General features: G+C 61.0%; 51 protein-coding genes, 1 tRNA gene and 1 riboswitch (2 of these 53 cut by a window edge). Of the genes, 24 read left to right on the top strand and 28 right to left on the bottom strand.

Features of this window, described 5'->3' with window-relative positions; all coding sequences use genetic code 11:
* The 4 genes in view from yqiA to nudF are tightly spaced (at most 27 nt apart) and all read right to left on the bottom strand, a layout consistent with a single transcriptional unit that may run on beyond the window.
* A protein-coding gene (gene yqiA / locus WA302_RS16995) for an esterase YqiA (RefSeq protein WP_025304306.1) crosses the window boundary here: on the bottom strand, window positions 1–438 show its 5' portion. The gene continues 147 nt to the left of window position 1, outside the view; only the first 438 of its 585 coding nucleotides appear in the window; its start codon is at window positions 436–438; its stop codon lies beyond the left edge, outside the window.
* The gene (gene cpdA / locus WA302_RS16990; RefSeq protein ID WP_197832251.1) at window positions 438–1,265 is read right to left on the bottom strand and encodes a 3',5'-cyclic-AMP phosphodiesterase; all 828 of its coding nucleotides are present in this window, start codon (window positions 1,263–1,265) and stop codon (window positions 438–440) included. The genes yqiA and cpdA overlap by 1 nt, the downstream gene beginning before the upstream one ends.
* A 27-nt stretch (window positions 1,266–1,292) precedes the next feature.
* Window positions 1,293–1,718, bottom strand: a complete 426-nt coding sequence (locus WA302_RS16985; protein ID WP_004937244.1) for a DUF1249 family protein — start codon at window positions 1,716–1,718, stop codon at window positions 1,293–1,295.
* A complete protein-coding gene (nudF, locus tag WA302_RS16980; protein WP_043142088.1) occupies window positions 1,718–2,350 on the bottom strand; it encodes an ADP-ribose diphosphatase in 633 nt (210 codons plus the stop codon). The genes WA302_RS16985 and nudF overlap by 1 nt, the downstream gene beginning before the upstream one ends.
* Window positions 2,351–2,697: 347 nt before the next feature.
* Between nudF and hasF the strand changes: the two genes are divergently transcribed.
* On the top strand, window positions 2,698–4,215 hold the full coding sequence (hasF, locus tag WA302_RS16975; protein WP_049296255.1) for a multidrug efflux transporter outer membrane subunit HasF: 1,518 nt from the start codon (window positions 2,698–2,700) through the stop codon (window positions 4,213–4,215).
* A gap of 151 nt (window positions 4,216–4,366) precedes the next feature.
* The gene (dhaR, locus tag WA302_RS16970) at window positions 4,367–6,316 is read left to right on the top strand and encodes a dihydroxyacetone kinase operon transcriptional regulator DhaR (RefSeq protein WP_043142085.1); all 1,950 of its coding nucleotides are present in this window, start codon (window positions 4,367–4,369) and stop codon (window positions 6,314–6,316) included.
* Here dhaR and dhaM read toward each other — a convergent pair.
* From dhaM to WA302_RS16950, 4 genes are read right to left on the bottom strand one after another with little or no spacing between them, the layout of a single operon-like run.
* Window positions 6,313–7,743 (bottom strand): dihydroxyacetone kinase phosphoryl donor subunit DhaM, encoded by a 1,431-nt coding sequence (gene dhaM, locus WA302_RS16965; RefSeq protein WP_049204415.1) that lies wholly within the window; start codon window positions 7,741–7,743, stop codon window positions 6,313–6,315. The genes dhaR and dhaM overlap by 4 nt on opposite strands.
* Before the next feature lie 11 nt (window positions 7,744–7,754).
* Complete coding sequence (dhaL, locus tag WA302_RS16960; RefSeq protein WP_043142078.1) at window positions 7,755–8,387, bottom strand: dihydroxyacetone kinase subunit DhaL; 633 nt, start codon at window positions 8,385–8,387, stop codon at window positions 7,755–7,757.
* A 9-nt stretch (window positions 8,388–8,396) separates the two neighbouring features.
* Window positions 8,397–9,467 carry a dihydroxyacetone kinase subunit DhaK gene (dhaK, locus tag WA302_RS16955; RefSeq protein WP_043142075.1) on the bottom strand — a complete coding sequence of 357 codons (1,071 nt, stop codon included), beginning with the start codon at window positions 9,465–9,467 and terminating at the stop codon, window positions 8,397–8,399.
* A 51-nt stretch (window positions 9,468–9,518) separates the two neighbouring features.
* The gene (locus WA302_RS16950; protein ID WP_261456614.1) at window positions 9,519–10,619 is read right to left on the bottom strand and encodes a glycerol dehydrogenase; all 1,101 of its coding nucleotides are present in this window, start codon (window positions 10,617–10,619) and stop codon (window positions 9,519–9,521) included.
* A gap of 353 nt (window positions 10,620–10,972) precedes the next feature.
* Between WA302_RS16950 and WA302_RS16945 the strand changes: the two genes are divergently transcribed.
* Both WA302_RS16945 and WA302_RS16940 read left to right on the top strand, forming a co-directional pair.
* A complete protein-coding gene (locus tag WA302_RS16945; protein WP_033644601.1) occupies window positions 10,973–11,641 on the top strand; it encodes a DUF1190 family protein in 669 nt (222 codons plus the stop codon).
* A 3-nt stretch (window positions 11,642–11,644) separates the two neighbouring features.
* Window positions 11,645–12,805, top strand: coding sequence for a glutathionylspermidine synthase family protein (locus WA302_RS16940; protein ID WP_025304316.1), 1,161 nt, complete (start codon window positions 11,645–11,647; stop codon window positions 12,803–12,805).
* Between the two features lie 48 nt (window positions 12,806–12,853).
* Here the strand turns inward: WA302_RS16940 and ygiD are convergent, their stop codons facing one another.
* The gene (gene ygiD / locus WA302_RS16935) at window positions 12,854–13,636 is read right to left on the bottom strand and encodes a 4,5-DOPA dioxygenase extradiol (RefSeq protein WP_025304317.1); all 783 of its coding nucleotides are present in this window, start codon (window positions 13,634–13,636) and stop codon (window positions 12,854–12,856) included.
* 325 nt (window positions 13,637–13,961) lie between these two features.
* Here ygiD and WA302_RS16930 point away from each other — a divergent pair, with 325 nt between their 5' ends.
* The gene (locus WA302_RS16930) at window positions 13,962–15,494 is read left to right on the top strand and encodes an alkaline phosphatase (protein WP_261456613.1); all 1,533 of its coding nucleotides are present in this window, start codon (window positions 13,962–13,964) and stop codon (window positions 15,492–15,494) included.
* A gap of 53 nt (window positions 15,495–15,547) precedes the next feature.
* Here WA302_RS16930 and ribB read toward each other — a convergent pair whose 3' ends face one another.
* Window positions 15,548–16,201, bottom strand: a complete 654-nt coding sequence (gene ribB, locus WA302_RS16925) for a 3,4-dihydroxy-2-butanone-4-phosphate synthase (RefSeq protein WP_004937218.1) — start codon at window positions 16,199–16,201, stop codon at window positions 15,548–15,550.
* 109 nt (window positions 16,202–16,310) lie between these two features.
* Window positions 16,311–16,471, bottom strand: a riboswitch (FMN riboswitch).
* Between the two features lie 147 nt (window positions 16,472–16,618).
* Here ribB and ubiK point away from each other — a divergent pair.
* Complete coding sequence (gene ubiK / locus WA302_RS16920) at window positions 16,619–16,894, top strand: ubiquinone biosynthesis accessory factor UbiK (RefSeq protein ID WP_025304319.1); 276 nt, start codon at window positions 16,619–16,621, stop codon at window positions 16,892–16,894.
* Window positions 16,895–16,955: 61 nt separating this feature from the next.
* Here the strand turns inward: ubiK and hldE are convergent, their stop codons facing one another.
* From hldE to WA302_RS16905, 3 genes are all read right to left on the bottom strand, one after another.
* Window positions 16,956–18,386, bottom strand: coding sequence for a bifunctional D-glycero-beta-D-manno-heptose-7-phosphate kinase/D-glycero-beta-D-manno-heptose 1-phosphate adenylyltransferase HldE (gene hldE / locus WA302_RS16915; RefSeq protein WP_019453075.1), 1,431 nt, complete (start codon window positions 18,384–18,386; stop codon window positions 16,956–16,958).
* Window positions 18,387–18,463: 77 nt separating this feature from the next.
* Window positions 18,464–21,301 carry a bifunctional [glutamate--ammonia ligase]-adenylyl-L-tyrosine phosphorylase/[glutamate--ammonia-ligase] adenylyltransferase gene (gene glnE / locus WA302_RS16910; RefSeq protein WP_336064612.1) on the bottom strand — a complete coding sequence of 946 codons (2,838 nt, stop codon included), beginning with the start codon at window positions 21,299–21,301 and terminating at the stop codon, window positions 18,464–18,466.
* 45 nt (window positions 21,302–21,346) lie between these two features.
* A complete protein-coding gene (locus tag WA302_RS16905) occupies window positions 21,347–22,654 on the bottom strand; it encodes a CYTH domain-containing protein (RefSeq protein WP_025304321.1) in 1,308 nt (435 codons plus the stop codon).
* A gap of 278 nt (window positions 22,655–22,932) precedes the next feature.
* On the opposite strand from WA302_RS16905, the gene WA302_RS16900 reads away from it, so the two are divergent.
* The gene (locus WA302_RS16900) at window positions 22,933–23,553 is read left to right on the top strand and encodes a TIGR04211 family SH3 domain-containing protein (RefSeq protein ID WP_016930153.1); all 621 of its coding nucleotides are present in this window, start codon (window positions 22,933–22,935) and stop codon (window positions 23,551–23,553) included.
* Window positions 23,554–23,675: 122 nt separating this feature from the next.
* Window positions 23,676–24,920: a multifunctional CCA addition/repair protein gene (locus tag WA302_RS16895; RefSeq protein WP_025304322.1), complete on the top strand. Its 1,245-nt coding sequence runs from the start codon at window positions 23,676–23,678 to the stop codon at window positions 24,918–24,920.
* A gap of 39 nt (window positions 24,921–24,959) precedes the next feature.
* Here WA302_RS16895 and bacA read toward each other — a convergent pair whose 3' ends face one another.
* Window positions 24,960–25,784, bottom strand: a complete 825-nt coding sequence (bacA, locus tag WA302_RS16890; RefSeq protein WP_004937204.1) for an undecaprenyl-diphosphate phosphatase — start codon at window positions 25,782–25,784, stop codon at window positions 24,960–24,962.
* Window positions 25,785–25,916: 132 nt separating this feature from the next.
* Entirely contained in the window at window positions 25,917–26,276 is a 360-nt protein-coding gene (gene folB / locus WA302_RS16885) for a bifunctional dihydroneopterin aldolase/7,8-dihydroneopterin epimerase (RefSeq protein ID WP_004937203.1), read from the bottom strand.
* A 107-nt stretch (window positions 26,277–26,383) separates the two neighbouring features.
* Between folB and plsY the strand changes: the two genes are divergently transcribed.
* On the top strand, window positions 26,384–27,028 hold the full coding sequence (gene plsY / locus WA302_RS16880; RefSeq protein ID WP_144334731.1) for a glycerol-3-phosphate 1-O-acyltransferase PlsY: 645 nt from the start codon (window positions 26,384–26,386) through the stop codon (window positions 27,026–27,028).
* A 30-nt stretch (window positions 27,029–27,058) separates the two neighbouring features.
* On the opposite strand, the gene tsaD is transcribed toward plsY, so the two are convergent.
* Complete coding sequence (tsaD, locus tag WA302_RS16875; RefSeq protein WP_025304324.1) at window positions 27,059–28,072, bottom strand: tRNA (adenosine(37)-N6)-threonylcarbamoyltransferase complex transferase subunit TsaD; 1,014 nt, start codon at window positions 28,070–28,072, stop codon at window positions 27,059–27,061.
* 325 nt (window positions 28,073–28,397) lie between these two features.
* Between tsaD and rpsU the strand changes: the two genes are divergently transcribed.
* From rpsU to rpoD, 3 genes are all read left to right on the top strand, one after another.
* The gene (rpsU, locus tag WA302_RS16870) at window positions 28,398–28,613 is read left to right on the top strand and encodes a 30S ribosomal protein S21 (RefSeq protein WP_001144069.1); all 216 of its coding nucleotides are present in this window, start codon (window positions 28,398–28,400) and stop codon (window positions 28,611–28,613) included.
* Window positions 28,614–28,749: 136 nt separating this feature from the next.
* Window positions 28,750–30,498 (top strand): DNA primase, encoded by a 1,749-nt coding sequence (dnaG, locus tag WA302_RS16865; RefSeq protein ID WP_025304325.1) that lies wholly within the window; start codon window positions 28,750–28,752, stop codon window positions 30,496–30,498.
* A 157-nt stretch (window positions 30,499–30,655) separates the two neighbouring features.
* Window positions 30,656–32,497, top strand: coding sequence for an RNA polymerase sigma factor RpoD (gene rpoD, locus WA302_RS16860; RefSeq protein WP_043142056.1), 1,842 nt, complete (start codon window positions 30,656–30,658; stop codon window positions 32,495–32,497).
* 55 nt (window positions 32,498–32,552) lie between these two features.
* On the opposite strand, the gene WA302_RS16855 is transcribed toward rpoD, so the two are convergent.
* Window positions 32,553–32,996: a nuclear transport factor 2 family protein gene (locus WA302_RS16855; protein ID WP_049204445.1), complete on the bottom strand. Its 444-nt coding sequence runs from the start codon at window positions 32,994–32,996 to the stop codon at window positions 32,553–32,555.
* 25 nt (window positions 32,997–33,021) lie between these two features.
* On the bottom strand, window positions 33,022–33,510 hold the full coding sequence (gene mug / locus WA302_RS16850; protein WP_025304328.1) for a G/U mismatch-specific DNA glycosylase: 489 nt from the start codon (window positions 33,508–33,510) through the stop codon (window positions 33,022–33,024).
* Between the two features lie 146 nt (window positions 33,511–33,656).
* On the opposite strand from mug, the gene WA302_RS16845 reads away from it, so the two are divergent.
* Window positions 33,657–33,732: transfer RNA gene (locus tag WA302_RS16845), tRNA-Ile, on the top strand.
* Between the two features lie 106 nt (window positions 33,733–33,838).
* Here the strand turns inward: WA302_RS16845 and WA302_RS16840 are convergent.
* Both WA302_RS16840 and WA302_RS16835 read right to left on the bottom strand, forming a co-directional pair.
* Window positions 33,839–34,060, bottom strand: coding sequence for a hypothetical protein (locus tag WA302_RS16840; protein WP_033651283.1), 222 nt, complete (start codon window positions 34,058–34,060; stop codon window positions 33,839–33,841).
* A gap of 265 nt (window positions 34,061–34,325) precedes the next feature.
* Complete coding sequence (locus WA302_RS16835) at window positions 34,326–34,961, bottom strand: hypothetical protein (RefSeq protein WP_043142051.1); 636 nt, start codon at window positions 34,959–34,961, stop codon at window positions 34,326–34,328.
* Between the two features lie 175 nt (window positions 34,962–35,136).
* Between WA302_RS16835 and aac(6') the strand changes: the two genes are divergently transcribed.
* The 3 genes from aac(6') to WA302_RS16820 all read left to right on the top strand — a co-directional run bounded on the left by aac(6') (window position 35,137) and on the right by WA302_RS16820 (window position 37,406).
* Entirely contained in the window at window positions 35,137–35,577 is a 441-nt protein-coding gene (gene aac(6'), locus WA302_RS16830; protein ID WP_060448046.1) for an aminoglycoside 6'-N-acetyltransferase, read from the top strand.
* A 289-nt stretch (window positions 35,578–35,866) separates the two neighbouring features.
* Entirely contained in the window at window positions 35,867–36,508 is a 642-nt protein-coding gene (locus WA302_RS16825; protein WP_025304333.1) for a YbhB/YbcL family Raf kinase inhibitor-like protein, read from the top strand.
* A gap of 148 nt (window positions 36,509–36,656) precedes the next feature.
* Window positions 36,657–37,406, top strand: a complete 750-nt coding sequence (locus WA302_RS16820; protein ID WP_261456611.1) for a helix-turn-helix transcriptional regulator — start codon at window positions 36,657–36,659, stop codon at window positions 37,404–37,406.
* Window positions 37,407–37,419: 13 nt separating this feature from the next.
* Here the strand turns inward: WA302_RS16820 and WA302_RS16815 are convergent, their stop codons facing one another.
* Window positions 37,420–38,136 (bottom strand): HPP family protein, encoded by a 717-nt coding sequence (locus tag WA302_RS16815; protein ID WP_025304335.1) that lies wholly within the window; start codon window positions 38,134–38,136, stop codon window positions 37,420–37,422.
* A 170-nt stretch (window positions 38,137–38,306) separates the two neighbouring features.
* Between WA302_RS16815 and yfcF the strand changes: the two genes are divergently transcribed.
* A complete protein-coding gene (yfcF, locus tag WA302_RS16810; RefSeq protein WP_004937171.1) occupies window positions 38,307–38,942 on the top strand; it encodes a glutathione transferase in 636 nt (211 codons plus the stop codon).
* Window positions 38,943–39,015: 73 nt separating this feature from the next.
* Here the strand turns inward: yfcF and WA302_RS16805 are convergent, their stop codons facing one another.
* Genes WA302_RS16805 through WA302_RS16795 form a run of 3 tightly spaced genes read right to left on the bottom strand, consistent with a single transcriptional unit; the run spans window position 39,016 to window position 43,048 of the window.
* Window positions 39,016–40,257 carry an aromatic amino acid transport family protein gene (locus WA302_RS16805; RefSeq protein WP_043142048.1) on the bottom strand — a complete coding sequence of 414 codons (1,242 nt, stop codon included), beginning with the start codon at window positions 40,255–40,257 and terminating at the stop codon, window positions 39,016–39,018.
* A 58-nt stretch (window positions 40,258–40,315) separates the two neighbouring features.
* The gene (locus WA302_RS16800; protein ID WP_043142047.1) at window positions 40,316–41,770 is read right to left on the bottom strand and encodes an NAD-dependent succinate-semialdehyde dehydrogenase; all 1,455 of its coding nucleotides are present in this window, start codon (window positions 41,768–41,770) and stop codon (window positions 40,316–40,318) included.
* Window positions 41,771–41,782: 12 nt separating this feature from the next.
* The gene (locus WA302_RS16795) at window positions 41,783–43,048 is read right to left on the bottom strand and encodes a 4-aminobutyrate--2-oxoglutarate transaminase (protein WP_043142044.1); all 1,266 of its coding nucleotides are present in this window, start codon (window positions 43,046–43,048) and stop codon (window positions 41,783–41,785) included.
* A 121-nt stretch (window positions 43,049–43,169) separates the two neighbouring features.
* Here WA302_RS16795 and pdxR point away from each other — a divergent pair, with 121 nt between their 5' ends.
* Complete coding sequence (pdxR, locus tag WA302_RS16790; RefSeq protein WP_099816638.1) at window positions 43,170–44,660, top strand: MocR-like pyridoxine biosynthesis transcription factor PdxR; 1,491 nt, start codon at window positions 43,170–43,172, stop codon at window positions 44,658–44,660.
* A gap of 15 nt (window positions 44,661–44,675) precedes the next feature.
* Here the strand turns inward: pdxR and WA302_RS16785 are convergent, their stop codons facing one another.
* Entirely contained in the window at window positions 44,676–46,295 is a 1,620-nt protein-coding gene (locus WA302_RS16785) for an ABC-F family ATP-binding cassette domain-containing protein (RefSeq protein WP_099816639.1), read from the bottom strand.
* 307 nt (window positions 46,296–46,602) lie between these two features.
* Between WA302_RS16785 and WA302_RS16780 the strand changes: the two genes are divergently transcribed.
* On the top strand, window positions 46,603–48,624 hold the full coding sequence (locus WA302_RS16780) for an oxidoreductase (RefSeq protein ID WP_197822531.1): 2,022 nt from the start codon (window positions 46,603–46,605) through the stop codon (window positions 48,622–48,624).
* Between the two features lie 194 nt (window positions 48,625–48,818).
* Here WA302_RS16780 and rlmG read toward each other — a convergent pair whose 3' ends face one another.
* Window positions 48,819–49,958 carry a 23S rRNA (guanine(1835)-N(2))-methyltransferase RlmG gene (rlmG, locus tag WA302_RS16775; RefSeq protein WP_043142033.1) on the bottom strand — a complete coding sequence of 380 codons (1,140 nt, stop codon included), beginning with the start codon at window positions 49,956–49,958 and terminating at the stop codon, window positions 48,819–48,821.
* Window positions 49,959–50,107: 149 nt separating this feature from the next.
* On the opposite strand from rlmG, the gene WA302_RS16770 reads away from it, so the two are divergent.
* From WA302_RS16770 to sstT, 5 genes are all read left to right on the top strand, one after another.
* Window positions 50,108–50,614 (top strand): M48 metallopeptidase family protein, encoded by a 507-nt coding sequence (locus WA302_RS16770; RefSeq protein ID WP_004937154.1) that lies wholly within the window; start codon window positions 50,108–50,110, stop codon window positions 50,612–50,614.
* A 50-nt stretch (window positions 50,615–50,664) separates the two neighbouring features.
* The gene (locus WA302_RS16765) at window positions 50,665–51,645 is read left to right on the top strand and encodes a Gfo/Idh/MocA family protein (protein WP_025304343.1); all 981 of its coding nucleotides are present in this window, start codon (window positions 50,665–50,667) and stop codon (window positions 51,643–51,645) included.
* A 1-nt stretch (window position 51,646) separates the two neighbouring features.
* On the top strand, window positions 51,647–52,378 hold the full coding sequence (locus tag WA302_RS16760; protein ID WP_043142030.1) for a glutamine amidotransferase: 732 nt from the start codon (window positions 51,647–51,649) through the stop codon (window positions 52,376–52,378).
* 252 nt (window positions 52,379–52,630) lie between these two features.
* Window positions 52,631–53,599 (top strand): TerC family protein, encoded by a 969-nt coding sequence (locus WA302_RS16755; protein ID WP_322966492.1) that lies wholly within the window; start codon window positions 52,631–52,633, stop codon window positions 53,597–53,599.
* A 262-nt stretch (window positions 53,600–53,861) separates the two neighbouring features.
* Window positions 53,862–55,097, top strand: coding sequence for a serine/threonine transporter SstT (gene sstT / locus WA302_RS16750; RefSeq protein WP_025304346.1), 1,236 nt, complete (start codon window positions 53,862–53,864; stop codon window positions 55,095–55,097).
* Between the two features lie 52 nt (window positions 55,098–55,149).
* On the opposite strand, the gene WA302_RS16745 is transcribed toward sstT, so the two are convergent.
* Window positions 55,150–56,637, bottom strand: coding sequence for a UxaA family hydrolase (locus WA302_RS16745; RefSeq protein ID WP_336064590.1), 1,488 nt, complete (start codon window positions 56,635–56,637; stop codon window positions 55,150–55,152).
* A 20-nt stretch (window positions 56,638–56,657) separates the two neighbouring features.
* Window positions 56,658–56,989, bottom strand: the 3' portion of a protein-coding gene (gene uxaC / locus WA302_RS16740) for a glucuronate isomerase (RefSeq protein WP_336064589.1). 1,081 nt of this gene lie beyond the right edge of the window; the window shows 332 of its 1,413 coding nt (coding positions 1,082–1,413); its start codon lies off the right edge, out of view — the gene reads right to left on this strand; its stop codon occupies window positions 56,658–56,660.

Raw genomic sequence — 56,989 nt, 5'->3', positions numbered from 1 at the left:
CGTTTGCTGCAGCAGCCAGATTAAATCCGGCGACTCCAAGGGATCGATCTGCATCACTTTCAGATCGTAAACGTGCCGAGACTCTAACACATATTGCTGGCCGGTGTAGGGGTTCTCGTTGGCGCCGAGATAGTCCACCAGCAGCTCAAACGGCTTGACCGCCGGGTTGACCACCACCGCCGGCAGGGAAAAACACTGCGACAGCCAGGTGGCATAATAGCCGCCCAGCGATGAGCCGACCAGCCCGAGCGTTTGCCCGGCGCGTTCCAGCACCATATTTTCCAGCATCTCGGCGGCCTCCGCCGGAAAGGCCGGCAGCTGCGGCACCAGCATCTCGATGTCGGGATGGTGCTCGGCCAGCCAGGCCTTGAAGGCCACCGCCTTGGCCGACTGCGGCGAACTATTGAAACCGTGCAGGTAGAGCAGCGTCGAAGGCATCAGTATCCATCCGAGTCCATATCGGGGCGGAAATCGTCGTTTTCCAGGCGGAACACCTGCGTCTCGACGCGGCCGTCCGGCAGCAGATCGAGGTAACGCCAGCCGGGCGAGACGTCGTCGATGGTAAAGTTAGTGCAGTGCGGCTTGAATTGCACGCAGGTGGACGGCGTCGCCAACAGGCGCCGGCCCTGCCATTCCAGATCCAGATCCTGATGAATGTGCCCGCACACTACGGTATTCACTTTCGGATAACGCAGCAGGATCGCGCCCAGCATATGCGGGTTGCGCAGGCTGTGCTGATCGAGCCAGGTGCAACCGGACGGCAGCGGATGATGGTGCAGCAGCAACAGCGTATAGCGCTCGGGGTGAGCCTGCAGGCAGCGCTCCATCCACTCGAGCTGATACTCGCTCAATTCGCCGTGCGGCACGCCGAACACCTGGCTGTCCAGCATCAGCACCTGCCAGTCGTCGCCCAGCAACACCTGTTTGGAAGGGGCAATGCCGGCGGCGGCCAACGCGTTGACCATCGCCGGTTGGAAATCGTGGTTACCCGGCAGCCACACGCAGGGGGCCGGCAATTGCGCGATGCCGGCGGCGAAGTGGCGGTACGCCTCTTGCGAATGATCCTGCGCCAAATCTCCCGTGGCGACGATCAAATCAACGTCGCGGCGCTGCGCCTGGATGGCGTCCAGCACCGCGTGATAGCTGCGATAGGTATTGATGCCGAGCAACGTCTCGTGTTCGCCGGCAAAAAGGTGGGTATCTGTTATTTGTAGAATCCTGACCGCGGCCCCACTCGCCACGGGCAGTTTAAACAGGCTTTCCAAATGGTGTCCTTTGTTATTTCAGTCTGTCTAACAAACCGGAACCGCCATCGCTCCATGCGCCAAACAGTAGCGCAGCCAATCAGCAAGAAACTGGTTAATTTGATGCTTTTCGTCGCGTTGATGCAACTTTTTATTAGGATAATCATAACGCGCTTTAAAGCGGTAGATCTGCTGACTGGAACACACTTCCGCAACCATGGCGTCATGGTACAACCGCACCGTCATCGCGGGCAGGCTCCAGTAGCTGACCGCCGGAAAGATCTGCTCGATCTCCACCAGCGACGTGTAACGCGTGGACTCAACGATGGTCAAACGATAGCCGGCGCCGTTCACCTGATAAGTCACCGTTTCGCCCGCTTCATCGTTGCGCGGCAGCAAGCGGCGCAATTGCGCGAAGTTGGTTTCGCACAATCTCATCATTTCGGGGAAATCAGGGGTATAGCGCTGTTTCATTAGTTGGCCCACTCTTTTCTCAACGATTCATGGTGCAACGCCAGCCATTGCAATGCAATCACTGATGCGGCGTTATCGATCGCGCCCTCCTCTACCCAGCGGTAAGCCTGCTCGCGGCTGACCACGTGGACGCGGATATCTTCATGCTCTTCCGCCAGACCGTGGATGCCCTCGGCGGTGCGGGCGTCCACTTCGCCGACCATGATCGACAAACGTTCGCTGGTACCGCCGGGGCTGGCCAGGTAGCTCAGCACCGGCTTACAGCGCCCGACCACCACGCCGGCCTCTTCCTGCGCTTCGCGGCGGCACACGTCTTCGACGCTTTCGCCGGTTTCGATCATACCCGCCACCATTTCCAGCAGCCAGGGCGAATTACGGGTATCGACCGCGGCGATGCGCAGTTGTTCAATCAGCACCACTTCATCGCGCACCGGATCATAGGGCAGCAGCACCGCCGCATGGCCGCGCTCGAAAATTTCACGCGTGATTTCAGGGCTCATTTCGCCATTGAACAACCGATGGCGAAACCGGTATAAATTGAGTGAAAAAAAACCACGGTACAGCGTCTCGCGTGCAATAATTTCTACATCTTTTTTATCGAAAGTAACGGGCGATGGCTGCGAACGGTTCATGCGCGAATTCTCCTGCTTGAGTATGCCGATAAAATAAACGGTTTTGATGACAGAAACAGCGGGACTCTCCGCCGCGGCTTTATGTTAGGCTGTTTCTCGCCGCCGGATGCGGCACGTTTGTGCGCTCGCAGGTAATAGCGGGAAACAATCCGGATTGTCAGCCATAATATCAGCTGCAGTCGACCGGGGCAGTACGCCAAGGTAAATGGGCGGTCTGAAAGGTAAAAGTTACGTGAGATGGCACATTCAGCCACCTGATGCGTACCGCAGACTCTGCTAGAATCGGCAACTATTTCGTCTATCGTCAGCGCTAACATAGCAATATTGCTGCACAACAAGGAATGCAAATGAAGAAACTGCTCCCCCTTCTTATCGGACTGAGCCTGGGCGGCTTCAGTGCAATGAGCCAGGCAGAGAACCTGCTGCAGGTCTACAAACAGGCCAGGGAAAGTAACCCGGATCTGCGCAAAAGTGCTGCTGACCGCGACGCCGCATTCGAAAAGATCAATGAAGCGCGCAGCCCGCTGTTGCCGCAGCTCGGTTTAACCGCAGGTTACGATTACACCAACGGTTATCGTGACAGCAATGGCGTTAACAGCAACGTGACCAGCGGTTCGCTGGCATTGACGCAAACCCTCTTCGACATGTCGAAATGGCGCCAGCTGACGCTGCAGGAAAAGACCGCCGGCATCTCCGACGTCACCTTCCAGACCGCAGAGCAGTCGCTGATTCTCAACACCGCCACCGCTTACTTCAACGTGCTGAAAGCGATCGACACGCTGTCCTATACCCAGGCGCAGAAAGACGCGGTCTACCGCACGCTGGATCAAACCACCCAACGCTTCAACGTGGGCCTGGTGGCGATCACCGATGTGCAGAACGCCCGTTCGAACTATGACACCGTGCTGGCGGCCGAAGTCTCCGCCCGCAACGATCTGGATAACGCGCTGGAAACGCTGCGCCAGGTGACCGGGGCCTTCTACCCGGAGCTGGCCTCGTTGAATACCGATCGCTTCAGTACCCAGCGCCCGGAAGCGGTGAACAACCTGCTGAAAGAAGCGGAAGCGCGCAACCTGAGCCTGCTGTCCGCCCGTCTGAGCCAGGATCTGGCGCGTGAGCAAATCCGCGCAGCCCAAACTGGCTATATGCCGACGATTGACGTCAGCGCGTCGACCGGCATCAGCAATACCAAATACAACGGCTCCAACACCGGCGGCGCGAATGCCGCACGCTACAGCGACTCCGATGCGGGCCAAAATAAGGTCGGCATCAGCTTCAACCTGCCGCTATACAGCGGCGGCGCGACCAACTCGCAGGTCAAACAAGCGCAGTACGGCTTCGTCGGCGCCAGTGAGCAGTTGGAAAGCTCCCACCGCAGCGTGGTGCAGACCGTGCGTTCGTCGTTCAACAACGTTAACGCCTCGATCAGCAGCATTAACGCCTACAAACAGGCGGTGATCTCCGCGCAGAGCTCCCTGGACGCGATGGAAGCCGGTTATCAGGTCGGTACCCGCACCATCGTCGATGTGCTGGACGCCACCACCACCCTGTATAACGCCAAACGTCAACTGTCCGACGCGCGTTATACCTATCTGATCAACCAGCTGAACATCAAGTCGGCGCTCGGCACGCTGAACCAGAACGATCTGCTGCTGCTGAATGGCGCGTTGGGCAAACCGGTGTCGACCGCGCCTGACGCCGTCGCACCGCAAAACCGCGCGCAGGACGCCTATGCGGACGGTTATCAGGACAATGCGCCGATGCAACAAACCGCGGCGCCGGCACCGGCGGCCACTCGCGTATCCGCGCCGGCCGTTACCTCCAGCCAACCGGCTCGCCACAGCGGCAACCCATTCCGCAACTGATGCGCGCACGTTGATAAACACGGGGTCCGGCCTGCGCCGCGCCCCGTTTTTTTTTGCCCCGATTTCCCCGCTTCTGCCCACCGCCTCACAGCCGCCGCTACACCAGGTGGTATCATCTTCACTCTCGTTTTCGCAGTCTGGATGAGGTTCGATGGACAACGATTCACGCTGGCAGCGGCTGATTAACGACGGTGAACTGCCGCCGCCGCTGCGCCCGACACAAGCCGTTTACGCCTCCTGGCTACGCTGCCGCAGCCTGATGCAGCCAGACGTTTGGCAGGCACCGCACCGCGCTCAGGGCGCCACCTTCGAATCGATTTGCCGCCGCAAGAACGATCTGCTGACGCTTGGCCAGGCGGCGCTGGAAGACGCCTGCGAATACATGGAGCCGCGACGTTGTCTGTTGCTGATCCTCGACGAGAGCGGCTGCACGCTGTGGCATTGCGGCGACGCCCAAACCTGGGAGCATTTGCAGCAACTGGGATTCGCCCCCGGCGCTTACTGGGCCGAGGGACAGATCGGCACCAATGCTCCGGCGCTGGCGGCGGCGGAAGGCCACCCGGTACGGGTGAGCGGTGAAGAGCATGTGCGCCAGGCGCTGCACGGCTGGTCGTTCTGCGCCACGCCGGTCTACGACAACAGCGGCCGCCAGCGCGGCTCGATCGCCCTGGGTTGCCTGCTGCCCGATTGCGCCGCCGGCGATCTGTCGCTGACGCTGGCCATCGCCCGCGAAATCGGTAACTCGCTGAACGCCGACGGCCTGCTGGCGGAATCCAACCGCCATCTGAATCAGCTTTACGGCCTGCTGGACGGCGTGGACGACGGCGTCATGGCCTGGGATCACCGCGGCTACCTGCAATACATCAACCAGCGCGCCGCCGGCCTGCTGAAGCTGGACGAACAGCAGAGCCAGGGCAAGCCGCTGACGCAGCTGTTGACGCTGCCCGCGCTGCTCAAGCGCGCCATCGCCGATCGCCAACCGCTGCAACACGTCGAAGTCACCTTCGAAAGTCAGCGACAATTTATCGCCGCATTGCTGACGCTCAAGCCGATTTTCGACGGCGATCGCTGCAGTTTCATCGCCCTGCTGCACCCGCTCGAACGGCTGCGCCAGTATGTCAGCAGCCAGCTGGGGCGCGTCAGCCACAGCTTCGAACAGATGCCCTCCACCTCGCTGGAAATGCGGCGACTGATCCGTTACGGGCAGCAGGCGGCCAAAGGCCAGCATCCGATCCTGTTGCGCGGAGAAGAAGGCGTTGGCAAAGAGCTGCTCAGCCAGGCTATCCACAACGCCGGCGAACGCGCCGCCGGGCCGTATATCGCCCTCAACTGCCAGCTGCTGACGCAGGCGCAGGGGCTGCGTGAGCTGCTGGGCAACGACGCCAGCGAAGAAGAGGCGGGCCAGCTCAGTAAATTCGAATTGGCCAACGGCGGCACGCTGTACCTCGAACAGATCGAATACCTGCCGGCGGAGATGCAGTCGGCGCTACTGCAGGTGTTGAAAACCGGCGTGGTGATCCGCCTCAATTCCAGCCGGGTGATCCCGGTCGATGTGCGTGTGATCGCCGGCAGCGCCGCCGATCTGCCGCTGCTGGTGCAGCAAAACCGCTTCCGCCGCCAGCTGTTTTACAGCCTGCAGGCGTTCGAAATCCTGATCCCGCCGCTGCGCCAGCGGCTGAGCGATATTCCGCTGCTGGTCAAACACCATCTGCGCACGCTGGAGCAGCATTTTCAGTGTCGCTTCCGGGTCGATGACGAGGTGATGGCCCAGTTGGCGCTTTATCTATGGCCGGGCAACGATTTGGAACTGAAAGGGGTGGTGGAGCGCGCGGCAATGATTTGCCACGGCCACCACATCCAGTTGGCGGATCTGCCGGCACACTTGCTCGGCCAGCCGTCGCTGCTGGAAAGCGACCCGCAGCCCGGCGCACCGCTGTTGACGCTGACGGACATGGAACGCCAGGCGATCCTGCGCGCGGCGACCGTCAGCCGTGGCCAGGTGACGGAGATGGCGCAGCTGCTGGGCATCGGCCGCACCACGCTGTGGCGGAAGATCAAACAGCACGGGATCGACATCCGCCAGTTCAAGCTGCGTGCCTAGTGGCTGAGCTGCAATACCCCGCGCGCGGCGTCCAGCATCGCCTTCTGCCCGCTGCGGGTTTTGCTCAGGCAATCCTGCATGCCGACCACCATCGGAATGCCCATCGCCTTCGCCAGAATGGCGCTGTGCGACAGGGCATTGCCGCCGCTCAGGCAGATGCCGAGCACCAGCCGCCTGTCGAGCATCACCACCTCCGAGGGCATCAGCTCGTCCATCACCAAGATTGACGGTTCTGCGAGCGCCATGGCCGGCAGCGGCAGCCCCTGCAGATGGCACAGCGTGCGGCGCAGCATGTCGCGCACGTCCAATTCGCGCGCCCGCATGTAGTCGTCATCCAGCTCACGGTACTCTTCGGCGATCGCCCCCAGCACCTGCCGCCAGGCCTGCTCGGCGCAGCACAGCTGCTGCGCGATGCGGGTGTAAGCCGCCTGCTGCAGATCCGGATCGTCCAGCAGCATGCTGTGGGCGCCGAAGATCGCCGCCTGCGGCTTGCCGATCAGCGTGCCGGTACGCTCCGCCAGCCGGTTCAGATCGCTCAGCGTGTGCTGTAGCGCCTCCCGCAGGCGTTGCTGTTCGCCCAACACCTCGTCCGCACCAATCCGTCGATCGACGGTTGGCGGCCAGAAGCTGTGGGCCTGGAACACGGGTCCGCTGGTGACGCTTTCCGCCACCGGGATACCGTGCAGCGAAGGCTGCTGCCGCTCGGAGACCGTCTCGCCGAAATGTTGTTCCGCCAGCGCTTTGAACGCCGCCAGCGCCTCGTCCGCCTGCGCACCGTCGGCGATCAGGCGAACGGTGTCGCCGTGACGCACCTGCAGCAGCGCCAGCTGATTGAGGCTGCGCGGATCGACGCACTGCCCCTGCTTTTCCAGCACCAGCTCGGCCTTGAACGGCGCCAGCGTCTCGACCAGCCGCGCCGCCGGGCGCGCATGCAGCCCGTGCGGGTTCTGCACCGTCCAGGTTACGCTTTTGCCCTGCGCCAGCGGTAAGGCCACGCTTTTCGCCGTCGGAGAAGCCTCACCCAGCTGTGCCTGTTTGGCCTGCAGCGCCCCCTGCGCCTCCGCCACCACCTGTTCCAGCGAAGCACCGGAGTTGGCGGCCACCACCGCCGCCAGGGTGCCTTCAACCAGCGGCGCCGCGCACAGCCGCACTTTGGCGGCCAGGTCCGGGTCCAGCAGATCGAGCGCGGTTTCGGCACTGAGCAGCGCGCTGCCCAGATCCATCAGCACCAGAACGCCGTCGCCGTCGGCGACCGCTTCGATCGCCTCCATCACTTTGACCGCGTCGGTACCGATCGGGTGCTGCTCGTCATCCACGCCCGCCGCCAGCGCCAGTTTGCAGCCGTCACCGCGCATCATCTGCCGCGCCAACTGCTCAACGCCGCGCGCCAGCAACGCGCTGTGCGAAACCACCACGATATTAATCATCTCGCCTCCTGCTAACTGCCGGCGACCTCGGCCAGCGTTTTCATCATCAACATCACCGAAGTGGCGCCGGGATCCTGGTGGCCGATGCTACGCTCGCCCAGGTAACTGGCCCGCCCTTTACGCGCCTGCATGGTAATGGTGCTCTCCACCGCCCGCTCGGCGCTGTCGGCGGCACGCTGCAGCGCCTCCGCCACGCTCAGGTTCTGCTGCGCGGACTGGCCGAGGCTTTCCACCACCGGCCACCAGACGTCGCACATGGTCTTGTCGCCCGGCTCCGCCTTACCGCGCATCACCACGCCTTCCACCCCTTCCTGCATCACCTGATGCAGCTCCACCAGATCCAGGCTTTGCTTGGCGTTCGCCGCCTGCGCCGCGCGGATGAAGAAGGTGCCGAACAGCGGACCGCTGGCGCCGCCCACGCTCGACAGCAGCGTCATACCGGTGTTTTTCAGGATAAAGCCGATATCCTTGTCCGCCACCGACGGCAGCTTTTCTACCACCTTATTGAAACCGCGATTCATGTTCAGACCGTGGTCGGCATCGCCGATCTCGGTGTCCAGTTGGGTGAGAAAATCGCGCTCCCGGTTGAATACTTCGCCGCAACGCATCAGCCAATCGACGACCTGTTGTTTGGTCAACGCCATAATTCCTCCTCAGCAACCCCAACGCAGCGCAGGCGTTTTCACCGGCGCATCCCACAAGGACAACAGCTCGTCGTCCACGTTCAACAACGTGATGGACACGCCCTGCATATCAAGCGAGGTGCAATAAGAACCCACCAGGTTGCGTTCGATAATGATGCCCGCCTCGGCGCAACGCTCCGCCAATCGATGGTAGACGCCATACAGCTCGGACAGCGGCGTGGCACCCAGGTTATTGACCAGCGCGATCACCCGATCGCCGCGCGTCAGCGGCTGCTTGGTCTGCATCTCGTCGCGCCACTCGCCCTGCTGACGATCCCAGACGCGGATCGTGCGCTGATAGTGGCCGTGGTCGATCAACGTATGGAACATGTCGTCCACCGCCGCGTTGAGCGTGGTGAACGGGCGGCGCGCAATGCCCGGCTCGCCGTGAATGCCGACGCCGAACTCCATCTCGTTCTCCGCCAGGGTGAACGACGGTTTGCCGGCGGCGGGGACGGTACAGGCACCCAGCGCAATGCCAATCGAATGCCCGTGGTTGTTGATGCGATGCCCCAGCGTCACCACGCTGTCCAGATCGTCGCCGCGCGCTGCGGCGGCGCCCAGCAGTTTCTCCATCAGCACGGTGTTGGCCACCCCACGCCGCCCAGCAGTGAACAGGCTGTCTTTGACCGCCACGTCGTCATCCACCAGCACCGTCGCCACCGCGACGCCGCTGTCGTGCAGCAGTTCGGTGGCAGTTTCGAAGTTGAGCACGTCGCCGGTGTAGTTCTTAATCAGCAGCAACACGCCGGCGCCGCCGTCGATCGCCTGACCGCACTCGTACATTTTATCCGGCGTCGGCGAGGTGAAAATCTCGCCCGGACAGGCGCCGTCGAGCATCCCTTCGCCGACGAAACCGCAGTGCATCGGCTCGTGGCCGCTACCGCCGCCGGACAGGATCGCCACCTTGCCCGCCACCGGCGCGTCGGCGCGGGTCACGAACACCGGATCCGCGTGCACCAGCAACTCGGGATGGGCCTCCGCCAGCCCCTGCAACTGCTCTTCCAACACCGACTCGACCTGATTAATCAGTTTTTTCACGATGATTTCCTCTGTAAGCCCAGGGGCGCGGCTCACCGCGCCCCAACGGTATCAATGACGCTGCAGCCAGGCGGTGCCCAGCCTGTCCGCCGTCAGGATCGCCGCCTGCACGCCCGTAGGGGTGACCTTGAACGGCATGTTGTGAATGGTTTCGCCGGCAGCGCAACTGGCCTCGGCCACCGCCATCATCTTCGCCGTCGCGTCGCCGGTGACGCCCATCTGCGCCAGCGTGATCGGCAGGCCGATGTCATGGCAAAACGCCAACACGGTTTCAATCTGCGCCATCGGGCTGTTCTGCAATACCAGCTGCGCCAAGGTGCCGAACGCCACTTTTTCGCCGTGATACAGGTGGTGGCACTCTTCCAGCACGGTGAAACCGTTGTGAATGGCGTGCGCCGCCGCCAGCCCGCTACTCTCGAAGCCGATGCCGCTCAAATACGTATTGGCCTCAATGATGCGTTCCACCGCCTCCGTTACCACGCCGGCCTCGACCGCCAGCTTGGCCTTCACCCCTTCGGCCAGCAGCGTGTCATAGCACAGCCGCGCCAGACTGAGCGCCGCCAGCGTCGATTTGCCGCCGGCCATGCTGGTGGCCTGAGCGTCGAAGCAGGCCTGCGCTTCGAAATAGGTGGAGAGCGCGTCGCCCATGCCGGCTACCAGCAGGCGCACCGGCGCTTTGGCGATGATGGCGCTGTCCATCACTACCATGTCCGGGTTGCGCGGGTAGATCAGGTATTCGGCGAATTCGCCCTGTTCGGTGTAGATAACCGACAGCGCGCTGGTCGGCGCATCGGTGGAGGCGATGGTGGGAATGAGCACCACCGGCAGCCGTTGGTAGTGGGCGACGGCCTTGGCGGTGTCGAGCGTCTTGCCGCCGCCGACGCCGATCACCCCGCAGCAACCGTGGGTCTGCAGCTCGCGGCCAAGCCGGTCTATCTCTTTACGGCAGCACTCTCCGTTGAAGCGGGCCGCATGATGTTTCACGCCGTGCTGCTGCAGGCTGCCCATCAGGGTGTCTCCCGCCAACTGCATCACGAAGTCGTCGGCGATCACGAAATAATGGTCGGCGAGGGATTTGGCGTATTCGCCGACGGCGGCCAGCGCATTGGCGCCCTGAATGTATTTGCCTGGTGACTGGATGATTCTCAACATAACCGGATCCTTGTAGGGAGTTGGCGATGGTAACGTTCAGATATCAGGTGATGACGCGCCGACTTCGCCGCCGGCTTGTTGTTGTGCTTCGACTATGAGCGCCTGCCGCCCGCCTGGCGAGCCACGCGATTTTTGTTCCATTATGGAACATCATCATAGCGATAACGTTTCATGATGAAACGCCAACGCGCGTTTTTTCGCCGCGAAAGCGAACTGGCGCACACCCCAACGTATAACTGCGTAAAGAGTGGATTCTGCGGGCGTTTCAGCTTTAATTTTGACCATGTTTCCCCTATCCTTAGCGCCACTACTGGGAAAGGGCGAAAACAGCCCGCATGATGGGATTGATAACGATGAAACGGACAAAAAACATCAACCAAGAGACGTTCCGCAAATCCTGGCGCAGCTACCGTGTCGCGCCCGTGGCCTTGGCGATCAGCGCCGTCTTTATGCTGGCCGGCTGCGAGAAGAGCGATGAAACGGTCTCCCTGTATCAGAATGCCGATGACTGTTCGCGCGCCAACCCTTCGATGAGCGAGCAGTGCACCACCGCCTACAACAACGCCCTGAAAGAAGCGGCGAAAACCGCGCCGAAATACGCCACCCGCGAAGACTGCGTCGCCGAGTTCGGCGAAGCGCAGTGCACCCAGGCGCCGGCTCCGGCGCAGGCCGGCATGGCGGCGGAATCGCAAAGCAGCGGCAGCTTCTGGATGCCGCTGATGGCGGGCTACATGATGGGCCGCCTGATGGGCGGTTCCGGCTTCGCGCAGCAGCCACTGTTCACTTCCAAGAACGCCGCCAGCCCGGCGAACGGCAAGTTTGTCGACGCCAGCGGCAAGAGCTACGGCCCGGCCACCGCCGGCGGCCGCACCATGACGGTGCCGAAAACCGCCATGGCGCCAAAGCCTGCGGTCACCAACACCGTGACCCGCGGTGGTTTCGGCGAGACCGTGGCCAAGCAGACCAGCATGCAGCGCAGCAGCGCCACTTCCAACTCCGGCTCTCGCAGCATGGGCGGTTGATGCATGAAACGTATTGCTATTACCGAGCGCCCGGACTGGCGTGAAAAAGCGACCGAGTTCGGTTTCCGTTTCCACACCATGTACGGCGAGCCGTACTGGTGTGAAGACGCCTATTACCAGTTCACGCTGGCGCAGATTGAAGAGATCGAAAACGCCACCGCCGAGCTGCACCAGATGTGCCTGCAGGTGGTGGAAAAGGTGGTCGGCAGCGATGAGCTGATGGCCAAGTTCTGCATTCCGAAACACACCTGGGAGTTCGTGCGCAGTTCCTGGCGCACCAACCAGCCGTCGCTGTATTCGCGTCTCGATCTGGCCTACGACGGCGTCAACCCGCCGAAGCTGCTGGAGAACAACGCCGATACGCCAACCTCGCTGTATGAGGCGGCCTTCTTCCAGTGGCTGTGGCTGGAAGACCAGATCAACGCCGGCAAGCTGGATCCGGAATCGGATCAGTACAACAGCCTGCAGGAGAAGCTGATCGAGCGTTTCGCCGAGCTGAAAGCGCATCACGGCTTCGGCCTGTTGCACCTGGCCTGCTGCCAGGACAGCGAAGAAGATCGCGGCACGGTGCAATATCTGCAGGACTGCGCGCAGGAAGCCGGTCTGCCGACCGAGTTCCTGTTCATGGAAGAGATTGGTCTTGGCGAGAAAGGCCAGTTTACCGATCTGCAGGATCAGGTGATCGGCAACCTGTTCAAGCTCTACCCGTGGGAATTCATGCTGCGCGAGATGTTCTCCACCAAGCTGGAAGACGCCGGCGTGCGTTGGCTGGAGCCGGCCTGGAAGAGCATCATCTCCAACAAGGCGCTGCTGCCGCTGCTGTGGGAAATGTTCCCTAACCACCCTAACCTGTTGCCGGCTTATTTCGCGCAAGACGATCATCCGCCGATGGATCATTACGTCACCAAACCGCTGTTCTCACGCGAAGGCGCCAATATTCAGATCGTCGAAAACGGTCAGGAAGTGGCGCGCGTCGATGGGCCGTACGGTGAAGAAGGCATGATCGTGCAGCAGTTCCATCCGCTGCCAAAGTTCGAAGACAGCTACACGCTGATCGGCAGCTGGCTGGTGAACGATCAACCCTGCGGCATCGGCCTGCGCGAAGATCGCGAGCTGATCACGCAGGATCTGTCGCGCTTCTATCCGCACACCATCCTCGGCTGATCGCCCCGCTGAAGACAAAAACGCCAGTCTCTGACTGGCGTTTTTTCTTTACCCCACCTGCACCGACAGCATGCTCAGCGCCCCCATTTCGATACCGTCGATCGGCACGCTGATGGCTTCTTTTCCATCCCAGCCGCCGAGCACGTACAGCAACGGCAGATAGTGTTCCGGCGTCGGGTTTGACAACGCCGCGCCCTCATGGCGCATGAAATCCACCAGCGGGTGGTTGTCGCCCCGATAGCGCAGGTTATCCCGGACAAAGTTATTGAACGATTCCGCCCACGGGTAGGCGCTGGTATCGCCCTGCCATTTCACCATGCGCAGGTTGTGTACCACGTTGCCGCTGGCGACGATCATCACACCCTCATCCCGCAGCGCCGCCAGTTTACGACCCAGCTCATAGTGATAGGCTGCCGGCTGCGTGCCGTCGACGCTGAGCTGCACCACCGGGATATCGGCATTGGGATACATCTTGATCAATACGCCCCAAGTACCGTGATCCAACCCCCACTCACCGAGATCGGCCGTCACCGGCACCGGCGCCAGAATGTGCTGCAGCTGCGTGGCCAGCGCGGGAGAGCCCGGCGCCGGATAACGGGTATCAAACAGCGCCTGCGGGAACCCGCCGAAGTCGTGAATGGTTTTGGGTTTTTCCATCGCAGTGACCGCAGTGCCACGGGTATACCAATGCGCAGAAACCGCCACGATCGCCTTCGGCCGCGGCAATGACTCACCCAACGCACGCCATGCCCGGGTGTAACGGTTGTCTTCCAGCACGTTCATAGGGCTACCGTGGCCAAGAAACAGTGCCGGCATACGAGAGGTGTTCATAGGGGGATCCTCAGTTCAAATTGTGCTATGCCGCTACATTACGCGCTTTGACGCAGCAACACAGCCGGATAACCGTGATGAAGATATTCAATAAATTTGAAATAAAAGCCGGAAAAATAGACTGGCAAACAAAAAGTTAAAAAATGCATATTTTTCAAATAATTAATAATCAACGTGAATACCATGGCATTACTGCCACACAGATCTAATTTGTGAACAATTTATGTACTCTTTGTTAACGCGATCTATACACTCCTCCTTCAGTCGACAGGGTGTTGGCAGCCCGTCGGCGCTACGGGAATCACGTCTCACCAAGGAGGAATTCATGTTCAGACTCACACTGGCAACCCGCCTGGCGCTTTCCATGACCTTGTTCGCCACGGGGGCAGTCGCCGCCGGCGCGGTGGACAACGCGCCGCTGACGCAGCGCGAAGACCCTTACTTCCTTCAGGCGCAAGCCCAGCTGCAACAGCGGCTGAAGCAGACGCCAAACACCAACCGCGCCAAAAACGTCATTCTGGTGGTCGGTGACGGTATGGGATTTTCCACCGTGACCGCCGCCCGCATTTTTGAAGGGCAGCAGCGCGGCGTGGATGGCGAGTCCAACGTGCTGGCCTGGGAAGCCTTCCCCTATTTGGCGGCGGCCAAAACCTATTCCGCCGACGCCCAAATCACCGACTCCGCGCCCAGCGCGGTGGCAATGACCACCGGCGTCAAAACCATCAACGATCTGATGGGCCTCAACCATACGGCCACCCTCAACAATTGCGAGGATCAGCAAACCAAGGCCGTCACCACGCTCTGGGAGATGGCCGCAACGCTCGGCATGGCCACCGGCGCCGTGACAACCGCGACCATTACCCACGCCACGCCGGGCGCCACCTATGCCCATATCGCCAACCGCGACTGGGAGTCTGACGCCAAAATGCCGGCGGACGCCCTGGCCGCAGGCTGCCGCGACATCGCGCGCCAGCTGGTGGAAATGAAATACGGCAACGGCCTGAACGTGGCGATGGGCGGTGGGCGCGCCAACTTCCTGCCCGACAGCGTGAGCGATCCGGAATATCCCGGCAAAACAGGCACCAGAAAGGATGGCCGCGACCTGACGCAGGCCTGGCTGCAGCGCTACGGCGAGCGTGGGCAATACGTATGGAATCAGGCACAGTTCGATAAAATCGAGCCGGGTAAGGTCGACCACCTGTTGGCCCTGTTCGAGCCATCACACATGAACTTCGAGCACGATCGACGGCAAGACGCGGCGGGAGAACCTTCACTGGCAGAGATGACCGGCAAGGCCATCGATATTCTGGCCAAGAACCCCGAAGGCTACCTGCTGCTGGTGGAGGGTGGACGCATCGATCACGGCAGCCACAACGGTAACGCCTACCGTACGCTGAGCGACGCGGTCGCCCTGAACGAGGCGGTGAAAACCATCGTCGGCAAGGTCAACCTGGACGAAACGCTGGTGATCGTGACCGGCGATCACAGCCACACGCTGACCATCGCCGGCTATGCCAAGCGCGGCAATCCTATCCTCGGCATTTCCGTCGGCGTCGACGGTAAACCTCGGCTGGGCAGCGACGGCAAGCCCTACACCACCCTCGGTTTCGCCAACGGCCCCGGCGGCACAATCCCGCTGGCCGAGCGCCCGGCATTGACCATGGAGCAAACCACCGCGCCCGACTTTATTCAGCCGGCACTGGTGCCGCTGAAAAGCGAGACGCACGGCGGGGAAGATCTCGGCATCTACGCCATCGGCCCCTGGGCGCATCTGTTCCAGGGTACGGTTGAGGAGAACTACACCTTCCACGTGATGAATTACGCCAGCCGCATCGGCGAACGCCTGTCAAAACGGTAGCCACAAAAAAAGCCGCGTAACGCGGCTTTTTTATCGTTGAAAGCGGCCGGCTATCAGCTGGCTTTTTTCTCGTGCGCCTGGCGGTAGGCCACCAGATCTTCGATGGTCAGCACTACCATGTCGTGCTGTTTGGCGAAGGTAATCACTTCCGGTGCATGCGCCATGCTGCCATCGTCGTTGGTCAGTTCACACAGCACGCCGGCAGGTTTGAAACCGGCCATGGAGACCAGATCGATGGTCGCTTCGGTGTGGCCGCGACGGCTCAGCACGCCGCCCGGCTGCGCACGCAGCGGGAACACGTGGCCCGGACGGTTCAGGTCGCTCGGCTTGGCGCTGTCTGCCACCGCCGCGCGGATGGTGGTCAGGCGATCGGAAGCGGAAACCCCGGTGGTCACGCCCTGCGCCGCTTCGATGGTCACGGTGAAGGCGGTCTGGAACTGGCTGGAGTTGTTGGTCACCATCATCGGCAGCTCAAGCTGCTGACGGCGTTCTTCGGTGATGCACAGGCACACGATACCGCTGCCGTGGCGAATGGTCAGCGCCATCTGCTCAACGGTCATGGTTTCCGCGGCGAAGATCATGTCACCTTCGTTTTCACGATTTTCATCATCGAGCACCATTACGCCGCGCCCGTTGCGCAGTGCGTCAATCGCGCGTTCAACGCGTTCTGTCGGCGTGCCGAAGTCTGAAAGTAGCGTCTGATTCATGGTAAAAAACCTCATTAAAAATTATGGATTACCAGAACCAGGGCGATCTTGAGGAGTAGCTAGCAATAGCTAAAAAAATAACGCAAGCGGGCGCATGCCCGGCAGATACCGTTACTCTCTCCCATCCGGACTATAACCGTCGGCCCCGGAATTACACCGGATCTGCTGACCTCTAACCGGCCTTTACAGGCTGGCTGAGCGCTCGCGGGCTTTCACCGTAGAAGGTGATTTACCGCCGGTGGGGACTTTCACCCCGCCCTGAGAATAAGCAAGATGACTATAACGCTAATGGATAGACAGGGCAATTGGCAAAAGCACAATTCGGCCACGCGCGGCGAATGCGCTTAATGGTGTTTATCCGGCGGGCAACTCGCATTACACTAAGCGGCAGCTATTAAACTCTGAAAGGGATACGCCATGATTGACCCGAAAAAAATCGAACAAATCGCACGCCAGGTTCATGAGTCCATGCCTAAAGGCGTTCGTGAATTCGGGGAAGACGTTGAGAAAAAAATCCGTCAGGTCCTGCAATCGCAGTTGACCCGCCTGGATTTGGTTAACCGCGAAGAGTTCGACGTGCAGACTCAGGTGCTGTTGCGCACCCGCGAGAAGCTGGCGCTGTTGGAACAGCGCATGGCCGAGCTGGAAAGCAAACTGAGCACGGCGCCGGCAGCCAAGCAGGAAGACGAATAATTCCCGCCAAGGGCGCGCACCTGTATGAACCGCGCGCCCTTGTTCTTTAGATTACCCGGCGTTAGCCGCGCCCGTCTTTAATCGCTTTGATGATGTTGGTGGTCGACAGGCCGTCTTCAAAGTTCAACACTTTGACATCGCCGCCGTTGGCCCACACTTCCGCACTGCCGGCAATCTCTTCCGGTTTGTAATCGCCGCCTTTCACCAGCAGATCCGGCAGAATGTCGGCGATCAAGCGCTGCGGCGTGTCCTCTTCGAACGGCACCACCCAATCCACCGCTTCCAGCGCGCCCAGTACAATCATGCGGTTCTCCAGCGCGTTGACCGGGCGTGTTTCCCCTTTCAGGCGCTTGGTCGACGCATCGCTGTTCACCGCCACGATCAGGCGATCGCCCAGCTTGCGGGCGTTGGCCAGATAAGAGACGTGGCCGGCATGCAAAATGTCGAAGATGCCGTTGGTCATCACCACTTTTTCGCCGCGCTGACGCGCCTGCGCGACGGCATGCTTCAACTGCGCTTCGGTCATCACGCCAAAACCGGTCTCGGCGCGGCCGCGCACCGCGTTTTCCAGCTCGATCGGCGACACGGTGGAGGTACCGAGCTTGCCCACCACCACGCCGGCGGCGGCGTTGGCCAGGAAACAGGACTCTTCCAGCGAGTTACCGGCGGCCAGCGAGGCGGCCAGCACGCCGATCACGGTGTCGCCGGCGCCGGTCACATCAAACACTTCCTGCGCCTGGGTCGGCAAGTGCAGCGGTTCAACGCCCGGCTGCAACAGCGTCATGCCGTGTTCTGAACGGGTAACCAGCAGCGCCGACAGCTCGAAATCCGCCACCAGCTTCATGCCGCGTTCCACCAATTCCGCTTCATCCTTGCAGTGGCCCACCACCGCTTCGAACTCGGACAGGTTCGGCGTCAGCAGCGTCGCGCCGCGATAGCGCTCGAAATCGGACCCTTTCGGATCGATCAGCACCGGCACCTTGGCGGCGCGCGCCAGTTGGATCATGCCCTGCACCTGGCTGAGCGCGCCCTTGGCGTAATCGGACAGCACCAGCGCGCCGATCTGCGGCAGCGCCTGCTGAATACGCTCCAGCATCGGCTGTGGATCAACGTTGGAGAAGCCTTCTTCGAAGTCGAGACGGATCAGTTGCTGGTTGCGGGACAGCACGCGCAGCTTGGTGATGGTCGGATGGGTCGGCACCGAGACGAAGTCGCAGCGCACGTTGACTTCATTCAGCTTGGCGCTCAGCGCCCGCGCCGCATCGTCGATGCCGGTCAGGCCCACCAGACGGGAAGTGGCGCCCAGCGAAGCGATGTTCATCGCCACGTTAGCCGCGCCGCCGGGACGCTCTTCGATGGTATCGACCTTGACCACCGGCACCGGGGCTTCCGGTGAAATGCGGCTGGTCGGCCCATACCAATAGCGATCCAACATGACGTCACCGACCACCAGCACACCGGCGCGGCGAAAATCAGGCAGCGTAACTTTCATCCGATAACTCCAAAAAAGAACAAAATTTTAGTGGCGCAGATATTACCACAGACCGCCGGAATACCCGCAAAAAGGTATTAATCCAGCCATTTGGCCCAGCTGGCGCGTACCTGTTCGCGCTCGGCGGCAAACAGCCCGCTGCCGACCTTGCCGGAATGCTCCTGCAGCGCCAGGTGGTGGATCTCGTCGCGCATGGTGACATAGGCCTGGGTCAGCGCGCGCGCTTCCTCTTCCGGCATGATGTCGTAATTGGCCATCAGCTCGAAGATGCGCACGTTGTCCGACCAACGCGTCAGGCGCGGTTCACCCGGCGCATAGCGTAAGACCAGATATTGGGCGATAAATTCGATGTCGGTTATGCCGCCCTCATCGGTTTTGATATCAAACAGATCGCGCTGCTTGCTGCCGAGATGGTTGCGCATCTTTTCGCGCATCTCGCGCACTTCGCGCTTCAGGGTCTGCGCATCGCGCGTTTTGCACAGGATCTCGCGCCGGATTGCGTCAAACTGCTGATGCAGCGCCGGATCGCCATGCACGATGCGCGCACGCACCAGGGCCTGATGCTCCCAGGTCCAGGCTTCGTTTTGCTGGTAGTCGGCGAACGCTTCGACGGTGCTGACCAGCATCCCCGCCGCACCGGAAGGCCGCAGACGCGCGTCAACCTCATACAGAATGCCGGAGGAGGTGCGGGTGCTGAACAGATGCATCACCCGCTGTGCCAGCCGCAGGTAGAACTGACGGCCGTCGATGCAGCGATCGCCGTCGGTCATCACTTCCGGCGGGCAATCCAACAGGAACACCAGATCGAGGTCGGAACTGTACCCCAGCTCCCAACCGCCCAGCTTGCCGTAACCGATCACCGCAAAGCCGCGCCCTTCGCGTTCCTGCAGATGGGTCGGCTGGCCGTAACGCGCCACCATGTCGCTCCAGGCCTGTTGCACCACCGCGTCGATGATCGCCTCCGCCAAATAAGTCAGATGGTCGCTCACTTTCATCACCGGCAGCGCGCCGGCGATATCCGCAGCGGCGATGCGCAGCTGCTGCGCCTGCTTGAACTGGCGCAGCGCCTCCAGCTTTTGCTCTTCGTCGTCTTCCGGCACCCGCAGCAGATACTGGCGCAGCTCGCTGCGGTAGGCGTCCAGCGCCACCGGCTGATACAGCGTGGCCGGATCCAGCAGTTCGTCCAGCAACAGCGGGTAACGCGACAGCTGGTTGGCAACCATCGGCGACGCGGCGCACAGGCGGATCAGATGGCTGAGCGCCGCGTGGTACTCCACCAACAATTCGAGGTAGGTGGTGCGGGTGACGATGCTGAGCAGCAGCTGCGCCAGCCGCACCAGCGCGGTCGGCGCGTCCTGGCGCGGGCACACCTCCGCCAGCAGGCGCGGCATCAGTTGATCGAGCACGTCGCGGCCGCGCGGGCCAATGGTGCGCTTGTCGACGTCGTGGCGGAAATCGGCGATGGTGCGCAGCATCTGTCGACGGCCTTCTTCATCGAGGTGTGGCGTCAGCGGCGCCAGCTCGTTCTCCTCCAGCGCGTCCTGCCACAGGCTGTGGTAGTGCTGGTAATCGGGATCTTCGCCGACATCCGGGCTATCGTCGCCGATCAGGTCGTCGAACACCGCGCGCACCGCCTGCATGTGCGCGTCCAGCGCCGCCATCAGCGCCGGCCAATCCGCCAATCCCATACCGTAGGCCAACCGCGCCTGATCGAGTGCCTCCTTCGGCAGCGTCTGGGTTTGCTGATCGCCGATCGCCTGCAGCAAGTTCTCCAACCGCCGCAGGAACAGGTAGGCGGCGCTCAGCGCCCGTACCTGCTCGGCCTCCAGCAGCCCCAGCTCACCCACCGCCTGCAGCGTCGGCAGCAGCGAACGCCCCTGCAGCGCCGGCTCGCGGCCGCCGCGGATCAGCTGGAATACCTGAGTAATGAATTCGATTTCGCGAATGCCGCCGGCGCCCAGCTTGATGTTGTCCTTCAGGCCGCGACGCCGTACTTCACGGGCGATCATGCCCTTCATGTTGCGCAGCGACTGGATGACGCTGAAATCGATATAGCGGCGGAACACGAACGGCCGCAAGGTTTTGCGCAGCTCCTGGCTGTAGGCGTCTTCCGCCCCGCCCATCAGGCGCGCTTTCACCATCGCATAGCGCTCCCAGTCGCGCCCCTGCTCCTGATAATAATCTTCCAGCGCCGCGAAGCTCATCACCAACGGGCCGCTGTCGCCGAACGGTCGCAGCCGCATGTCGACGCGATAGACGAAGCCGTCGATGGTCTGTTGATCCAGCGCCTTGATCAGCCGCTGGCCGAGGCGGGTGAAGAACTGGGCATTGTCCAACTCGCGCCTTCCGCCCTGGGTCTGGCCGTTTTCCGGGTAGGCGAAGATCAGATCGATGTCCGACGAGAAGTTCAGTTCGCCGCCGCCCAGCTTGCCCATGCCGAGGATCAGCAGCGGCTGCGGTTCGCCGGCGGCGTTGCACGGCGTGCCCCACTCGCGGCAGCAGGTTTGGTACAGCCAGTCGCGGGCGCTGACGATCAGCGTCTCCGCCAGCCCGCTCAGCTGCAGCAGCGTTTCTTCGGTCGAACACAGCCCCTGCGCCTGCGCCCAGGCGATACGCACCAGCGTCTCGCGGCGAAACAGGCGCAGCGTGCGCATCAGCTGCGCTTCGTCACGCACCTCTTCCAGCTCGTCCTGCAGCCAGGCGGCATAGTGTTGCCACTCGCCGGGCGCCGGCGGCTGCTCGCGCAGCGTCGCGAGCCAGGCCGGCTGGGCGAGCAGCGCGTCGCTGACGAAGTCGCTCGACGCCAGCACCCACTGCTCCTGCTCGCTAAAGGCGCTGTCCGCGCCGTGAACTTCCTGAAAACGCTGCACAACCTGCTGTGCCTGAGCCTGTAACGCGGCTGAAAGTGGCGACATAGTGTATGACCCGTTCTGCGGCCCACGGCTGGCGGGCCGACTGGATTAACGAAGCGCGCCGTTTAACCAGAATGGCGCATGCGATAAGGCCTGTTTGCGGCTGGCTTCATACCAGCCCTGGCGGCGCTCGCTCAGCGCCGCCTGCAACTCGCGCCAGGCGTCGATATAAGGCCCGGTCTGCTCGTCGGGGTAAGCGCCCGACAGCAGGATCAGCGCCGAAATCTGACGCGTCAGGCGCGGCAATTGTTCCTGATATTCATCTTCGTTCAGCGTACGGCTGAAGGCTTCTTTCAGCTCCGCGCCGCTGCGCCCCAGCATGATGTCGCTAAAGCGTTTGAAAGAACCGTCCAGCTTGGTCTGCCCTTTGGCATCGATAAACGGCCTCCAGGCGCCGCTCACCAGCCATGATGTGAGCGCCAACTTACATTGCAGGTAAGCTGTGCTGTAGCACAGGGTCTCTGGTTGCGCGGCTTTATCCGCCAACAATGGTTCGAGTTCGGTCAGACGGGCGCGCAGATCGGCGCTGGCCTTGCGCGGCACCAGGCCGCCGAAGATCACCAGCGCCTGGCGGATCGTGCCGACCGCTTCGATGACCGCCCCGCGCGCCTGCGCGTCGCCGCGCAGCCACAGCTCTTCATGGTACTGCCAGTGGTTCAGCGCCAGTTCGAAGGCGGCGATCATCCCCTGCTCCACGGTCGCCTTCGCCGCCGGCTTCAACACCTGCAGCGAGCGCACCTCGCGCGGCGGATTGCCCTGCGCCAGGTGGTAACCACGCGCCGCCTTGCTCAGGCTGCCCTGACGCAGCCCATCGTGCGCCGCCAGCTCACCGGCCAATGCCAGCAGATCGGCGGTGTTGCCTTTCAGCAACTCCAGTTCTATCTCGCTCAGGGCTTCGCTGAGATCACCGGCGCGCACCTCACCCTGATCCAGGCCAATCTCTATCTCACTTTGGCCGTAAGTAACCACCCACTTCTCACGCACAAAATCGGTACGGAACAGCGGTTGCAACGCCTGCTGCAGCGCCGCGATATCGCAATCCTGCGGCCAGATGTCGGCAGGAAACTGCGCCAGCGCCAGCTGCGGTTCGGCGATGGCGACATTGTATTCCGGGCGCTGGTGCAGGCCGGCCACCACTTTACCTGCGGTTTTGATGGTCATCTCATAGCGATCGTCGAAACCGCGAATGCGCAGCCCCATGTCGTGACGGCGCAGGAAATTGTCGGCCGTTTCGAAGTAAATGTTGGTCAGTTTTTGCGGCGCGGAATGCTGATGCGGCCAGGCGGCGAGCCAGTGTGGCAGTGCGGCCACCGCTTGCGGCGCGGCGATGAATTTCAGTTCAATTTCAACGGTCATAATTCTTTAACACCAATAAGTTACGCATTCACGTCGGTTTCAGCGCGGCGCGCTCGGCCCGCCGTATGCTGCCCACTGACGCACAGTTGCCGTTATCTTACCGCGATTCCCGGCGCCTTAACCCTGCTAACTGTAGAAAAAACCTGTTACGTTATAAAACGCTGCGCAACTCACAGAATCAGCCACAGTAAGATAGTTCTCATTCCGGTTTTGGCGTTGCGTCGTCAGACTGAACCCTCTACTATCGTTCCATAAATTCACCCAGAAACGATGAACTAATGCAGAAATTACGCCTGATTTTCCTTGCCGCGCTGAGCTTCAGCATCACTTGGGCCGCACATGCCGAAGATAAACGCTATATCTCCGATGAGTTAAGCACTTACGTCCATAGCGGCCCAGGTAATCAGTACCGTATTGTCGGCACTCTGAACGCCGGTGAAGAAGTGACCCTGCTGAGCGTCAACGACAGCACCAATTACGGCCAGATCCGCGATCCCAAAGGCCGCACCACCTGGATCCCGCTCGATCAGCTCAGCCAGACGCCAAGCCTGCGCACCCGCGTGCCGGAGCTGGAACAGCAGGTGAAAACCCTGACCGACAAACTGGCCAACATCGATAACACCTGGAACCAGCGCACCTCGGAAATGCAGGAGAAAGTCGCGGGCAGCGACAGCACCATCAGCAGCCTGCAGAAGGAAAACCAGGATCTGAAAAACCAGCTGGTGGTCGCGCAGAAGAAGGTCAACGCCGTTAACCTGCAGCTCGACGATAAACAGCGCACCATTATTCTGCAGTGGTTCATGTACGGCGGCGGCGTTGCCGGCGTCGGTTTGCTGTTGGGCCTGCTGTTGCCGCACCTGATCCCGCGCCGCAAGAACAACAATCGCTGGATGAACTGATCTCAGTATCGTTCAGTTTGAGTATGGGCGCCTGCGGGCGCCCTTTTCATTGGTGCCGACATCCCGCGGTCAATTCATGTAATCTGATAGACAGAGCCTTACACGATATTCAGGAGTCAACAGTGCAGATTTATCTGGTCGGCGGCGCCGTTCGCGACAGCCTGCTCAATATTCCGGTGGTCGATCATGATTGGGTGGTAGTGGGCGCCACGCCGGCAGAGCTGCTGGCATTGGGTTATCAACAGGTCGGCAAAGATTTCCCGGTGTTCCTCAACCCCGATTCTCATGAGGAATACGCGCTGGCGCGCACCGAGCGCAAATCCGGCCAAGGGTACACCGGTTTTACCTGCTATGCCGCGCCGGACGTCACGCTGGAGGAAGATCTGCTGCGGCGCGATCTGACCATCAACGCCATCGCCCGTTCCGCCGAAGGGGAGCTGATTGACCCTTACGGCGGCGTGGCCGATCTGCAGGCGCGCGTGCTGCGCCACGTTTCCGACGCGTTCGGCGAAGATCCGCTGCGAGTACTGCGCGTGGCGCGTTTCAATGCCCGCTTCGCCCACCTGGGTTTTCGCATCGCCGACGAAACGCTCGCCCTGATGCGCCAAATGGCGCACGGCGGTGAACTGGCTGCGCTGACCGCCGAACGCGTCTGGAAGGAAACCGAAAAGGCGCTGCAAAGCCAGAGCCCGCAGGTCTATTTTCAGGTGCTGCGCGATTGCGATGCGCTGGCGGTGCTGTTCCCGGAAATCGACGCGCTGTTCGGCGTGCCGGCCCCCGCCAAGTGGCACCCGGAGATCGACACCGGCGTGCACACGCTGATGGCGCTGGCGATTGCCGCCCGCCTCACGCCGGAGGTGGACGTGCGCTTCGCCACCCTGTGCCATGACCTCGGCAAAGGGTTGACGCCAAAAGAGTTCTGGCCGCATCACCACGGCCACGGCCCGGCGGGCGTACGGCTGGTCGAGGCGCTGTGCCAGCGGCTGCGGGTGCCTAACCCGGTGCGCGATCTGAGCAAGCTGGTGGCCGAGTACCATGATCTGATCCACACCGTGAACAAGCTGCGGCCGGAGACTCTATTGAAGCTGTTCGACGCCATCGACGTCTGGCGCAAGCCCCAGAGGCTGGAGCAGATGATCCTGACCAGCGAAGCGGACGCGCGCGGACGCACCGGCTTTGAGAAGAATCCCTATCCGCAGGGCGACTATCTGCGCCAGGCGTATCAGGTGGCGAACGCGGTATCGATTAAAGAGGTGGTAGCCAGCGGGCTGCAGGGCACCGCGATCCGCGACGAGCTCAAACGCCGCCGCCAGCAGGCGCTGGCCGAGTGGAAGCTATCCCAAACGATTATCAACGATCAGGCATAAAAAAACCCCGCAGAGCGGGGTTTTTTCTTGGTATCGGGCTTACAGGAACACCATGTAAACCACGGCCGCCACGATAAAGCGGTAGATGGCGAACGGCACGAACGAGATGCGTTTGATCAGCGACAGGAAGGTCTTGATCGCAATCAGCGCCACCACGAAGGCAGTAACGAAGCCGACGGCAAACATCGGCAGATCGCCCCAGGTCAGGAAGTGCAGGCTCTTGTACAGATCCAGGCCGCTGGCACCAATCATCATCGGCACCGCCAAAATGAAGGAGAACTCGGACGCCGCATAGCGGTTCACGCCCACCAGCATACCGCCGGCGATAGTGGAACCCGAACGGGAGAAGCCCGGCCACAACGCCAGACACTGGAAGCAGCCGATCATGAACGCCTGGCGGTAGGTGATGTCATCCAGCCCTTCCGCGCTCGGTTTCTTCGGCTTCAGCCATTCCGCCGCCAGCAGCAGCAGACCGCCGACCACCAACGCATACATCACGTTTTTCGGCGCGAACAGCGACTTGATGAAATCATGGAAGGCCAGGCCCAGCACCACCGCCGGGATCATCGCCAGCAGGATGTGCCCCAGCTTCAGCTGACCGCTGGTTTTGCCCTCGTGCTCCACCGGCTTGCCGCCGAAATGGATGCCGATCAGGCCGAACAACCGGCGCCAGAACATCACGACGACGGCCAGGATCGACCCCAGCTGGATGATGACTTCAAAGGTTTTGGCTTTGTCGCCGGTAAAGCCCAGCCACTCGCCAACGATAATCATATGCCCGGTGGAAGACACCGGCAGAAATTCGGTTAACCCCTCGACAACCCCAAGAACAAACGCAATAAACAGTGAATGCATGTCAGCCATGTGCTTCGCTCACCCTATAAAATAACGGCTATCACATAAAAAAGCGGCAGTGCTTAAAGACAATGCCGCTAAAACAATTCTCAGGATTAAGACCAGCTTAACGGTCTTTCGTTGCAAGCAGATGACATAAAATCATGCGGGACGGGTGCCGCGCTCAATGATCACGCCGACCCGATTGGCATGTGCTACAGCGCCCGGTTTGCTGACCTTAATACGGACCCACGGGGAATTGAAGCGCTGAAGCAAAATTTCAGATATTTCCTCCGCCACGCGTTCCACCAGGGCGAAGCGGTTCGACTCCACGTGTTGGATCACGGCATCGCTGACGTCGGCATAGCTCAGACAGTCAGTTACGTCGTCGCTGGCGGCGGCCGGCCGGTTATCCCAGCCCATTTCGATATCGAACACCAGCTTCTGACGAATGCCCTGTTCCCACTCATAAACGCCAATGGTGGTAATTACGGTAAGCTCTTCAATAAATACGATATCCATCACGTCATTCTCTGTTTTTGGCCTTGCCGGATACCACTTCCAGCGGAATGTGCGTATTATCCATAGATGTTGCGAGTAAAACGACCATTATTAAACGGAACCGCGTTATGAGTGCTACCGCGCTTGGCATGATTATCTTCGCGTATCTGTGCGGCTCGATTTCGAGCGCGATCCTGGTTTGCCGGATCGCCAGGCTGCCGGACCCGCGTGAGCATGGCTCAGGAAATCCCGGGGCGACCAACGTCCTGCGCATCGGCGGCCGGCTGGCGGCAGCGGCGGTGCTGGTGTTCGATATTCTGAAAGGGATGTTGCCGGTCTGGCTGGCCTACAAACTCGATGTACCGCCGCTGTACCTCGGCCTGACGGCGATCGCCGCCTGTCTGGGGCACATCTATCCGGTGTTCTTCCACTTCCGCGGCGGTAAAGGCGTGGCGACGGCGTTTGGCGCCATCGCGCCTATCGGCTGGGATCTGACCGGCCTGATGACCGGCACCTGGCTGTTGACGGTGCTGCTCAGCGGCTACTCTTCGCTCGGCGCCATCGTCAGCGCGCTGATCGCCCCGTTCTACGTCTGGTGGTTCAAACCGCAGTTCACCTTCCCGGTAGCGATGCTCTCCTGCCTGATCCTGATGCGGCATCACGACAATATCCAGCGCCTGTGGCGCGGCCAGGAAGGCAAGATTTGGGGCAAGTTCCGCAAGAAGAAAAACGACGCGGATGAGGATAACGGCGACCAGCCGGAAGACGAATAACAGAAGGGCCGGATTATCCGGCCCTTTGCTTTATACCGCAGGCAGTTCCGCCAGCGGCCAGCGCGGCCGCACCGAAACGCTCAGCTCCGGGTTGGCGCCGCTCTTCAGCCGCACCATGCCGGCATAGGCGATCATCGCGCCGTTGTCGGTGCAAAATTCCGGGCGGGCATAGAACACTTCCCCGCCGCGTTTCTGCATCATCTCCGCCAGCTTGGCACGCAATGTGCGGTTGGCGCTCACGCCGCCGGCCATCACCAGGCGTTTGAAGCCGGTTTGCTCGAGGGCACGTTTGCATTTGATCGCCAGCGTATCCACCACCGCATCCTCGAAGGCGCGGGCGATGTCGGCACGCGTCTGATCGTCGTTGCCGTTGGAGCGAATGGTGTTGGCGGCGAAGGTTTTCAGCCCGGAGAAGCTGAAGTCCAGCCCCGGACGATCGGTCATCGGCCGCGGGAAGGTGAAACGCCCCGCCGTGCCCTGCTGCGCCATCTTCGACAGCATCGGCCCGCCGGGATAATCCAGGCCGAGCAGCTTGGCGGTTTTGTCGAACGCTTCGCCGGCGGCATCGTCGATCGACTCGCCCAGCAGTGCATACTCACCGATGCCGGTGACGCTGATCAGCTGAGTGTGGCCACCGGAGACCAGCAGCGCGACGAACGGGAACGCCGGCGGGTTATCTTCCAGCATCGGCGCCAGCAAGTGGCCTTCCATGTGGTGTACCGGCACCGCCGGCACGTTCCAGGCGAACGCCAGCGCACGCCCGACGGTAGCGCCGACCAGCAGCGCGCCTACCAGGCCCGGCCCGGCGGTATAAGCCACGCCGTCGATATCGGCCGGAGTCAGGTTGGCCTCTTTCAGCGCCGCCTGAATCAGCGGCACGGTTTTGCGCACGTGATCGCGGGAGGCCAGTTCCGGCACCACGCCGCCGTAGTCGGCGTGCAGCTTCACCTGGCTGTATAATTGGTTGGCCAACAAACCGGTTTGATCGTCATACACTGCAATTCCGGTTTCATCGCAGGACGTTTCTATACCCAGTACTCGCATTACATTTCCCATCATTCACGTGCGGCCGCCAGTCTACCACATTCCGCCGCATTTACCGCCGATGCGGCGCATCTTGTCACCGGCTTGCGCCTATGTCGATGATTCATCCAGAAAATGCCCGGGCGATTAAATACGAGCATTTTTTTCTGATTAGTCTATAATCAGCGCCCGGTGCAAAATTGCGCACGTTGCGGCAGAGCGACGCGGGTTTCAATTTGCTGTGATGCTTTACAAAGCAGCATCCATTGGAGTAAAATTCCGCACCATTTTGAAAAGGCTGGCGCTTGGCCAGCAGCAAACCGAATTTTATTGAGGTGAGAGGCACATGCCGGTAATTAAAGTACGTGAAAACGAGCCATTTGACGTTGCTCTGCGTCGTTTCAAACGCTCTTGCGAAAAAGCGGGTGTTTTAGCTGAAGTTCGTCGTCGTGAGTTTTATGAAAAACCAACTACCGAACGTAAACGCGCTAAAGCTTCTGCTGTGAAACGTCACGCGAAGAAACTGGCTCGCGAAAACGCACGCCGCACTCGTCTGTATTAATTCTTCGGGGGCAACCCCACCGCGTGAATTTCTGATTTTCAAAATCGCGCAGACCGAGTAGTTGCATACGAAGGCCGTGCTTTCCGAAAGGAATGCGCGGCTTGTTCTCGTTTATAGGCTAATGAAGTAAGGGCTTATGGCTGGACGAATTCCGCGCGTATTTATCAATGACTTGCTGGCTCGCACCGACATCGTCGATTTGATCGACGCCCGCGTGAAGCTCAAGAAGCAAGGCAAGAACTACCACGCGTGCTGTCCGTTCCACCACGAAAAGACGCCTTCCTTTACCGTTAATGGCGAAAAGCAGTTTTATCACTGTTTTGGGTGTGGTGCGCACGGCAACGCCGTCGACTTTTTGATGAATTACGACCGACTCGAGTTTGTCGAAACCATCGAAGAGCTGGCGACCATGCACGGGCTGGAAGTGCCTTACGAAGCGGGCACCGGGCCGACCCAGATCGAACGCCATCAGCGCCAGAGCCTGTACCAACTGATGGAGCAGCTCAGCGCGTTCTATCAACAGTCACTGCAGCAGTCCTCCGGGGCACCGGCGCGCAGCTATTTGCAGCAGCGCGGATTAAGTGACGACGTTATTCGCCATTTCGCCATCGGCTTCGCGCCGGCGGGATGGGACAACGCCCTGAAGCGTTTCGGCCGCGATGCCGACTCGCGCCGCGCATTGAACGATGCCGGCATGCTGGTGACTAACGATCAGGGGCGTTCGTACGACCGTTTCCGCGAACGGGTGATGTTCCCCATCCGCGACAAGCGCGGGCGCGTGATCGCCTTCGGCGGCCGCGTGCTGGGCGACGGTATGCCGAAGTACCTGAACTCGCCGGAAACCGAAGTTTTCCATAAGGGCCGCCAGCTGTACGGCCTGTATGAAGCACAGCAGAACCACCCTACCCTCCAGCGGCTGCTGGTGGTGGAAGGGTATATGGACGTGGTGGCGTTGGCGCAATTCGGCATCGATTATGCCGTCGCCTCGCTCGGGACCTCGACGACGGCTGAACACATTCAGCTGCTGTTCCGCGCCACCGACAACGTCGTTTGCTGCTACGACGGCGACCGCGCCGGCCGCGAAGCGGCCTGGCGGGCGCTGGAAACCGCGCTGCCGTACCTGAACGATGGGCGCCAGCTGCGGTTCATGTTTTTGCCCGACGGTGAAGACCCGGACACCCTGGTGCGCAAAGAAGGCAAAGAAGCCTTCGAACAGCGAATGGAGCAGGCGCAGCCGCTGTCCACTTTCCTGTTCGAAAGCCTGCTGCCGCAGGTGGATTTGAGCAGCCCGGACGGGCGCGCCAAGCTGAGCACGCTGGCGCTGCCGCTGATTACTCAGGTGCCGGGCGAAACGTTGCGCTTGTACCTGCGTCAGGAGCTCGGCAACAAGCTGGGGCTGCTGGACGACAGCCAGCTCGACAAGCTGATGCCCAAGCAGGCGGAAAATGCGAATCCTTATCAGGCGCCCCAGCTAAAACGCACAACCATGCGTATACTGATAGGGTTACTGGTGCAAAATCCGCAGTTGGCTACACTTATCCCTTCGCTGGAAGGGTTGGAGCAGACCAAACAGGCGGGATTGCCGCTGTTCGTCGAACTGGTGCAGACCTGTTTGGCGCAGCCGGGCCTGACGACCGGGCAATTGCTGGAGCTGTATCGCGACAACAAATTCAGCCAGCAGCTTGAAACCTTGGCGACATGGAACCATATGATCGTTGAGGACATGGTCGAACAGACCTTTTTGGATACGTTGGCCAGCCTGTACGACTCGGTGCTCGAGCAACGGCTGGAAACGCTGATCGCCCAGGCCAGAACGCGCGGCCTGAGCCCGGAGGAACGTGAGGAAGTCCGTTCTCTCAACCAGGTTTTAGCGAAGAAAAACTGAATACCAAACGGCTTAAGTGCCGATAATTGCGAGGGCAGAGCCCTGCACAGTGCCGCCATAGTGGGCCGCGGCGATAACGAAAACGCCCCAAATGCTATTGTTGGCGGTTTCGCCGACCGACACCAACCTAAATACTCTGAAGTGTGGATACCGTCTTATGGAGCAAAACCCGCAGTCACAGCTGAAGCTACTTGTCACCCGTGGTAAGGAGCAAGGCTATCTGACCTATGCTGAGGTCAATGACCATCTGCCGGAAGATATCGTCGACTCCGATCAGATCGAAGACATCATCCAGATGATTAACGACATGGGCATCCAGGTGATGGAAGAAGCACCGGACGCCGATGACCTGCTGCTCGCCGAAAACTCGAACAGCACGGACGAAGATGCGGAAGAAGCCGCCGCACAGGTTCTGTCCAGCGTGGAATCCGAAATCGGCCGCACCACCGACCCGGTGCGCATGTACATGCGCGAAATGGGTACCGTCGAACTGCTGACGCGCGAAGGCGAAATCGACATCGCCAAGCGCATCGAAGACGGCATCAACCAGGTGCAGTGCTCGGTTGCCGAATACCCGGAAGCCATCACCTACCTGCTTGAGCAGTACGATCGCGTCGAAGCGGGCGAAGCGCGCCTGTCCGATCTGATCACCGGCTTCGTCGATCCTAACGCGGAAGAGGACATCGCCCCTACCGCGACCCACATCGGTTCTGAACTGTCGAGCGAAGAGCAAGACGACGACGAAGAAGATGAGGACGCCGAAGACGACGACACCGAAGACGACAACAGCATCGATCCTGAGCTGGCGCGTCAGAAGTTCGCCGAGCTGCGCGATCAGTATGAAGCGACGCGTCTGGTGATCAAAAAGAACGGCCGCAGCCACGCCAGCGCAGCGGACGAGATCCTGAAGCTGTCTGAAGTGTTCAAGCAGTTCCGCCTGGTGCCGAAACAGTTCGACTTCCTGGTCAACAGCATGCGCACTATGATGGACCGCGTTCGCACCCAGGAACGCATCATCATGAAGCTGTGCGTTGAACAGTGCAAAATGCCGAAGAAAAACTTCGTCACCCTGTTCGCCGGCAACGAAACCAGCGATTCCTGGTTCGAAGCCGCAGTGGCGATGGCCAAGCCATGGTCGGAAAAGCTGAAAGACGTTGCCGAAGACGTGCAGCGCAGCCTGCAGAAACTGCGTCAGATCGAAGAAGAAACCGGCCTGACCATCGAGCAGGTCAAAGACATCAACCGTCGCATGTCGATCGGTGAAGCGAAAGCCCGCCGCGCGAAGAAAGAGATGGTTGAGGCCAACCTGCGTCTGGTTATTTCCATCGCCAAGAAATACACCAACCGCGGCCTGCAGTTCCTGGATCTGATCCAGGAAGGCAACATCGGCCTGATGAAAGCGGTAGACAAGTTCGAATATCGCCGCGGCTACAAGTTCTCGACGTACGCCACCTGGTGGATCCGTCAGGCTATCACCCGCTCCATCGCCGATCAGGCGCGCACCATCCGTATTCCGGTGCATATGATTGAGACCATCAACAAGCTCAACCGTATTTCGCGCCAGATGCTGCAAGAGATGGGCCGCGAGCCGACGCCGGAAGAGCTGGCCGAGCGCATGCTGATGCCGGAAGACAAGATCCGCAAGGTGCTGAAGATCGCCAAAGAGCCAATCTCGATGGAAACGCCGATCGGCGACGACGAAGATTCGCATCTGGGCGACTTCATCGAGGATACCACCCTCGAGCTGCCGCTGGACTCCGCGACCTCAGAGAGCCTGCGTTCCGCTACCCACGATGTGCTGGCCGGCCTGACCGCGCGCGAAGCGAAAGTGCTGCGCATGCGTTTCGGTATCGACATGAACACCGACCACACGCTGGAAGAGGTAGGCAAGCAGTTTGACGTTACCCGTGAGCGTATTCGTCAGATCGAAGCCAAGGCGCTGCGCAAGCTGCGTCACCCGAGCCGCTCCGAAGTGCTGCGCAGCTTCCTGGACGATTAAGTCCGGCTGCCGCACCAAAAGCAAAAACCCCGGCTTGCCGGGGTTTTTTTATGCCTCAGAACATGCTGTTGCCGCTGGCGGTCTTCTCCGGCACCGGCTGCGTCACGTCCCAGTGTTCGACGATCTTCCCGGCGCTGTCGAGACGGAAGATATCGACGATCGCCGCGGTCTTGCCGGCCTCGCGCCCGCTGACTTCCACATGCAAAATCACGAAGTCGCCGTCGACAAACGCCTGTTTCACCTCACTGTGCGAATTGGGGTAACGCGTTTTCAGCAGCTCGACAAATTGACGAAAACCCGCCACGCCGTCTTTAGCGTTGGGGTTATGCTGCTTGTACTGCTCGCCCAAAAACGGCCGCGCCGCCGCAAAATCCTTGTTGTTCAGCCCCTGCCGATAAAACTCCAGCACGTTCTGCTTGTTGCGCGCCTCCTGTGGCGAATGCCCCGCCTGTGCAGTGCCGGTCACCAATAACAGCGCCATCACACAACCTTTCATCATCGATGTCATCGCATACTCCCTTATGTCATTGCAGCGCCAGGAACAGCTCGCGATAGCTGGCGGTCAGTTGCTCCAGCGTGGCGCGGTTCAATCCGCTGGGGTTGGGCAATACCCACACCTCGGTTTGCCCCAGCACCATCGTCTGCTTGCCCCAGGGCGCGTTTTTCACCCCGAAGGCGGTGGTGAACGCCTGCTTGCCCAAAATCGCCAACGCGCGCGGCTGGTAGCGCAGGATCTTCTCTTGCAGCGCCTCGCCGCCGCTGCGCAACTCGTCGCGCGACAGCTCGCTGGCCGCCACCGTCGGGCGCGCCACCAGCGCGGTAATGCCACAGCCGTTATCCTTCAACTGCTGCCACTGCTCCGGCGCCAGTTGGCGCTCGGTAAAGCCGGCCTGATGGATCACCTTCCAGAAGCGGTTGCTGCCGTTGGCGAAAGGGTAGCCCTGGTGGGCGGAAGAAAGGCCGGGGTTGATGCCGCAAAACACCACCCGCAGATTGGGCGCCAGAAGTTCCATGAGTGTCGTGAGTCCATTGCAGGGATTTACTGCGGTTATCGCAAAATCCGCCAGCAATTACAACAGGCTAGAACTGTGCAGAAAAGCAACATACGGGCGGGTAACAGTAGACCGCCGCTTAAGGATTCCCTATAATCTCGCGGCTTGGCCCCTTAGCTCAGTGGTTAGAGCAGGCGACTCATAATCGCTTGGTCGTTGGTTCAAACCCAACAGGGGCCACCAAATTTTAGCTTTAAAATCATATAAAAAAGCCACTTCCCTCGAAGTGGCTTTTTTATTTCTTGCTCACAGTGGCGGCAAAATGGCGGCGGTATGCCGGCACTCTCAGCTATCTTTCCCCTCTTAACCAGCCTATAGCCAGACTTACCAGGAAGCCGGCAAAGAAGATCGCGACAGCCGCAGCGATAGATTTCCACCACTCATCAAACCAGAACAAGGCAACAAATGCCGCTATAGAGAACAGGCCAATGACTATGGACTCAGCCAAGTCAGCAGTTTGCCGGCCAACAAATTTAACGAACTTCACAAGAAAGGATTTTAGCCAGTTCATTGATTTTCTTACTTAACGATAGGAAGTCATCATCACTTGATCATTAGTTAAAATCCAACCGCTGGCTTTTGATTGATTTATCCGCTATCGCTCGCCTCTCACAAGGCTACACAAAGCAATAGTGACAAACACCAGCAACAGGAATATTGCCGCGCTTAGAATTCGTTGCCACCATTCGTCGAACCAGAACAGTGAGCCAAACGCAGCGATAGAAAATATCCCGCCCAAAATCGCTTCCACAAGGTGCGACAATCCTTTACCGAGCTTACTGCCCCAAGACTTTAGATAGCTCATGATTCACACCTTCACAGAACATTTTCGATTTGCTGGTATAGGCAACAAAGGGTTCAAGATACTCCTCCGCCAGAAAGTAGATCATGTCCAAATTTCGTGGCGTGAGCTTATGGTACGTTGAGGGATATTGTTCCCGCAAACGACGCGAAGAAACGGCGGCCTTTTCAATAATTCCTTGTAAAAGAATGATGTTTAGCCCAGCAATGGTGACACCTTTGAATACCCATTTGAAAAGTGTGCTGCCGATAACCTTTTTCAAAATATGGTGTGTGATTTGCTGAACCAGAATGAACTGCGTCCCCATACGTCCTGTAAGATAACCCTCTGCATGGTTAAATTTTTGGCTTAGCGCGGTTTGTGTTTGCAGATCCATCCGCTGATAGCAGTCACGGATAATCACCACTATCAGCTCACGTAGCGGGGTTTCGATACCATAACCGGCACGAACGACCTTAATAAATCGTTCCGTTTCAATTTCATTGCGGTGCTTAAGCTCTCGGCCGCCGAGCCCTGCTCCCTGCCATGTCCTACGAGCACTATAGGCAATGCCCCTTGGTAAAGACTCTATTCCCTCAAGAATTCCTTGAGCTACGGCTTTCGCATCCATAACAATCCCTTATCAGCGCCCTGGCCGTACCCTATACTAACTTCGCTTAAAATATCAACATCCCTTTCATCCTAATGAAGGGCGCCCCTCGGCATAATGGCTTTTTTGTTTCCCGCCGCCGTGCCACACTTCCCTCTCGGCATTCCTGATTTATTCCGACTCATAAGGCCCCTGCATGATCGTCAACTGCGACCACGACAACCTCGACGCCTGGCTGGCGCTGCGCTCGGCGCTGTGGCCCACCTGCCCGTTGGAAGAGCACCGCGCGGAAATGCGCGAGATATTGGCTTCGCCGCACCACACCGCGTTTATGGCGCGGGGGCTGGACGGCGCTTTCGTTGGCTTTGCCGAGATCGCGCTGCGCTACGATTATGTCAACGGCTGCGAATCGTCGCCGGTGGCGTTTTTGGAAGGGATTTATACCGCCGAACGCGCCCGCCGCCAGGGCTGGGCCGCGCGCCTGATCGCGCAGGTGCAGGAGTGGGCGAAGCAACAGGGGTGCAGCGAGCTGGCGTCGGATACCGACATCGCTAATCTGGATTCCCAACGCCTGCATGCGGCGCTGGGCTTTGCCGAAACGGAGCGGGTGGTGTTTTACCGCAAAACGCTGGGCTGATCAGGCACCTTGCGTTGCCGCTGATGCGTCAACGGCTCGGCGCGCAGCAGTCTCTTCCCCACCAATATTAACCAACCCCCTTCCTCATCCAGCGTTTTCGCCGTGGCACTCTCATCGGCACAGCAATCGTATCGGTCGCCCATCAATATAAGGCCATCAAATACAATCACAATGAGCGTAATTGGTTCTATTTTGATTGGATTTGTCGCCTTACTTTATTTTGAAAAACTTATAATGGGGACATCACATACCCGCAGATACCGCTCAATAGAACAGGAGATTGGCATTTATGAAACTGACCAGCCAAAGCTTTAAAGAAGGAGAGTTCATTCCCGGTGAGTTCGCCTTCGCTATCCCCGATGCCGCCAACCATGTCGCTTTATCGAGAAATCGCAACCCCCATCTGGCCTGGAGTGAAGTGCCTGCAGGCACGCAGTCTTTCGTGATCGTCTGCCATGATCCCGACGTACCAAGCCGTGGTGATGATGTGAATCAAGAGGGTCGGGTTGTGCCCGCATCGTTGCCGCGCGTTGATTTCTTTCACTGGCTGCTGCTGGATATTCCGGCCAGTACCGTGGAAATTGCGGCGGGCTCTCAATCGGACGGCGTAACGCCGCGTGGCAAAGCCGGGCCAAACGCCCCTTCGGCCTATCGCCACGGCATCAATGACTATACCGGTTGGTTTGCCGCCGACGAGCAGATGAAGGGGGAATACTACGGTTACGATGGCCCATGCCCACCGTGGAACGATACGTTAGTTCATCATTATATTTTCACGGTTTATGCGCTTGCTACCCCCGGTTTGGATGTACAAGGGCCTTGGACAGGGGCTAATGTGAATGCTGCCCTGGCGGAAGCGCCGGTGTTAGCCCAGGCGAGCCTGACAGGCCTTTACAGCCTGAACCCTAACGTAGCATCAACGGCGAAATAATCGCATAAAGGAGTCGAATATGAGCCGGACCGGTTCCTTCGGATCAGTGCGAACCAGACGCGAGCAGGGCGCGAAACTTTTGCACTGGCACTCTCCGTCGGGGGCTCCGGTGTTGAGGCGCCGCTTGTGCGGGGTGTGCCAGCCGACATTGAAACGCCAGCTGCACACGCCGCAGTTCGTCTTCCATGAAGCGACGGTCTTGCTGATCGTGGCGGGCCAACTCGGTATCACATCGGCTTCACAACATTTGTCTCTGGAGACCCCCGGCGAACTGCTCCTGGTCCCCCCCAACACCCGCGCAGATTTAGTCAAAACGCCGGGCGATATCGATCGGCCTTTTCGCTCGATACTCCTGACGCTGTCGGCAGAACTGCTGGATGTCTTTCACCGAACCCGGCAGGCTTCACCCCCTATTCCCCCGAAAGATGACGCGTGGAAAACGCTGCCTCTGGACGAAGACCTGTCGGCGACGTTTTATCACGTGATTGAAAGCGTGGAAAAACAGGAAATCAGTGATATTCGCCTGCAATACCGCCTTCTGGACTTTTTGACCGCGCTGGCCGAACGGGGACATGTTTTTACGCATTTGCCATTGGATAGCCCATCACAGCGCCTGCGCACCTTGATTTTTGAGGCTCCGGAACAAAACTGGACGGCAGAAACAGCGGGAAAAACGTTAGCGATGAGCCCGGCAACGTTGCGGCGGCGCCTTGCCGCCGAACAGACGCGCTTCGAAGACTTGCTGATAGACGTCCGTATGCATCACGCCATGATGTTGCTTCAAACCACCCGATGGGATATTACCCGCATTGCAGAGGCCTGCGGTTACAAATCCAGAGCGCGTTTTAGCGAACGCTTTCAAAAGCGTTTTGGTTACGCGCCTTCCGCCATCCGATAAAACGCTGGGCTGATCAGGCGATCTTGCTTTGCCGCTGATGCGCCAACTGCTCGGCGCGCAGCAGGATCTCCTGCAGATCGTCCTCGTCGATATCGAACAGATCCCCCTCCATCAGCGCCTCGTGCAGATCGGCGCGGGTGATGGAAACGGCATCGATCGGCAAATTGGCCGGTTTGGCCTCCGCCGGCGCCAGCGCATGCGGGTAGCGTCGTCCGGCCAGGTTATTGAACAGAATGGCCAGCGCCGCCAGCAGCACCGAGTTAAGCAGCACCGGGTACAGTACGAAGTCATAGCCCATCTGGTGAATGCCGGGGCCGCCGAGGATGGCGGTCAGCGCCACCGCGCCGCCGGGTGGATGCAGGCAACGCAGCTTGAACATCAGGCCGATGGCCACCGCCGCCGCCGCGCCGCAAGCCAGGCCCGGATCGGGGATCAGCAGACCAGCGCTGACACCCACCGTTGCCGCCAGCGCATTGCCGCCGACGATCGACCAGGGCTGCGCCAGCGGGCTGTTGGGCACGCCGAACAGCAGAACCGCCGAAGCGCCCATCGGCGCGATAAACCACAGGTTCACCTCGCCCAAAATAAAGTGGCTGATCCAACCGGCGAGCATCAGCCCCAAACCGGCGCCGACGCTGGAAATCAGCATCTCTCGCTTGCCCACCGCCAGCGGGTGCGGCCACAGGCGCGCAACTCCCACTTTTACCCGTTCAATCCACTGCGTCTTCATGTTACCCGATACGGCTCAATTCACTTGTTGGCAACAAATATATCACATCATCCTGAAGGAACTCACGGCGCCGTAAACCGCGCCGCCCAAGAACTTTTAGCTAACAGATTGATTTTTAGCCTCCCCTCGACAATGATGAATGTTCCCCCCTTAACCCCGAGGAACCGCCGATGTCTCAACCGATCACCGAGCTTTATACCGACAGTGAATTTTTCAGCCCGTACGCCATGTCCGCCTTTGTCGTGCTGACGGAAAAAGGCATTCCGTTCACCGTGAAGCCGGTGGATCTGGCGAAGGAAGAGAACAAAGAGGCGGCCTACGCGGCGCTGTCGCTCACCCGCCGGGTGCCGACGCTGGCGATCGGCGAATTCCAGCTCTCGGAGTCTTCGGCGATCGCCGAATACCTGGAAGACATCCACCCGGCCCACGCCGTATACCCGCGCGACGTGAAGCTGCGCGCCAAGGCGCGCGAGATCCAGGCCTGGCTGCGCAGCGATCTGCTGCCGATCCGCGCCGAGCGCTCGACCGAGGTGGTGTTCAACAACGGCAAGTTCCCGCCGCTGTCCGAAGCCGCGCAGGAGGCCGCACGCAAGCTGATCGCCGCCGTGGAAAAACTGCTGAGCCACGGACAGGACAATCTGTTCAGGGAGTGGTGCATCGCCGACACCGATCTGGCGCTGATGCTCAACCGGCTGGTGATGCACGGCGATCCGGTGCCGGAGCGCGTGCGCCACTATGCGCACAAGCAGTGGCAGCGCCCGTCGGTGCAGGCGTGGCTGGCATTGTCGGAAAAACGGCGCGCCTGAGAAAAAAATCGGCGGCCACGACGCCGCCGTTCTCAATGCCGAGAAACAACATCACTGCTTGAGGGAAGGCAAATCACCATCCAGAGGGCAGATAGCCTAACAATGAAGCGATGGCGTACACCGCGCTGGCCAGATACAGCAACACAATGCTGACCTGCAGCAACGGGTGCGTGATCCAGTTGCACTGCCAGCGCGGGGTCTGGTCGCCCTGTTTGCGCGCGCCGCGCAGGATCAGCATCGGCATGATCGACAGGATCACCCCGCTGAACACCCCGGCGAAGTAGAGCGCGTTGACGAACGACACCAGCCCGCTGTAGGCCAGCACGAACGGCGGCACCACCACCAACAGCAGCACGCCGAAGCGGCGCAGCGGCAGCTCGTCGTTGCCCAACCGGAACTTGTCGAAAATATTGGTCAGGAAGCTGCCGCCCAATCCCCAGTACGAGGTCAGCATCGCACACAGCGCGAAGATGTTGGCGGAGAAGAACGCCCACTGCCCCAGCGCCTGGCCCCAGGAAATGGTGGCCACGTCGGAGATGTCATCCAGCCCGCTGAGCGCGATCACCGACATCGGCACCGCCGCCAGCAAAATGAAGGTCACCACCATGCCGACGATGATCGCCTTCGGCAACTGCTCCGGCTTGTCGGCGAAGCCGCGCGCCATTTCCGGCACGATGTACTGCGCCGAGAAGCAGAACACCACCACGTTGAACACCGGCACCATATAGCGCCAGTCGCCGTCCAGCAGGTTGCGCATCTGGGTGGTGTCTTTCAGCAGCGTCGCCGCCACCAGCGCGGTCAACATCACCACCATGCCGATGCTGATGAACTTCTCGCCGCGGCCGATCGCTTTCAACCCCAGGTACAGCACGCCGGCGGCGGGCACGAAGAACAGCAGGCTGCCCAGCGCCGGCGAGATGCCGAACAGCGATTGCAACAGCTTGCCGCTGCCGGTCATATAGGCGGTGAGCGCCCCAACGCTGTTGACGCACACCGAAGCGAACATCAGCCAGGCGCCCAGGCCGCCGACGTAGCGCTTCGCCAGCCCGCTCAGCTGCAGATGCGCGCGGGTGCGCAGCGTGGATTCGGCAACGTACAGCATGGTGATGGTGGTCAGGCTTCCCACCAGCACCAGCCAGAACAGCAGCGGCAGAAAGCCGGCCTTGCTGGAGGCGTAGGCGATGGAGAGCACCCCGGCGCCGATGTTGGTGCCGACGATCATCGCCACCCCTTCGAGGAAACTTAACGATTTGGCGGGTGCAGGTGCTCGCACCCCGGCGGCAAGCGCCGGAGAAACAGAGATATTATCAGACATGCATCATCCTTTATCGCCCGGCGACGCTGGCCGCCGGGATGGGTTAACGTCCTGACGCTCAACAGCTCACATCGATACACAGGTATTTCAGCTCCAGATATTCTTCTATCCCGTAGCGCGATCCTTCACGCCCGAGCCCTGACTGTTTCACGCCGCCGAACGGCGCCACTTCGTTGGAAATCAGCCCGGTGTTGATGCCGACCATGCCGTACTCCAGCGCTTCCGGCACGCGCCACTGGCGCGCGGCGTTCTGCGTGAACAGGTAGGCGGCCAGGCCGAATTCGGTGTCGTTGGCCATGGCGATGGCTTCCGCCTCGTCATGGAAGCGGAACAGCGGCGCCACCGGCCCGAAGGTTTCTTCTTTGGCGAAGCGCATCTTCTGCGTCACGCCGGTCACCACCGTCGGCTGGAAGAAAGTGCCGCCGAGCGCGTGCGGCTGGCCGCCGGTGGCGATCTGTGCCCCTTTGATCAGCGCGTCGTCGATATGGCTCTGCACCTTCGCCACCGCATCGCTGTCGATCAGCGGCCCTTGGGTGGTGCCTTCGTGGCTGCCGTCTCCCACTTTCAACTGCTCGACCGCCGCCACCAGCTTCTCCGCCAGCCGCTCGTAGATGCCGTCCTGCACGTAGATACGGTTGGCGCAGACGCAGGTCTGGCCGCTGTTGCGGAACTTGGAGGCCATGATGCCCGCCACCGCCGCATCCAGATTGGCGTCGTCGAACACGATGACCGGCGCATTGCCGCCCAGCTCCAGCGACAGTTTCTTGATGCTCGGTGCGCACTGCGCCATCAGGATGCGGCCGACCTCGGTCGAGCCGGTAAAGCTCAGCTTGCGCACCACCGGGCTGTCGCACAGCACCTTGCCCACCTGCGCCGCTTCGCCGGTCACCACCTGCAAAACGCCGGCGGGAATGCCGGCGTCCTGCGCCAGCTTGGCCAGCGCCAGCGCGGTCAGCGGCGTTTGCTCGGCCGGTTTGACGATGATGGCGCAACCGGCCGCCAGCGCTGGCGCCACCTTGCGGGTGATCATCGCCGCCGGGAAATTCCACGGGGTAATGGCCGCGCACACGCCGATCGGCTGCTTCACCACCACCAGACGTTGCGAAGCCTGCGGCGCCTGCAATACCGCGCCGTCCACCCGTTTGGCCTCTTCGGCAAACCAGGTGATGAACGACGCGGCGTACGCCACTTCGCCGCGCGCTTCCGCCAGCGATTTGCCCTGCTCGGCGGTCATCAGCTGCGCCAGATCTTCCTGCGCGGCCAACACCTTGTCGGCCCAGGCCAACAGCAGCGCAGAACGCTGCTTGGCGGTCAGCTGTTTCCAGTCATTTTGCGCCCGCTGCGCCGCCGCGATCGCCTGCTGGGTTTCCTCTTCGCTGACCAGCGGAATGCTGGCCAGTTCGGCGCCGGTGGCCGGGTTGATCACCGCTTCGCGTTTGCCACTCAGGGCATCGCACCATTCGCCGTTGATCAGACACTGGCTGCGCAACAGCTCGGGATTATTCAATTTCATGCCGATAGCTCCTTAGTGGGCCAGCGCGCGGGACAGAATGCCCATCGCCTTGGTGAACTGATCGTCCGGGATGGTCAGCGGGTAGAGGAAGCGGATCACGTTGCCGTTCACGCCGCAGCTCAGCAGCAGCAGCCCTTCCGCCATCGCCTTCTGCTGCACCTGACGGGTGATCTCCGCCGAAGGCTTGCCGGTAGATGGATCGTTGAACTCCACCGCCACCATCGATCCCTGCGCGCGCACATCGGCGATCGCCGGGCTGGTTTTGCGCGCCTGCTGGAGCACTTCCACCAGGTGCTGCCCCAAGCGCTGGGCGCGCTGGCACAGCTGCTCTTCGTCGATCACGTCCAGCACCGCGTGCGCGGCGGCCACCGCCAGCGGGTTACCGGCGTAGGTGCCGCCCAGCCCGCCCGGCGCCGGCGCGTCCATCACCTCGGCGCGGCCCGCCACCGCCGACAGCGGCATGCCGCCCGCCAGGCTTTTCGCCATGGTGATCAAATCGGGCTTAACGCTGTAGTGCTCCATGGCGAACAGCTTGCCGGTACGGGCGAAGCCGGTCTGCACCTCGTCGGCGATCAGCAGAATGCCGTGCTGGTCACACAGCGCACGCAGCGCCTGCATGAACTCGGCCGGCGCCACGTTGAAGCCGCCCTCGCCCTGCACCGGCTCCAGCACGATCGCCGCCACCTGCTTGGGATCGATATCCGCTTTAAACAGGCGATCCAGGCTGTTCATCGCGTCTTCGGTGGTCACGCCGTACAGCGCGTTCGGGTACTGGCCGTGGAACACCGAGCCGGGGAATGGGCCAAAGCCCAGTTTGTAAGGCGCCACTTTGCCGGTCAGCGCCATGGTCATATAGGTGCGGCCGTGGAAGCCGCCGCCGAAGGTGATCAAGCCCGGACGGCCGGTGTAAGCGCGGGCGATCTTCACCGCGTTTTCCACCGCTTCCGCGCCGGTGGTGAAGAAAGCGGTTTTACACGGACCGGCGATCGGCGCGCGCTGGTTGATGCGCTCCGCCAACGAGACATAGCTTTCGTAAGGAACGATCTGATAGGCGGTGTGGGTGAAGGCCTGCAGCTGCTTTTCAATTGCGGCGATCACTTTCGGGTGGCGATGCCCGGTGTTCAGCACGGCGATCCCCGAAGCAAAGTCGATCACTTCTTTGCCTTCCACATCCCACAGCGTGGCGTTCTCTGCGCGCTCGGCGTAAAAACCACACATCACGCCCACTCCGCGCGGGGTGGCGTCCTGACGGCGTTGGTTCAATTCTGCGTTTTTCATGCTGTTCTCTCCGGTCGGTGCCAGTTACACGTTTCGTTCACATTCGTGAAACAATGCCGTTTATTTACACAGGATGTGGCCCTATAATCGAGTGCCAGTTACGAATAATTGAGGGATCCAATTGCGCTCATTGAGTGGTGATCTGTTGCTGCAGCGCCTCGGCGAACAGCCCGATGACAAGCTGCACAAGCGGCTTTACAACGCGATCCGCACCAGCATTCTCGACGGCAGCCTGCCGCCCTCCAGCCGCCTGCCCGCCTCACGCGATCTGGCGCAGGAGCTCAGCCTGTCCCGCAACACCGTATTAACCGTTTATGAACAACTGCTGGCGGAAGGCTACGTGTCGGCGCGCGCCGGTAGCGGCACCTTCGTCGCCGACACGGTGCCGGACAGCTGCCTCTCCACCGGCGGCGCCCCGGCGGACGGCAGCGGGCAACCGCGGCGCGTCGAACTGTCGGAGCGCGGCGCCACGCTGCTGCACCACGCCAGCGCCAGCCCCAAACAGTGGGGGGCGTTCATTCCCGGCGTGCCTGACGTCAACGCCTTTCCCCATCAGCTGTTCAGCAAGATCCAGGCGCGCCTCAGCCGCCGCCCGGCGCCGCAGCGGCTGACCTACAGCAATCAGGGCGGCAGCCCGGAGCTGCAGCATGCGTTGGTGGAGTATTTACGGGTGGCGCGCTCGGTGCGCTGTTCGCCGGAACAGATCCTGATCACTGAGGGCATCCATCAGGCGATCGATCTGGTGACGCGCATGTTGTGCAATCCGGGGGATGACGCCTGGATCGAAGAACCGGGCTATTGGGGGATCCGCAATATCCTGCGCATCAATGCGTTGAACATCTGCCCGCTGGCGGTGGACGAGGCCGGGCTGGTGCCGCCGGAGCAGCCAACGACGCCACCCCGCCTGATTTTCGTCACCCCGTCGCACCAGTATCCGCTCGGCTCGGTGATGAGCCTGGCGCGCCGCCAACGGCTGCTGGCGCTGGCGCGCAACGCCGGCGGCTGGATCGTCGAGGACGACTACGACAGCGAATTCCGCTTTTCCGGCCAACCGATCCCGGCGCTGCAAGGGCTGGAGGCCGACGCGCCGGTGATCTACATCGGCACCTTCAGCAAAACGCTCTACCCGGCGCTGCGCCTCGGCTATGTGGTATTGCCGCCGCCGCTGGTGCAGCCGCTGAAAATCGCCCACGCCGAGCTGTATCGCGGCGGGCACCTGCTGATCCAGAGCGCGCTGGCGGAATTCATCCAAGAGGGGCACTACACCGCGCACATCCGCCGCATGCGGCTGCTGTACGCCCGACGGCGCGCCTTCCTGACCGGCCTAATCGAACAGCACCTCGGCAAACAGGCGCTCAGCGAATTCAACAGCAACGCCGGATTGCACCTGATCCTCAACCTGCCGGACGAGGCCGACGACGTGGCGATCGCCGCCGCCGCCGGCGCGCAGGGGGTGCTGGTGCGGCCGCTGTCGCGCTACTACATGCTGCCCAACCGCCGGCGCGGCCTGCTGATGGGGTTTGCCTGCGTACCGGAAGAGCAGATGGCCGCGGCCTTCACCCAGCTGCTGGCCTGCATCAACACGCCCGAGGTGAAAAAGGCGGCCCCCTAGGGCCGCCTTCGCGCGTTACCAGGCCTGAAGCTGCCAGCCGTCCATCTGTCGCTGCAGACGGTGTGTCGGCCGCAGCGCCTGCAGGAAGTCTTCGTCGTGCGACACCACCAGCATCGCGCCGAGGAAATCCGCCAGGGCGGTTTCGATCGCCAGCGACGACGCCAGATCCAGGTGGTTGGTCGGCTCGTCCAGCAACAGCAGCTGCGCCGGTTGTCGCCGCCACAGCGCACAGGCCAACGCCGCCTTGAGCCGTTCGCCGCCGCTCAGCGAGCCCAGCGGCAGCGCGATGCGATCCGCGCCAAGCTGCAACTGCGCCAACCGGGTGCGCAACGCGCCTTCCGCCAACGGTGAATCCTGCAGCCCCAGATGCTCCATCACCGACAGATTCGGGTCGAGCTGCGACAGGGTTTGATCGAGGTAGGCCGTCGACAGCGGGCAATGACAATGGCCGGAAAGTGCCGTCAGCTGACCGAGAACGGTCTTCAGTAAGGTGGACTTGCCACAGCCGTTGGGGCCGGTCAACGCCACGCGCATCGGGCCGTCGATACGCAGATCCAGCGGCGGCGCGCTGACGAACGGCAGCTGCAGCTGCTCGAGCACCAGCACCTGCTTGTTCGCGCTCACTTCGCTGCCGGGCAGCGCCAGCAACACCGGCTGCTCCTCTTCCACCCGCTGATAGGCTTCGCGCACCGCCGCATCGAGGCCGTCGCGCTGATCCTGATGCTGTTTGCGCAGCGTGCCAAGGCTCTCCTTCGCCGCCGACTTGTAGGCCACCCGCTCAAAAGAGGCGATATTCAGCGTATCGACGACGCGCAGCGTTTGCGCCGAGCGCCGCTGGCTCATGTCGTGCTCTTTCTGCTGGCGAGCGCGGGTGCGGCGACGCTCCTCGCGCGCATGCTCCAGATCGGCGCGCGCCGCCTGCTGTTCCGTGTCGCGCTGGCGCCGGTAGTCATCGTAGTTGCCGCCGTAGCTGCGCAGCGCACCGGGTGTCAGTTCGACAATGCGCTCCATGCGCGCCAGCAGCTGCCGGTCATGGCTGGCGATCAGCAGCCCGCCGCGCCACTGATCCAGCTGCTGATACAGCCAGGCACGCCCGACGCTGTCGAGGTGGTTGGTCGGTTCGTCCAGCAGCAGAAAATCCGCTTCGCCCAGCAACGCCCCGCACAGCGCCGCGCGCATCCGCTCGCCGCCGCTCAGAGAGCTTGCGGATCGCAACGGATCGAAGGCCGGCAGCCCGGCGGCGACAAAGGCGTTTTGCAGACGATCGTTGAGATCCCAGCGCCCTTCCAGACGATCGATATCGTCCGCCAGCGGCTGCCCCTGCTCGAGACGCGCCAGCGCGGCAAACACCTCGCCATAGCCCAACAGCTGGGCCAGCGTGGTGTCCGCGGCGATCTCCGGCTGCTGCGCAACGTAAGCCAATGCGGCATGGGATTCGACGTGACCGTTACCCGGCCGATCCAACCCGGCGATCAGGCGCAGCAGCTGGGTTTTGCCGACGCCGTTGCGCCCCACCAGGCCACAGCGCTGCCGATCGAAAGCGAGATCCAGCGGGCCGAACAGCGTTTCGCCGTCAGCAAATTGGCAGGTCAGTTGATGTAAAACGAAATAAGGGGACTGCGCAAAATGAGCCATAAGCACTCCTGAATGAGATCAAAACATCCCCACAGGGCGCAAGAGCGCACAGCGTGGGACCAGATATCAACAGGTGTGGGTGTTCATTTTCGGTAGTGGCTCCGCAGAGAGAAGGAATTTACAACGCGCAAAGGTTAACCGATCTTTTGTTCGTTATGCAAACAGAGTCTGAGATTCATGACGTCTATCACATTCGGCGCAACGCAGATTCCCAAGCGGCATGACAACGGCTAGATTTATCTCATCCGACCACTTGTGTTCACATAATTATAACAACGGGCCCCGATTTCACCCGATGGAGAGTGCAATGAGCAATTACCCTCACCTGCTGGCGCCGCTGGATCTCGGCTTCACCACCCTGAAAAACCGGGTGCTGATGGGATCGATGCATACCGGCCTGGAAGAGCTGCCCGACGGCCCGCAGCGCCTGGCCGCGTTCTATGCCGAGCGCGCCGCCGCCGGCGTGGCGCTGATCGTCACCGGCGGCATTGCCCCGAACGAACAGGGCGTGGTGTTTCGCGGCGGTTCGATCCTCAACAGCGAAGCGCAATTGCCTCACCACCGCCCGGTAACCGAGGCCGTCCACCGGGCGGGCGGCAAAATTGCGCTGCAGATCCTGCACACCGGCCGCTACAGCTATCAACCCAAGCTGGTGGCCCCTTCCGCGCTGCAGGCGCCAATCAACCCGTTTACGCCGAGCGCCCTGAGTGAAGCGGAGATCGCGCAGACCATCGCCGACTTCGCCCGCTGCGCGGCGCTGGCGCAGCAGGCCGGCTACGACGGCGTTGAAGTGATGGGTTCCGAAGGCTACCTGATCAACCAATTCTTGACGACGCGCACCAACCAGCGCGATGACCAATGGGGCGGCAGCTTCACCAACCGCATGCGCTTCGCCGTCGAGACCGTCAGGGCGGTACGCCAGGCCGTGGGCCCGGAATTCATTCTGATCTACCGGCTGTCGATGCTTGATCTGGTGGAAGACGGCTCCAGTTGGGAGGAGATCGAGCAGCTGGCGCTGGCGATCGAACAGGCGGGCGCCACGATCATCAATACCGGCATCGGCTGGCACGAAGCACGTATTCCGACCATCGCCACCATGGTGCCGCGCGCCGGATTCAGCTGGGTGACCCGCAAGCTGATGGGCAAGGTCAGCATCCCGCTGATCACCACCAACCGCATCAACGATCCGGCGGTGGCCGAGCAGGTGCTGGCGGACGGCTGCGCCGACATGGTGTCGATGGCGCGCCCGTTCCTCGCCGACGCCGCCTTTGTGCAGAAAGCCGCCGAGGGGCGCGCCGACGAGATCAATACCTGCATCGGTTGCAACCAGGCCTGTCTCGACCAGATCTTTGAAGGCAAGCTGACTTCCTGTCTGGTCAACCCACGCGCCTGCCGCGAAACCGAAATGCCGCTGACGATGGCGGAGAAACCGAAAAAACTGGCGGTGGTCGGCGCTGGCCCCGCCGGGCTGGCGTTTGCCACCACCGCCGCCAGCCGTGGTCATCAGGTGACGCTGTTCGACGCCGCCGAACAGATCGGCGGCCAGTTCAACATCGCCAAACAGATCCCCGGCAAGGAAGAATTCCATGAAACCCTGCGTTACTTCCGCCGCCAGCTGGCGCTGCGCGAAGTGACGGTCAGGTTGGGCGTCAAGGTCGAGGCGGCGGATTTAAGCGAATTCGATGAGGTGATCCTCGCCTGCGGCATCGTGCCGCGCACCCCGGATATTCCCGGCATCGGGCACGCCAAGGTGCTGAGCTATCTGGACGTGCTACGCGATAAAAAACCGGTCGGCCAGCGGGTGGCGATCATCGGCGCCGGCGGCATCGGCTTCGACACCGCCGAGTACCTTAGCCAGCACGGCGTATCCAGCAGTTTGGACCAGGCGGAATTCAACCGCGAATGGGGCATCGATGGTCGCCTTGAGCAACGCGGCGGGCTTGCAGCGCAAGGCCCGCAGGCGCCACGCGCCGCGCGGCAGATCTACCTGTTGCAACGTAAAACCAGCAAGGTAGGCGAAGGCCTGGGGAAAACCACCGGTTGGATCCACCGCGCCAGCCTGGCGATGCGCGGCGTGAAGATGCTCAATAGCGTCAGCTATCGGCTGATCGACGATGAAGGGCTGCACATCACCCGCGCCGAGCAGGAAAGTTGCCTGCCGGTGGACACGGTGATCGTCTGCGCCGGGCAGGAACCGCGCCGCGAGCTGCAGCAGCCGCTGCTGGCGATGGGGAAAATCGTGCACCTGATCGGCGGCGCCGACGTGGCTGCCGAGCTGGACGCCCGCCGTGCGATCGATCAGGGCACGCGGCTGGCGATGTCACTGTAAAAAAGGGGCGCCCGGCGCCCCTGATATTGATGACAAACCTCATCCCCATGCCGGGTTGGCAGAGACCAGCGAAAAGAAAACAAGGAAAATCAATTTATTGATTTTCGGCTGATAACCACAAAGGGGGAAAAACCACGCTTTTTCCCCCTTTGTCTACAGACTGAGGGGCGCCCGACGCCCCTGGTTATTCACGCTCAGCGACGCGCACCGGATTTCACCGCTTTCAGGATCACGAACTTCTTGTTCGAGGCCACCAGCGTGCAGTTGCCGAACAGGCGCTTGAGTTTCTGATGGTAGTCGAGGTGACGGTTGCCGACGATGCGCAATTCGCCACCCACCTGCAGGCAGCGCTTGGCGTCGCAGAACATCTGCCAGGCGGTGTGATCGGTAATGGCGTGTTGCTGGTGGAACGGTGGGTTGCACAGCACCGCCTGCACGCTTTCACGCTCGATGCCCGCCAGCGCGTTGTTCACCTCAAACTGACAGCGATCCAGCTCTTGTGGCAGATTGTGCTCCACATTCAGCTCGCTGGAGGCCACCGCCATGTAAGATTCATCGACGAAGGTCACCTGCGCTTCCGGGTTTTGCGCCAGCGCCGCCAGGCCAATCACGCCGTTGCCGCAGCCCAGATCGACGATATGGCCGTTCAGGCCACGCGGCAGGTGATCCAGGAACAGGCGCGCGCCGATATCCAGGCTGCCGCGCGAGAAGACGTTGGCGTGGTTGTGGATCAGCCAATCGGTGCCGTCCAGCGTCCAGTTGGTGGTTTCCGCCGCCGCCGGCGGGACGATGTCCGCCGCCTGGCAGAAGATCAGGCGCGCCTTCTTCCACGCCAGGCTGGTGCGCGTCGGGCCCAGCACCTTTTCGAACAGCTGCATCGTCGAGGTATGCACATCGCGCGCTTTAGCGCCGGCGACGATCAGCGTGTCTTCGGTCACAACGTGGCGCAGCGCGCGCAGCTGCTGTTCCAGCAGCGCCAGCGCTTTCGGCACGCGAATCAGCACCACCGCCGGCGCCGCCGGCAGCTCGGCGAGGCTGTCCAACAGCGTGACCTGCTCAGGATCCAGACCGTTGAGTTTGAGGTTGTGACGCGTCGCCAGCTGGCTCATGTACGAGTCGCTGACGCTGTAAGGGCGATGCGCGTGCAGCGCACAGGCCAGGGTGCCGAAGTTATCGTTGAAAATCAGCACCGGGCGGCCACCGATATCTACGTTTTCAAGCTGTTGCAGCAGATATTCGTCCGCCGCTTCCCACGCCTGCAGCTGGGTGGATTCTTCCTGTTGGGGATAACGCTCCAGCTCAAGTTGCTGTGTTCCCAGATCGAGTTGGCTCATTGCCCCTCCTGACTGATAAAATTTGGGCTGTTTATCCCCTAAAAACGCCCGTCAGTAAAATGTTTTTTCGGATAAATTGCGTATGTCAGGATTTGAGCGAAAAAACAGCATAGAATGACCGGCTGAATGGCCGTTGATACGGAACAAGAATGTCTGAATTGACCTACCTGCAAGGCTACCCAACGCATCTGCAAAGCCAGGTGCAGCAACTGATCCATCAGAATCGGCTGGGGGACGTGCTGCTGCAGCGCTATCCGCAGGTGCACGACTGCACGACCGACAAATCGCTGTATCAGTTTACCGTCGATCTGAAAAACCAGTATCTGCGCAACGCCCAGCCGCTGAGCAAGGTGGCCTACGACAGCAAGATCCACGTCATGAAGCACGCGCTCGGCCTGCACACTGCCATCTCACGCGTGCAGGGCGGCAAGCTGAAGGCCAAGGCGGAAATCCGCGTGGCGACGGTGTTCAAGGTCGCGCCCGAACCGTTCCTGCGCATGATCGTGGTGCATGAGCTGGCGCACCTGAAAGAGAAAGATCACAACAAGGCATTCTACAGTCTGTGCTGCCATATGGAGCCGGATTACCACCAGTTGGAATTCGATACCCGGCTGTATCTGACGCACCTTTCGCTGTTCGGCGAGCTGTATGCATAGCGAGTGAGGGCGTGATAATCTGCGGTTTTAAGCCTGGACCGGAGCTCGCCATGATTCGCTTTGCCGTCGTCGGCACCAACTGGATTACGGAACGTTTTATCGATGCCGCCCATGAAAGCGGCAAACTCAAGTTGAGCGCCGTGTATTCACGCTCGCTGGAACAGGCGCAGGCGTTTGGCGCCAACTATCAGGTCACGCAGTTTTTCGACTCTCTCGAGGCGATGGCCCAGTCCGACGCCATAGACGCGGTGTATATCGCCAGCCCCAATTCCCTGCACTGCCCGCAATCGCTGCTGTTCCTGCGCCATAAAAAGCACGTGATCTGCGAAAAACCGCTGGCCTCCAACCAGCGCGAAGCGGAACAGCTGGTAGCCTGCGCGCGGGAAAATCAGGTGGTGCTGTTCGAGGCGTTCAAAAGCGCCTATCTGCCGAATTTTCTGGCGCTGCAACAGGCATTGCCGAAAATCGGCCGGCTGCGCAAAGCCTTCATCAACTACTGCCAATACTCTTCGCGCTACCCGCGCTACCTGGCCGGCGAGAACCCCAACACGTTTAATCCACAGTTCTCCAACGGCTCCATCATGGACATCGGCTACTACTGCCTGGCCAGCGCGGTGGCGCTGTTCGGCGCGCCGCAGTCGGTGCTCGCCAGCGCCACGCTGCTCGATACCGGCGTGGACGCCCACGGCACCGTCTGCCTGAACTACGGCGATTTCGACGTCACGCTTTCCCATTCCAAGGTCAGCGACTCGGCGATCCCCAGCGAGATCCAGGGGGAGGAAGGCACGCTGATTATCGACAAGATTTCCGAGTGCCAGGGCGTGGCGCTGACGCCGCGCGGCGGCAACCGCCAGGATCTGAGCCAGCCGCAGCACATCAACACCATGCTGTATGAAGCGCTGGCCTTCGCCGAGCTGGTTGAGAAGCGTCAGGTGGAACATCCAGGGCTGGAGAATTCGCTGATCGTCGCCCGCCTGCTGACCGACATCCGCCGCCAGACCGGCGTCGTTTTCCCCGCCGACGGAGAATGAGATGAAACCGCTGCTCGTGATGCAAACCGGCGACGCGCCGCAGGCCATTCGTCAGGAACTGGCCAACTTTGATGGCATGTTCCTGCAACAGGGCAATATCGACGCCGAACGCGCGCACATCGTGCATCTGCCCGCCGGCGAGCGGCCGTTGCCGCCGGCCGCCTATTGCGGCGTGGTCATCACCGGCTCGCCGGCGATGGTGACCGAACAGCTGCCGTGGAGCGAGGAGGCCGCCGAATGGCTGCGCCAGGCAATGGCGATCAAACTGCCGCTGTTCGGCGTCTGCTACGGCCACCAGCTGTTGGCCTACGCGCTCGGCGGCGAAGTGGGTTACCACCCGCAGGGCATGGAGGTCGGCACGCTTGAGATCGAACTGCTTCCCGCCGCGGCCGAAGACCGGCGGCTCACCCTGCTGCCGCCGCGCTTCAAAGCCAACCTGATCCACTCGCAGAGCGTGCTGACGCCGCCCGCCGGCGCGCAGACGCTGGCGCGTTCGCAGCAGGATGCGCACCAGATCCTGCGCTATGGCGATCATGCCCTGACCACCCAGTTCCACCCGGAATTCAACGGCGCGGTGATGAGCCAGTATCTGCAGTGGCTCGGCGAGCTGCATCCCGAGCAGCAGGCCCGCTATCAGCAGCAACAACAACAGGTTAGCGACACGCCGTTCAGCCGCCTGCTGCTGCAGGGATTCGTCGTCAGCCTCGGCGCGCAAAAAGCGATGGCCGGCTAACGCGATTCACGTTGACCGCCGACACATTTTGCATTACTTTCTGCTCTGCAAAGGGGAGTAACTTCATTGCCGGTCAATCGTCATTACGATGCGCAAGCATCCGGTTACCGGGCAACCTGATGTCAAAGGTGTAATCACCTTCATCAACGTTGTAAGTGAGACCTTGCCGGAAGGCGAGGTTTGCTTGCAGCGTTCACAGAGCGGCTGGCGTCTTCCGACGTTGGCCGTTTTTGTTTTTGAAGGATACCTCTGATGATGAATTCCGTTGGCACACCGTGGTTATGGGGCAGCTTCGCCGCCGTCATAGTCGTGATGCTCGCAATCGATCTCCTGTTGCAGGGCCGTAAAGGCGCGCACACCATGACCCTGAAGCAGGCCGCCAGCTGGTCGCTGGTGTGGGTCAGCCTCTCTCTGCTGTTCAATTTCGGTTTCTGGTACTACCTGAATGAAACTGCCGGGCGCGCCGTCGCCGATACCCAGGCGCTGGCCTTCCTGACCGGCTACCTGATCGAAAAAGCGCTGGCGGTGGATAACGTGTTCGTCTGGCTGATGCTGTTCAGCTACTTCGCCGTGCCGGCCAACCTGCAGCGGCGGGTGCTGATCTACGGCGTGCTGGGCGCGATCGTGCTACGCACCATCATGATCTTCGCCGGCAGCTGGCTGGTCAGCCAGTTCCAGTGGCTGCTGTATCTGTTCGGCGCTTTCCTGCTGTTCACCGGTATCAAGATGGCGCTGGCGAAGGAAGATGATTCGGCGATCGGCGACAAGCCGCTGGTGAAATGGCTGCGCAGCCGCCTGCGCATGACCGACAGCCTGGAAGGCGAGCGTTTCTTCGTGCGCCGCAACGGCATCCTGTTCGCCACCCCGCTGGTGCTGGTGCTGATCCTGGTGGAACTGAGCGACGTGATTTTCGCGGTGGACAGCATTCCGGCGATCTTCGCCGTGACCACCGACCCGTTCATCGTGCTGACCTCTAACCTGTTCGCCATCATGGGCCTGCGCGCCATGTACTTCCTGCTGGCCAACGTGGCGGAACGTTTCTCGATGCTGAAATACGGCCTGTCGGTGATCCTGGTGTTTATCGGTATCAAGATGCTGATTATCGACTTCTTCCACATCCCGATCGGCATCTCGCTCGGCGTGGTGGCGGGCATCCTGACGCTCACTTTGCTGATCAACGCCTGGGTCAATCGCCGCAACGATCGCCTGGCGAATAAATAACCATAATCTGTTATCCGGGGCGCTAGTCGCCCCGCGATTGTTTGGCAATTCCCCCAAAACGCCAAACGTTATTGCGATCACACAAATGTAACCAGTATGTTATCAAGTGTTGATCCGCGCTCAGAATTTCACCCTCGCCTCTTTCCAACCTCATTCGATTGCTGAATACTAATTCGGCAAACACACTTAGTTACAGAATCATATAAAGCTGCCCGACGTCGTTCCCGCCGCGGCGGCCAGATAACATCAGGAAGAAAGCACTATGCAAAAACTATTACAAAGGATCACGCAGGGTAGCCTGGTCAAACAAATCATGGTCGGCCTGGTGGCCGGCATTCTGGTGGCGCTGGTTTCGCCGGCGGCCGCTGCGGCCGTCGGCCTGCTCGGTTCCCTGTTCGTCGGCGCGCTGAAAGCGGTGGCGCCGGTGCTGGTGCTGATTCTGGTGATGGCCTCGATCGCCAACCATAAACAGGGGCAGAAGACCAACATTCGCCCCATCCTGTTCCTCTACCTGCTGGGCACCTTTGCCGCCGCGCTGGTGGCGGTCGTCGTCAGCTTTATCTTCCCTTCTACGCTGGCGCTGACCACCGGCGCGACGGACATTACCCCGCCGGGCGGCATTGTGGAGGTGATGAAGGGTCTGTTGATGAGTGTGGTGGCCAACCCGTTCCATGCGCTGATTAACGCCAACTACATCGGTATTCTGGCGTGGGCCGTCGGGCTGGGGCTGGCGCTGCGCCACGCTTCCGAAACCACTAAAGGGCTGATCAACGACATGTCCCATGCGGTTACGCTGGTGGTGCGAGCGGTGATCCGCTGTGCGCCGCTTGGCATCTTCGGCCTGGTGGCTTCCACGCTGGCGGAAACCGGCTTCGGTGTGCTGTGGGGCTACGCCCAGTTGCTGATGGTGCTGCTCGGCTGCATGTTGCTGGTGGCGCTGGTACTCAACCCGCTGATCGTTTACTGGAAAATCCGCCGCAATCCGTATCCGCTGGTGTTCGCCTGCCTGCGCGAGAGCGGCGTGACAGCCTTCTTCACCCGCAGCTCCGCCGCCAACATCCCGGTGAACATGGAGCTGTGCAAAAAGCTGAATCTGAATGAGGACACCTACTCGGTTTCCATCCCGCTGGGCGCCACCATCAACATGGCCGGCGCGGCGATCACCATCACCGTGCTGACGCTGGCGGCGGTAAACACGCTGGGCATCGCGGTGGACGTCCCGACCGCCCTGCTGCTGAGCGTGGTGGCCGCCCTGTGCGCCTGCGGCGCCTCCGGCGTGGCCGGCGGCTCGCTGCTGCTGATCCCGCTGGCGTGCAACATGTTCGGCATTCCGAACGACGTGGCGATGCAGGTGGTGGCGGTCGGCTTTATTATCGGCGTGCTGCAGGATTCGGCGGAAACCGCCCTCAACTCCTCCACCGACGTGCTGTTCACCGCCGCGGCCTGCCAGGCGGAAGATCAACGGCTGGCGAACGAGGACCCGCTGAAGGTGCGTTAATCGCGCGTTGCTTCATAAAAAGGCGCTCCCTCGAGCGCCTTTTTTGTCAGCTTTAGAGCGTCACCCCGCTCTTAAAGATCGCCAGCTCGCGGAAATCGTTGGCTTCATTGCGCGCCGGGCGGCCGTTGGCGATCTCGACAATCAGATCGACGAAGCAGCCGAGCAAGGTATCCATCGCCACGCCGTGGATCAGGCCGCCGGCGTCGAAATCGATCCAATGCGGTTTCTTCGCCGCCAGCTCGCTGTTGGTCGCCAGCTTCACCGTCGGCACAAAGCCGCCGTACGGCGTGCCGCGCCCGGTGCTGAACAGCACCATATGGCAGCCGGCACCGGCCAGCGCGCTGGTCGCCACCGCATCGTTGCCCGGCGCGCTGAGCAGATTCAGCCCCGGCACACGCAGCCGCTCGCCGTATTTCAGCACGTCTACCACCTGGCTTAGCCCCGCTTTTTGGGTGCAGCCGAGCGATTTCTCCTCCAGCGTAGTGATGCCGCCGGCCTTGTTGCCCGGCGACGGATTCTCATAAATTGGCTGTTGATGGGCGATGAAATAGCGTTTGAAATCGTTGATCATATCGACGGTTTTTTCGAAGGTCTCCCCATCGCGGCAGCGGCTCATCAGAATGCGCTCGGCACCGAACATCTCCGGCACTTCGGTCAGCACCGTGGTGCCGCCGTTGGCGATCACATAGTCGGAGAACCGCCCCAGCAGCGGGTTGGCGGTGATACCCGACAATCCGTCCGAACCGCCGCACTCCAGGCCGAACTTCAACTCGCTCAGGCGGCCCGGCTCGCGGCGATCGTAGCGCATCTCCCGGTACAGCTCGTGCAACAGCGCCAGCCCGGATTCCACCTCGTCGTCCTGTTGTTGGCACACCATAAAGCGCAGCCGCCGCTCGTCCTCTATCCCCAACGTGGCGCGAAAGGCATCCACCTGATTGTTCTCGCAGCCCAACCCGATCACCAGCACCGCGCCGGCATTGGGATGGCGCGCCAGATTTTGCAGCATGATGCGAGTGTTGGCATGATCCTGCCCCAGCTGCGAGCAGCCGAACGGATGGCTGAACAGGTGCACGCCGTCGATCCCGTCCGCCTGCGTTTGCTGCAAAAAGCGCTGTTGGATCTGACGGGCGATGCCGTTGACGCAGCCGACGGTCGGCACGATCCACAGCTCGTTGCGGATCCCCACGTCGCCGCCGGCCCGGCGGTACAGCTGCACCTCGCGATCCGCCGCCTGCGGCGGCAATGTTGGGAACTGCGGCTGGTAACGGTAGCTGTCCAGATCGCTCAGGTTGGTTTTGACGTTTTGCGAATGAATGTGCTCCCCAGGCGCAATGGCCGCGAGCGCATGGCCGATCGGCTGGCCGTATTTGATGATGTCTTCGCCCTCGGCGATCGGGCCGAGCGCAAACTTGTGCCCGCGCGCCACCGGCTGCGCCAGCTGAATACGCTCCCCGCCCAACTCAAGCATTTCTCCGGCGGCCAGATCGCGCAGCGCCACCGCCACGTTATCCTGCTCGTGAATCTTTATCGTACTTTGCATAAACCAGTCCCGGATAACGGCTACGCCAGTTCGATGGCGAAATAGTTTTTGGCGTTGTCGAAGCAGATGTTTTTCACCATCTCGCCCAGCAGCGCGATATCCGCCGGCGCTTCGCCGTCCGCCACCCAGCGGCCGATCATCTGGCAAAGGATGCGGCGGAAGTATTCATGCCGCGTATACGACAGGAAGCTGCGACTGTCGGTCAGCATGCCGACGAAGCGGCTCAGCAACCCGAGCTGGGCCAGCTGCGTCATTTGGCGCTGCATGCCGTCCTTCTGATCGTTGAACCACCAACCGGAGCCGAACTGCATCTTGCCCGGCGTGCCTTCCCCCTGAAAATTGCCGATCATGG

The organism is Serratia sp. 201 (assembly GCF_037027545.1).
GTDB classification, from domain to species: Bacteria; Pseudomonadota; Gammaproteobacteria; order Enterobacterales; family Enterobacteriaceae; genus Serratia; species Serratia bockelmannii.
Note: the sequence above shows the minus strand (reverse complement) of the source record. Positions and strands in the feature narration are given on the sequence as shown.

Excerpts from the sequence above, each read along its gene's own strand:
- WA302_RS16985 (WP_004937244.1), bottom strand. The coding sequence starts at position 1,718 with ATGAAACAGCGCTATACCCCTGATTTCCCCGAAATGATGAGATTGTGC.
- nudF (WP_043142088.1), bottom strand. The coding sequence starts at position 2,350 with ATGAACCGTTCGCAGCCATCGCCCGTTACTTTCGATAAAAAAGATGTA.
- hasF (WP_049296255.1), top strand. The coding sequence starts at position 2,698 with ATGAAGAAACTGCTCCCCCTTCTTATCGGACTGAGCCTGGGCGGCTTC.
- dhaR (WP_043142085.1), top strand. The coding sequence starts at position 4,367 with ATGGACAACGATTCACGCTGGCAGCGGCTGATTAACGACGGTGAACTG.
- dhaM (WP_049204415.1), bottom strand. The coding sequence starts at position 7,743 with ATGATTAATATCGTGGTGGTTTCGCACAGCGCGTTGCTGGCGCGCGGC.
- dhaL (WP_043142078.1), bottom strand. The coding sequence starts at position 8,387 with ATGGCGTTGACCAAACAACAGGTCGTCGATTGGCTGATGCGTTGCGGC.
- WA302_RS16950 (WP_261456614.1), bottom strand. The coding sequence starts at position 10,619 with ATGTTGAGAATCATCCAGTCACCAGGCAAATACATTCAGGGCGCCAAT.
- WA302_RS16945 (WP_033644601.1), top strand. The coding sequence starts at position 10,973 with ATGAAACGGACAAAAAACATCAACCAAGAGACGTTCCGCAAATCCTGG.
- WA302_RS16940 (WP_025304316.1), top strand. The coding sequence starts at position 11,645 with ATGAAACGTATTGCTATTACCGAGCGCCCGGACTGGCGTGAAAAAGCG.
- ygiD (WP_025304317.1), bottom strand. The coding sequence starts at position 13,636 with ATGAACACCTCTCGTATGCCGGCACTGTTTCTTGGCCACGGTAGCCCT.
- WA302_RS16930 (WP_261456613.1), top strand. The coding sequence starts at position 13,962 with ATGTTCAGACTCACACTGGCAACCCGCCTGGCGCTTTCCATGACCTTG.
- ribB (WP_004937218.1), bottom strand. The coding sequence starts at position 16,201 with ATGAATCAGACGCTACTTTCAGACTTCGGCACGCCGACAGAACGCGTT.
- ubiK (WP_025304319.1), top strand. The coding sequence starts at position 16,619 with ATGATTGACCCGAAAAAAATCGAACAAATCGCACGCCAGGTTCATGAG.
- hldE (WP_019453075.1), bottom strand. The coding sequence starts at position 18,386 with ATGAAAGTTACGCTGCCTGATTTTCGCCGCGCCGGTGTGCTGGTGGTC.
- glnE (WP_336064612.1), bottom strand. The coding sequence starts at position 21,301 with ATGTCGCCACTTTCAGCCGCGTTACAGGCTCAGGCACAGCAGGTTGTG.
- WA302_RS16905 (WP_025304321.1), bottom strand. The coding sequence starts at position 22,654 with ATGACCGTTGAAATTGAACTGAAATTCATCGCCGCGCCGCAAGCGGTG.
- WA302_RS16900 (WP_016930153.1), top strand. The coding sequence starts at position 22,933 with ATGCAGAAATTACGCCTGATTTTCCTTGCCGCGCTGAGCTTCAGCATC.
- bacA (WP_004937204.1), bottom strand. The coding sequence starts at position 25,784 with ATGGCTGACATGCATTCACTGTTTATTGCGTTTGTTCTTGGGGTTGTC.
- folB (WP_004937203.1), bottom strand. The coding sequence starts at position 26,276 with ATGGATATCGTATTTATTGAAGAGCTTACCGTAATTACCACCATTGGC.
- plsY (WP_144334731.1), top strand. The coding sequence starts at position 26,384 with ATGAGTGCTACCGCGCTTGGCATGATTATCTTCGCGTATCTGTGCGGC.
- tsaD (WP_025304324.1), bottom strand. The coding sequence starts at position 28,072 with ATGCGAGTACTGGGTATAGAAACGTCCTGCGATGAAACCGGAATTGCA.
- rpsU (WP_001144069.1), top strand. The coding sequence starts at position 28,398 with ATGCCGGTAATTAAAGTACGTGAAAACGAGCCATTTGACGTTGCTCTG.
- dnaG (WP_025304325.1), top strand. The coding sequence starts at position 28,750 with ATGGCTGGACGAATTCCGCGCGTATTTATCAATGACTTGCTGGCTCGC.
- rpoD (WP_043142056.1), top strand. The coding sequence starts at position 30,656 with ATGGAGCAAAACCCGCAGTCACAGCTGAAGCTACTTGTCACCCGTGGT.
- WA302_RS16855 (WP_049204445.1), bottom strand. The coding sequence starts at position 32,996 with ATGATGAAAGGTTGTGTGATGGCGCTGTTATTGGTGACCGGCACTGCA.
- mug (WP_025304328.1), bottom strand. The coding sequence starts at position 33,510 with ATGGAACTTCTGGCGCCCAATCTGCGGGTGGTGTTTTGCGGCATCAAC.
- WA302_RS16840 (WP_033651283.1), bottom strand. The coding sequence starts at position 34,060 with ATGAACTGGCTAAAATCCTTTCTTGTGAAGTTCGTTAAATTTGTTGGC.
- WA302_RS16835 (WP_043142051.1), bottom strand. The coding sequence starts at position 34,961 with ATGGATGCGAAAGCCGTAGCTCAAGGAATTCTTGAGGGAATAGAGTCT.
- WA302_RS16825 (WP_025304333.1), top strand. The coding sequence starts at position 35,867 with ATGAAACTGACCAGCCAAAGCTTTAAAGAAGGAGAGTTCATTCCCGGT.
- WA302_RS16815 (WP_025304335.1), bottom strand. The coding sequence starts at position 38,136 with ATGAAGACGCAGTGGATTGAACGGGTAAAAGTGGGAGTTGCGCGCCTG.
- yfcF (WP_004937171.1), top strand. The coding sequence starts at position 38,307 with ATGTCTCAACCGATCACCGAGCTTTATACCGACAGTGAATTTTTCAGC.
- WA302_RS16805 (WP_043142048.1), bottom strand. The coding sequence starts at position 40,257 with ATGTCTGATAATATCTCTGTTTCTCCGGCGCTTGCCGCCGGGGTGCGA.
- WA302_RS16800 (WP_043142047.1), bottom strand. The coding sequence starts at position 41,770 with ATGAAATTGAATAATCCCGAGCTGTTGCGCAGCCAGTGTCTGATCAAC.
- WA302_RS16795 (WP_043142044.1), bottom strand. The coding sequence starts at position 43,048 with ATGAAAAACGCAGAATTGAACCAACGCCGTCAGGACGCCACCCCGCGC.
- WA302_RS16785 (WP_099816639.1), bottom strand. The coding sequence starts at position 46,295 with ATGGCTCATTTTGCGCAGTCCCCTTATTTCGTTTTACATCAACTGACC.
- WA302_RS16780 (WP_197822531.1), top strand. The coding sequence starts at position 46,603 with ATGAGCAATTACCCTCACCTGCTGGCGCCGCTGGATCTCGGCTTCACC.
- rlmG (WP_043142033.1), bottom strand. The coding sequence starts at position 49,958 with ATGAGCCAACTCGATCTGGGAACACAGCAACTTGAGCTGGAGCGTTAT.
- WA302_RS16770 (WP_004937154.1), top strand. The coding sequence starts at position 50,108 with ATGTCTGAATTGACCTACCTGCAAGGCTACCCAACGCATCTGCAAAGC.
- WA302_RS16765 (WP_025304343.1), top strand. The coding sequence starts at position 50,665 with ATGATTCGCTTTGCCGTCGTCGGCACCAACTGGATTACGGAACGTTTT.
- WA302_RS16760 (WP_043142030.1), top strand. The coding sequence starts at position 51,647 with ATGAAACCGCTGCTCGTGATGCAAACCGGCGACGCGCCGCAGGCCATT.
- WA302_RS16755 (WP_322966492.1), top strand. The coding sequence starts at position 52,631 with ATGATGAATTCCGTTGGCACACCGTGGTTATGGGGCAGCTTCGCCGCC.
- sstT (WP_025304346.1), top strand. The coding sequence starts at position 53,862 with ATGCAAAAACTATTACAAAGGATCACGCAGGGTAGCCTGGTCAAACAA.
- WA302_RS16745 (WP_336064590.1), bottom strand. The coding sequence starts at position 56,637 with ATGCAAAGTACGATAAAGATTCACGAGCAGGATAACGTGGCGGTGGCG.